The 57,671-nt window shown below is 72.0% G+C and carries 47 protein-coding genes and 1 pseudogene (1 of these 48 running past the window's edge); 30 read left to right on the plus strand and 18 right to left on the minus strand.

All coding sequences use genetic code 11. From position 1 onward, the window contains the following. The coding region (locus tag QEZ54_RS31040) for a hypothetical protein (protein ID WP_281308307.1) at positions 1-304 on the minus strand (304 nt) is incomplete at its 3' end. Between QEZ54_RS31040 and QEZ54_RS31045 the strand changes: the two genes are divergently transcribed. The 10 genes from QEZ54_RS31045 (at position 305) to polA (ending at position 10,955) form a co-directional block, all read left to right on the plus strand. Continuing rightward, the gene (locus QEZ54_RS31045) at positions 305-1,288 is read left to right on the plus strand and encodes a branched-chain amino acid ABC transporter substrate-binding protein (protein ID WP_281308308.1); all 984 of its coding nucleotides are present in this window, start codon (positions 305-307) and stop codon (positions 1,286-1,288) included. Positions 1,289-1,393: 105 nt separating this feature from the next. Next, entirely contained in the window at positions 1,394-2,344 is a 951-nt protein-coding gene (locus QEZ54_RS31050) for a branched-chain amino acid ABC transporter permease (protein WP_281308309.1), read from the plus strand. After that, the gene (locus QEZ54_RS31055) at positions 2,341-3,504 is read left to right on the plus strand and encodes a branched-chain amino acid ABC transporter permease (RefSeq protein ID WP_281308310.1); all 1,164 of its coding nucleotides are present in this window, start codon (positions 2,341-2,343) and stop codon (positions 3,502-3,504) included. The genes QEZ54_RS31050 and QEZ54_RS31055 overlap by 4 nt, the downstream gene beginning before the upstream one ends. Further along, positions 3,497-4,276 (plus strand): ABC transporter ATP-binding protein, encoded by a 780-nt coding sequence (locus QEZ54_RS31060; RefSeq protein WP_281308311.1) that lies wholly within the window; start codon positions 3,497-3,499, stop codon positions 4,274-4,276. Before QEZ54_RS31055 ends, QEZ54_RS31060 begins: the two co-directional genes overlap by 8 nt. Next, a complete protein-coding gene (locus QEZ54_RS31065; protein WP_281308312.1) occupies positions 4,266-4,976 on the plus strand; it encodes an ABC transporter ATP-binding protein in 711 nt (236 codons plus the stop codon). Before QEZ54_RS31060 ends, QEZ54_RS31065 begins: the two co-directional genes overlap by 11 nt. Before the next feature lie 114 nt (positions 4,977-5,090). Beyond that, positions 5,091-5,972, plus strand: a complete 882-nt coding sequence (locus tag QEZ54_RS31070) for an ABC transporter substrate-binding protein (RefSeq protein ID WP_281308313.1) — start codon at positions 5,091-5,093, stop codon at positions 5,970-5,972. Between the two features lie 6 nt (positions 5,973-5,978). Then, complete coding sequence (locus tag QEZ54_RS31075) at positions 5,979-6,962, plus strand: amino acid ABC transporter permease (RefSeq protein ID WP_281308314.1); 984 nt, start codon at positions 5,979-5,981, stop codon at positions 6,960-6,962. A 23-nt stretch (positions 6,963-6,985) separates the two neighbouring features. After that, positions 6,986-7,738 (plus strand): amino acid ABC transporter ATP-binding protein, encoded by a 753-nt coding sequence (locus QEZ54_RS31080; protein ID WP_281308379.1) that lies wholly within the window; start codon positions 6,986-6,988, stop codon positions 7,736-7,738. Positions 7,739-7,852: 114 nt separating this feature from the next. Next, positions 7,853-8,248, plus strand: a complete 396-nt coding sequence (locus QEZ54_RS31085; protein WP_281308315.1) for a PPOX class F420-dependent oxidoreductase — start codon at positions 7,853-7,855, stop codon at positions 8,246-8,248. A gap of 37 nt (positions 8,249-8,285) precedes the next feature. Further along, positions 8,286-10,955: a DNA polymerase I gene (polA, locus tag QEZ54_RS31090; RefSeq protein WP_281308316.1), complete on the plus strand. Its 2,670-nt coding sequence runs from the start codon at positions 8,286-8,288 to the stop codon at positions 10,953-10,955. A 271-nt stretch (positions 10,956-11,226) separates the two neighbouring features. On the opposite strand, the gene QEZ54_RS31095 is transcribed toward polA, so the two are convergent. The 4 genes from QEZ54_RS31095 to QEZ54_RS31110 all read right to left on the minus strand — a co-directional run bounded on the left by QEZ54_RS31095 (position 11,227) and on the right by QEZ54_RS31110 (position 17,101). Continuing rightward, a complete protein-coding gene (locus tag QEZ54_RS31095; RefSeq protein WP_281308317.1) occupies positions 11,227-11,730 on the minus strand; it encodes a gluconokinase in 504 nt (167 codons plus the stop codon). A 215-nt stretch (positions 11,731-11,945) separates the two neighbouring features. Beyond that, complete coding sequence (locus QEZ54_RS31100; protein ID WP_281308318.1) at positions 11,946-13,409, minus strand: amino acid permease; 1,464 nt, start codon at positions 13,407-13,409, stop codon at positions 11,946-11,948. 117 nt (positions 13,410-13,526) lie between these two features. Continuing rightward, a complete protein-coding gene (gene alaS, locus QEZ54_RS31105; RefSeq protein ID WP_281308319.1) occupies positions 13,527-16,211 on the minus strand; it encodes an alanine--tRNA ligase in 2,685 nt (894 codons plus the stop codon). Positions 16,212-16,363: 152 nt separating this feature from the next. Then, positions 16,364-17,101, minus strand: a complete 738-nt coding sequence (locus tag QEZ54_RS31110) for a class I SAM-dependent methyltransferase (protein WP_281308380.1) — start codon at positions 17,099-17,101, stop codon at positions 16,364-16,366. Between the two features lie 581 nt (positions 17,102-17,682). Here QEZ54_RS31110 and rpsA point away from each other — a divergent pair. Together rpsA and coaE are read left to right on the plus strand one after the other, a co-directional pair. Further along, positions 17,683-19,164, plus strand: a complete 1,482-nt coding sequence (gene rpsA / locus QEZ54_RS31115) for a 30S ribosomal protein S1 (protein WP_212825688.1) — start codon at positions 17,683-17,685, stop codon at positions 19,162-19,164. 219 nt (positions 19,165-19,383) lie between these two features. Continuing rightward, positions 19,384-19,953 (plus strand): annotated as a pseudogene (coaE, locus tag QEZ54_RS31120) (dephospho-CoA kinase); the annotation flags it as partial. A 607-nt stretch (positions 19,954-20,560) separates the two neighbouring features. On the opposite strand, the gene QEZ54_RS31125 reads toward coaE, so the two are convergent. Then, a complete protein-coding gene (locus QEZ54_RS31125; RefSeq protein WP_281308320.1) occupies positions 20,561-22,186 on the minus strand; it encodes a hypothetical protein in 1,626 nt (541 codons plus the stop codon). Between the two features lie 462 nt (positions 22,187-22,648). Here QEZ54_RS31125 and uvrB point away from each other — a divergent pair, with 462 nt between their 5' ends. Further along, positions 22,649-24,784, plus strand: a complete 2,136-nt coding sequence (gene uvrB, locus QEZ54_RS31130) for an excinuclease ABC subunit UvrB (RefSeq protein ID WP_281308321.1) — start codon at positions 22,649-22,651, stop codon at positions 24,782-24,784. Between the two features lie 68 nt (positions 24,785-24,852). Here uvrB and QEZ54_RS31135 read toward each other — a convergent pair whose 3' ends face one another. From QEZ54_RS31135 to QEZ54_RS31150, 4 genes are all read right to left on the minus strand, one after another. Continuing rightward, the gene (locus QEZ54_RS31135; protein ID WP_281308322.1) at positions 24,853-25,488 is read right to left on the minus strand and encodes a hemerythrin domain-containing protein; all 636 of its coding nucleotides are present in this window, start codon (positions 25,486-25,488) and stop codon (positions 24,853-24,855) included. A gap of 39 nt (positions 25,489-25,527) precedes the next feature. Then, positions 25,528-26,175: a DUF2238 domain-containing protein gene (locus tag QEZ54_RS31140; RefSeq protein WP_281308323.1), complete on the minus strand. Its 648-nt coding sequence runs from the start codon at positions 26,173-26,175 to the stop codon at positions 25,528-25,530. 367 nt (positions 26,176-26,542) lie between these two features. After that, positions 26,543-27,283 (minus strand): alpha/beta fold hydrolase, encoded by a 741-nt coding sequence (locus tag QEZ54_RS31145; RefSeq protein WP_281308324.1) that lies wholly within the window; start codon positions 27,281-27,283, stop codon positions 26,543-26,545. Continuing rightward, positions 27,283-27,579, minus strand: coding sequence for an antibiotic biosynthesis monooxygenase family protein (locus QEZ54_RS31150; protein ID WP_281308325.1), 297 nt, complete (start codon positions 27,577-27,579; stop codon positions 27,283-27,285). Before QEZ54_RS31150 ends, QEZ54_RS31145 begins: the two co-directional genes overlap by 1 nt. Before the next feature lie 56 nt (positions 27,580-27,635). Here QEZ54_RS31150 and pnuC point away from each other — a divergent pair, with 56 nt between their 5' ends. From pnuC to QEZ54_RS31165, 3 genes are all read left to right on the plus strand, one after another. Beyond that, positions 27,636-28,277 (plus strand): nicotinamide riboside transporter PnuC, encoded by a 642-nt coding sequence (pnuC, locus tag QEZ54_RS31155; RefSeq protein WP_281308326.1) that lies wholly within the window; start codon positions 27,636-27,638, stop codon positions 28,275-28,277. Further along, positions 28,274-29,353, plus strand: a complete 1,080-nt coding sequence (locus QEZ54_RS31160; RefSeq protein WP_281308327.1) for an AAA family ATPase — start codon at positions 28,274-28,276, stop codon at positions 29,351-29,353. Before pnuC ends, QEZ54_RS31160 begins: the two co-directional genes overlap by 4 nt. Before the next feature lie 241 nt (positions 29,354-29,594). Continuing rightward, positions 29,595-30,599 (plus strand): TerC family protein, encoded by a 1,005-nt coding sequence (locus tag QEZ54_RS31165; RefSeq protein ID WP_281308328.1) that lies wholly within the window; start codon positions 29,595-29,597, stop codon positions 30,597-30,599. On the opposite strand, the gene QEZ54_RS31170 is transcribed toward QEZ54_RS31165, so the two are convergent. The 3 genes from QEZ54_RS31170 to QEZ54_RS31180 form a co-directional block, all read right to left on the minus strand. Then, the gene (locus tag QEZ54_RS31170) at positions 30,583-31,305 is read right to left on the minus strand and encodes a C40 family peptidase (protein WP_281308329.1); all 723 of its coding nucleotides are present in this window, start codon (positions 31,303-31,305) and stop codon (positions 30,583-30,585) included. The two genes, QEZ54_RS31165 and QEZ54_RS31170, sit on opposite strands and share 17 nt — an antisense overlap. A 38-nt stretch (positions 31,306-31,343) precedes the next feature. Beyond that, on the minus strand, positions 31,344-32,420 hold the full coding sequence (locus QEZ54_RS31175) for a dipeptide epimerase (protein ID WP_281308330.1): 1,077 nt from the start codon (positions 32,418-32,420) through the stop codon (positions 31,344-31,346). Between the two features lie 107 nt (positions 32,421-32,527). Then, on the minus strand, positions 32,528-33,358 hold the full coding sequence (locus QEZ54_RS31180) for a serine hydrolase (RefSeq protein ID WP_281308331.1): 831 nt from the start codon (positions 33,356-33,358) through the stop codon (positions 32,528-32,530). Positions 33,359-33,419: 61 nt separating this feature from the next. Between QEZ54_RS31180 and QEZ54_RS31185 the strand changes: the two genes are divergently transcribed. Both QEZ54_RS31185 and QEZ54_RS31190 read left to right on the plus strand, forming a co-directional pair. After that, positions 33,420-34,091, plus strand: coding sequence for a hypothetical protein (locus QEZ54_RS31185; protein WP_281308332.1), 672 nt, complete (start codon positions 33,420-33,422; stop codon positions 34,089-34,091). Positions 34,092-34,152: 61 nt separating this feature from the next. Further along, entirely contained in the window at positions 34,153-35,097 is a 945-nt protein-coding gene (locus tag QEZ54_RS31190; RefSeq protein WP_281308333.1) for a transglycosylase SLT domain-containing protein, read from the plus strand. Here the strand turns inward: QEZ54_RS31190 and QEZ54_RS31195 are convergent. Both QEZ54_RS31195 and typA read right to left on the minus strand, forming a co-directional pair. After that, positions 35,094-35,759 carry a lysoplasmalogenase gene (locus tag QEZ54_RS31195; protein ID WP_281308334.1) on the minus strand — a complete coding sequence of 222 codons (666 nt, stop codon included), beginning with the start codon at positions 35,757-35,759 and terminating at the stop codon, positions 35,094-35,096. The genes QEZ54_RS31190 and QEZ54_RS31195 overlap by 4 nt on opposite strands. Before the next feature lie 75 nt (positions 35,760-35,834). Next, positions 35,835-37,697: a translational GTPase TypA gene (typA, locus tag QEZ54_RS31200; RefSeq protein ID WP_281308335.1), complete on the minus strand. Its 1,863-nt coding sequence runs from the start codon at positions 37,695-37,697 to the stop codon at positions 35,835-35,837. A 131-nt stretch (positions 37,698-37,828) separates the two neighbouring features. Here typA and QEZ54_RS31205 point away from each other — a divergent pair, with 131 nt between their 5' ends. From QEZ54_RS31205 to QEZ54_RS31220, 4 genes are all read left to right on the plus strand, one after another. Beyond that, positions 37,829-38,875 carry a hypothetical protein gene (locus QEZ54_RS31205; RefSeq protein WP_281308336.1) on the plus strand — a complete coding sequence of 349 codons (1,047 nt, stop codon included), beginning with the start codon at positions 37,829-37,831 and terminating at the stop codon, positions 38,873-38,875. Between the two features lie 249 nt (positions 38,876-39,124). Next, positions 39,125-42,184 (plus strand): hypothetical protein, encoded by a 3,060-nt coding sequence (locus QEZ54_RS31210; RefSeq protein ID WP_281308337.1) that lies wholly within the window; start codon positions 39,125-39,127, stop codon positions 42,182-42,184. Next, the gene (locus tag QEZ54_RS31215; protein ID WP_281308338.1) at positions 42,181-45,153 is read left to right on the plus strand and encodes a hypothetical protein; all 2,973 of its coding nucleotides are present in this window, start codon (positions 42,181-42,183) and stop codon (positions 45,151-45,153) included. Before QEZ54_RS31210 ends, QEZ54_RS31215 begins: the two co-directional genes overlap by 4 nt. Next, entirely contained in the window at positions 45,150-45,980 is an 831-nt protein-coding gene (locus QEZ54_RS31220; protein ID WP_281308339.1) for an ATP-binding cassette domain-containing protein, read from the plus strand. The genes QEZ54_RS31215 and QEZ54_RS31220 overlap by 4 nt, the downstream gene beginning before the upstream one ends. A gap of 61 nt (positions 45,981-46,041) precedes the next feature. Here the strand turns inward: QEZ54_RS31220 and QEZ54_RS31225 are convergent, their stop codons facing one another. Then, on the minus strand, positions 46,042-46,248 hold the full coding sequence (locus tag QEZ54_RS31225) for a DUF397 domain-containing protein (RefSeq protein WP_281308340.1): 207 nt from the start codon (positions 46,246-46,248) through the stop codon (positions 46,042-46,044). 19 nt (positions 46,249-46,267) lie between these two features. Continuing rightward, complete coding sequence (locus QEZ54_RS31230; protein WP_281308341.1) at positions 46,268-47,125, minus strand: helix-turn-helix transcriptional regulator; 858 nt, start codon at positions 47,123-47,125, stop codon at positions 46,268-46,270. Between the two features lie 185 nt (positions 47,126-47,310). Between QEZ54_RS31230 and QEZ54_RS31235 the strand changes: the two genes are divergently transcribed. Then, a complete protein-coding gene (locus tag QEZ54_RS31235) occupies positions 47,311-47,508 on the plus strand; it encodes a hypothetical protein (RefSeq protein ID WP_281308342.1) in 198 nt (65 codons plus the stop codon). Positions 47,509-47,703: 195 nt separating this feature from the next. Further along, positions 47,704-48,765 carry a ribosome small subunit-dependent GTPase A gene (gene rsgA / locus QEZ54_RS31240; RefSeq protein WP_281308343.1) on the plus strand — a complete coding sequence of 354 codons (1,062 nt, stop codon included), beginning with the start codon at positions 47,704-47,706 and terminating at the stop codon, positions 48,763-48,765. A 153-nt stretch (positions 48,766-48,918) separates the two neighbouring features. Here the strand turns inward: rsgA and QEZ54_RS31245 are convergent, their stop codons facing one another. Then, positions 48,919-49,590, minus strand: coding sequence for a hypothetical protein (locus QEZ54_RS31245; protein ID WP_281308344.1), 672 nt, complete (start codon positions 49,588-49,590; stop codon positions 48,919-48,921). A 317-nt stretch (positions 49,591-49,907) separates the two neighbouring features. Between QEZ54_RS31245 and uvrA the strand changes: the two genes are divergently transcribed. The 6 genes from uvrA to whiA form a co-directional block, all read left to right on the plus strand. Beyond that, positions 49,908-52,817: an excinuclease ABC subunit UvrA gene (gene uvrA, locus QEZ54_RS31250; protein ID WP_281308345.1), complete on the plus strand. Its 2,910-nt coding sequence runs from the start codon at positions 49,908-49,910 to the stop codon at positions 52,815-52,817. Between the two features lie 96 nt (positions 52,818-52,913). Beyond that, complete coding sequence (locus QEZ54_RS31255; RefSeq protein WP_281308346.1) at positions 52,914-53,375, plus strand: Rieske (2Fe-2S) protein; 462 nt, start codon at positions 52,914-52,916, stop codon at positions 53,373-53,375. 56 nt (positions 53,376-53,431) lie between these two features. Then, positions 53,432-55,369 (plus strand): excinuclease ABC subunit UvrC, encoded by a 1,938-nt coding sequence (gene uvrC / locus QEZ54_RS31260; protein WP_281308347.1) that lies wholly within the window; start codon positions 53,432-53,434, stop codon positions 55,367-55,369. 106 nt (positions 55,370-55,475) lie between these two features. Beyond that, the gene (gene rapZ, locus QEZ54_RS31265; protein ID WP_281308348.1) at positions 55,476-56,360 is read left to right on the plus strand and encodes an RNase adapter RapZ; all 885 of its coding nucleotides are present in this window, start codon (positions 55,476-55,478) and stop codon (positions 56,358-56,360) included. A gap of 87 nt (positions 56,361-56,447) precedes the next feature. Then, a complete protein-coding gene (gene yvcK / locus QEZ54_RS31270; RefSeq protein ID WP_281308349.1) occupies positions 56,448-57,395 on the plus strand; it encodes a uridine diphosphate-N-acetylglucosamine-binding protein YvcK in 948 nt (315 codons plus the stop codon). Between the two features lie 79 nt (positions 57,396-57,474). After that, positions 57,475-57,671: the start of a DNA-binding protein WhiA gene (whiA, locus tag QEZ54_RS31275; protein ID WP_217397533.1), read on the plus strand. The gene runs 784 nt beyond the window's last position; 197 of the gene's 981 nt are visible here — the first part of the coding sequence; it begins with the start codon at positions 57,475-57,477; the stop codon falls past the right edge of the window.

Here is a 57,671-nt window from a genome sequence, read left to right on the forward strand (position 1 = left end):
CTACTTCGGCGCCGGTTGGGATAACGTCCCAGCCCAGATCGTGGTACACGGTCTGGTCCGGTGCCCGGTCGCCGCCAGGCGGCGGTGGATCGACCCGGATCTCGGATGGAGGAGGGTTCCAGCCTTGAGGCAGCAACTCGCACGGGTGCTCGGGGGCGTCGCCATTCTGGCGCTCGTCGCCGGCGGCGCCGCGGCATGCAAGAAGGACGACGCCGACACCCCCGGTGCCGGTTCGAAGGTTTGCGACCTGAAGATCGGCTTCTTCGGTGCTCTGACGGGCGACGCGGCCGGTCTGGGTATTCACATGCGCAACGGTGTGAAGCTCGCGATCGAGCAGTACAACAAGGACCACGCGGACTGCAAGGTCCTGCTCGAGGAGTACGACTCCCAGGGCGACCCGGCCAAGGCCCCGGCGCTGGCCGCCAAGGCCGCCGGTGACACCAAGGTCGTCGGCATCATCGGCCCGGCGTTCTCGGGCGAGACCGAGGCGAGCCTGGACACCTTCAAGGGTGCCGGCCTGCCGATGATCACCCCGTCCGCGACCCGTCCGAGCCTGAGCGACAAGGACTGGGGCGTCTTCCACCGTGGCGTGGGCAACGACCTGGCCCAGGGCCCGGCGGCCGGCCGCTACATCAAGGACGTGCTGAAGGCCGAGAAGACCTACGTCGTGGACGACCAGTCCGCGTACGGCGCGGGTCTGTCGACCGAGGTCGTCAAGGTGCTGGGCACCGTCGCCGGCCAGGACAAGGTCCAGGTCAAGCAGACCGACTTCGCCGCGACCGTGGCCAAGGTCAAGGGCAGCGGCGCGACCGCGCTGTTCTACGGTGGCTACTACACCGAGGCGGGTCTGCTGCTCAAGCAGCTGCGTGCCGCCGGCTGGACCGGCACCATGGTCGCCGGTGACGGCGTCAACGACGCCAACTTCGTCAAGGTCGCGGGCGACGCGGCCGCCGAGGGCACCGTCCTGACCTGCCCCTGCGCCCCGGCCACCGCGGCCAAGGGCACGTTCGTGGCCGACTACAAGGCGCTGAACAACGCCGAGCCGGGCACCTACGCCGACGTGTCGTACGACATCACCAACATCTTCATCGCGGGCATCAAGGCCGGGAAGACCACCCGTGCCGACCTGCTGGCCTTCGTGGACGGCTACAACGCCGTCGGCGCTGCCACGGGTGTGACCTACAAGTTCGAGAAGAACGGCGAGCTCGACCCGACCCAGGTTCTGGTGTGGGCGTTCGAGGTCAAGGGCGGCGCTGTCGTTCCGAAGGTCGAGATCCCCAAGGGCTGACCTGATCGCATGATCAGTTCGCGTACCGCGGATTCGTGATCTGTCGTGGCCGGGAGCAACTGGCTCCCGGCCACGACCCTTAGGCCCTCTCACCAGGAGCACCACGTGGATTTCTCCGAGCTGTTCCGGAACTTTTCGGAACTGACCGTCACGGGGCTGACCATGGGCGCCATCTACGCACTCGTCGCCCTCGGCTACACCCTCGTCTACGGCGTACTGCGCCTCATCAACTTCGCCCACTCCGAGGTCTTCATGGTCGGCACGTTCGCCGCCATGTTCACCTGGCAGGCGCTCGGGTTCGACCAGAACCACAGCCCCGCAGGCGTCCTGCTCAGCGCGGGCGTGCTGGTCGTGGGCCTGATCGCCGCGGTGGCGGCCTCGTCGGGCACCGCGGTGCTGGTCGAACTCGCCGCCTACCGCCCGCTGCGGCGGCGGAACGCCCCACCCCTGGCGTTCCTCATCAGTGCCATCGGCGCCTCTTACGTCATCATGGAGATCGTCGGCATCTACACCGACCGTGCCCCGTACGGCATGCCGGAGACGGTCTCGAACAAGGTGCTGTTCCGGGTGCTCGGCGCCGACATCACCGCGGTGCAGATCGTGATCGTCGTGGGCGCGCTGCTCATGATGGTCGGTCTGGACCGGTTCATCAACAAGACCCGGATGGGTCGGGGTGTGCGCGCGGTGGCGCAGGACCCGGATGCCGCCGCGCTGATGGGTGTGAACAAGAACCGCATCATCGGCCTGGTGTTCCTCCTGGGTGGGGTGATGGCCGGCGTCGGCGCCGTGTTCTGGAACATCAAGTACGGCTACACCAAGTTCAACGTGGGCTTCCTGCTGGGTATCAAGGCCTTCACCGCGGCGGTGCTGGGCGGTATCGGCAACCTGCGCGGTGCGCTGCTGGGCGGTCTGCTGCTCGGCGTGGTGGAGAACTACGCCTCGGCGCTGTTCGGCTCGAACTTCCGTGACCTGGTGGCGTTCATCGCGCTGATCGCGCTGCTGATGTTCCGGCCGACCGGCATCCTGGGTGAGTCGCTGGGGAGGGCACGCGCATGAGCGGCAACGGAAACGGGGTCACCAAGACCAACGGCACGGCGCAGCGCAGGGGCTTCTCGGCCCGGCTGCGGGCGCTGCCGGCGTGGCAGCGCTGGCTGGCCATCCTCGCGCTGGTGACGTTCTTCTACGCGATCCCGCTGGGCTGGTTCGCCGACCCGCCGGGCTTCTACAACCCGCTGGTGACGCAGAGTTCGGACTTCAGCACGGTGCTGTTCGACTCGGCCGTCTACGTGCTGCTGGCCGTGGGCCTCAACGTGGTGGTCGGCTTCGCGGGCCTGCTGGACCTCGGCTACTTCGGCTTCTTCGCGGTGGGCGCGTACACGATGGCGCTGCTGACCTCGCCCGCGAGCAAGCTGATCACCGAGTACCACTGGCTCGACAGCCCCTTGCCGTGGCTGCTGGTGCTGCCGCTTGCGGTGCTGGTGACCCTGTGCACGGGTGTGCTGCTGGGCTGGCCGACGCTGCGCCTGCGCGGTGACTACCTGGCCATCGTGACGCTCGGCTTCGCCGAGATGATCCGTGTGATCGCGATGCAGTCGGAGTGGGTCACCAACGGTGACCGGGGCATCTCGGGCATCCCGCACCCTCCGGGCGAGATCGACGGTGAGCCGATCTTCGGCTTCGTCGACCCCAAGCCGTACTACTGGCTCGTCCTGACGGTGATCGTTATCGTGGTCCTGGGGGTCCGGAACCTGCAGAACAGCCGGGTCGGCCGGGCCTGGGTGGCGATTCGCGAGGACGAGGACGCGGCGGAGCTGATGGGCGTGCCGACGTTCAAGTTCAAGATGTGGGCGTTCGCGATCGGTGCCTCGATCGGCGGGCTGTCCGGTGCGCTGTGGGCCAGCAAGGTCAACTTCATGAACTCCACCACGTTCGGCCTGGAGAACTCGATCCTGGTGCTGGCCGCGGTGATCCTGGGCGGCGCGGGCAGCATCCCCGGCTCCATCCTGGGCGGCTTCCTGGTCTGGTACGTGCCGGAGTGGATCCGCGGCCTGGGCGACCTGGTGGGTGTGGAGATCAACACGACCGAGTACCGCTACCTGGTCTTCGGCCTGGTGCTGATCGTCATGATGATCTTCCGGCCGCAGGGCATCTGGCCCAACCGGGCCCGCGAGGCCGAGTTCAAGGATCGGCAGAAGGAGGTGGCCGTCGGTGAGTGAGCGCAAGCCACTGCTGGAGGTCGACAACGTCACGCTCCGCTTCGGCGGCGTGGTGGCGCTGGACAAGGTCGACTTCACCCTCTACGAGGGGGAGATCCTCGGCCTGATCGGCCCGAACGGCGCCGGCAAGACCACCTGCTTCAACGCCATGACCGGCGTGTACCTGCCGACCGAGGGCGACATCCGGTTCCAGGGCAAGCGGGTGCCGGGCCAGAAGCGCAACCGGATCACCAAGATGGGCATCGCCCGCACGTTCCAGAACATCCGTCTCTTCCCGGAGATGACGGCGCTGGAGAACGTGCTGGTCGGCGCGGACGCGCACCACCAGGCCAGCGTGCCAAGCGCGCTGCTGCGGCTGCCCCGCTTCTGGCGGGAGGAGCGCAGCGCGGCCGAGCGGGCGCAGCAGCTGCTGGACTTCGTGGGCATCACCGCCCGCTCGTCCGACCTGGCCCGCAACCTGCCCTACGGCGACCAGCGGCGGCTGGAGATCGCCCGGGCGCTGGCCACGAACCCGACCCTGCTCTGCCTGGACGAGCCGGCCGCCGGCTTCAACCCGGCCGAGAAGGTGGCGCTGCTGGAGCTGATCCGCAAGATCCGCGACTCGGGCGTGACGGTGCTGCTGATCGAGCACGACATGCGCCTGGTCATGGAGGTCACCGACCGGATCGTGGTGCTGGAGTTCGGCAGGAAGATCGCCGAGGGCACCCCCGCCGAGGTGCGGGACAACCCGAAGGTGATCGCGGCCTACCTGGGAGTTCCCGATGCTGCTTGAGATCGACGACATCACCCTGCTGTACGGGCGGATCCAGGCGCTGCACGGCATCAGCCTGCACGTCAACGAGGGCGAGATCGTGGCTCTGATCGGCGCCAACGGCGCCGGCAAGTCCACCACGATGCGGGCCATCTCCGGCCTGCGGCCGATCGCCTCCGGCGCGATCCGCTTCAACGGCGAGGACATCTCCAAGCTGCGCGCCGACCTGCGCGTGGTGCGGGGCATCTGCCAGTCGCCGGAGGGCCGGGGCGTGTTCCCGGGCATGACGGTCAAGGAGAACCTGGAGATGGGCGCGTACATGCGACGCGACGCCGCCGGGATCGCCACCGACATGGAGCGGGTGTTCGGGCTGTTCCCGCGGCTGCTGGAGCGCATCAAGCAGCAGGGCGGCACGCTGTCCGGCGGTGAGCAGCAGATGCTGGCGGTGGGCCGGGCGCTGATGGGCCGGCCGAAGCTGCTGCTGCTCGACGAGCCGTCGATGGGCCTGGCGCCGATGCTGATCCAGCAGATCTTCAACATCATCACGGAGATCAACAAGCAGGGCACGACCGTGCTGGTGGTGGAGCAGAACGCGCAGCAGGCGCTGTCGCGGGCGCACCGGGCGTACGTCCTGGAGACGGGCTCCATCGTCAAGGAGGGGACGGGCGCGGACCTGCTGCACGACCCCGCGGTGAAGGCGGCCTACCTGGGCGTCGCCTGACGGGCAACGCCGACTGCGCGGAAGCTCCCCCGGATTCGGGGCAGCTTCCGCGCAGTTGCGTTTACGGGGTCTCACTTTGCGTTACCGTGAATCTACATACGGTACGCAAAGGGGATGTACGTGCTCAAGAGACTGATCCCGGTCGGCGTGGCCGCCCTGACCCTCGGTTTGAGCGCCTGCGGCGGCGGTGGCGACAGCCCGTCCGCGGCGACGCCGAGCGTATCGGCTGACGCGGCCCTGGCGGCGAAGGTGCCCGACGCGGTCAAGTCCGACGGCAAGCTGCTCGTCGGCACGGACGCGACCTACGCCCCGAACGAGTTCCTGGCCGAGGACGGCAAGACGGTGCAGGGCTTCGACATCGACCTGTTCCGGGCGGTGGCCGCCAAGCTCGGCCTCCAGGTCGAGTTCCAGCCGGCCACCTTCGGCGACATCATCCCGGGCGTCGGCTCCGGCAAGTACGAGGTCGGCGTCTCGTCGTTCACCGTCAACCCGGACCGCGTCAAGCAGGCCCTGATGGTGAGCTACTACAACGCGGGCACCCAGTGGGCCGCCAAGACGGGCAACCCGGCGGGGGTGGACCCGAACAACCCGTGCGGCAAGCGCATCGCGGTGCAGCGCGACACGGTGCAGGCCGAGGACATCGCCAAGAAGAACGAGGCGTGCAAGACCGCGGGCAAGCCCGAGATCACCATCGAGCCGTACCCGGGCCAGGACCAGGTCGCCGCGGCCGTCGTCTCCGGCAAGGACGACGCGATGCTGGCCGACTCGCCGGTCGCGGCGTACGCGGTCAAGCAGTCCAACGGGCAGCTGGAGCTGATCGGCGACATCTACGACGCCGCGCCCTACGGGTACGTGGTCCCCAAGGACCAGCAGCAGTTCGCCGAGGCGCTCCAGGGTGCCGTGGACGCGCTGATCAAGGACGGCTCGTACCAGAAGATCCTGGACCAGTGGGGCGTCGCGGGCGGCGCGGTGCCGAGCTCCCAGATCAACCCGTAGTCCGCCATGACCGCGCCCTCGCCCTCGCCCTCGCCGGCCCCGCTGCCGGCGCCGCGACCGGCCGACCCGATCAAGGCGATCCCGGTCCGGCACCCGGGCCGCTGGGTGGCGATCGCGGTCATCGCGCTGCTGGCTGCGATGTTCCTGCACCTGCTGCTGACCAACAGCGCCTTCCAGTGGCAGTTCATGTTCGAGCACATGTTAACGCCACCGGTGCTGCGCGGCCTGTGGGGCACCGTGTCGATCACCGTGGTCTCGATGATCATCGGGGTGCTGCTGGGGATCCTGGTGGCGGTGGCGCGGCTGTCGGAGAACCCGATCCTGCGCGGCGCCTCGTGGGCGTACACCTGGTTCTTCCGGGCGGTGCCGCGGCTGGTGCTGCTGGCCGTGCTGGGCAACCTGGGCATCCTGTGGCCGCGGCTGGAGTTCGGGGTGCCGTTCGACCGGTGGATCGGCGGGCTGTTCGGCATCGAGAACGCGACCTGGCGGGTGGGCGGCTTCGAGACCCGGGCGCTGCTCAGCGGGTTCGCCGTCGGCGTGCTGGGCCTGGCGCTGTCGGAGGCGGCGTACATGGCCGAGATCGTGCGGGCGGGCATGCTGTCGGTCGACCCCGGCCAGCAGGAGGCCGCGACCGCGCTGGGCATGAGCCGGTTCCAGGCGCTGCGCCGGGTGGTGCTGCCCCAGGCGATGCGCGTGATCATCCCGCCGACCGGCAACGAGACGATCGCGATGCTCAAGGACACCTCGCTGCTCATCGTCGTACCGGTGACGATGGAGTTGTTCTTCCAGCTCGACGCGATCGGCAAGCGCACCTTCCAGATCTTCCCGATGTACGTCGCGGCGATCCTGTGGTACCTGTTCCTGGTCAGCCTGCTGCTGGTCGGGCAGTACTTCCTCGAGCGGCACTTCGGGCGCGGCTACGGCCGCTCCGGCCAGGCCAAGATCAAGCTCAAGGGCCTGGCCGCCGAGCACGGTGGGGAGCCGATGTGAGCCACGCCGCCCCTGAGGAACCGATGGTGCGCACCGACAACGTGCACAAGGCGTTCGGGCACGTCGAGGTGCTGCGCGGCATCGACGTGACGGTGCCGCGCGGCACGGTCTGCGTGGTGCTGGGCCCGTCCGGCTCCGGCAAGTCGACCTTCCTGCGCTGCATCAACCACCTGGAGAAGATCGACTCGGGCCGGATCTGGGTCGACGGCAAGCTCATCGGGTACGAGCAGCGCGGCGACAAGCTGCACGAGCTGCACGACAAGGCCGTGGCCGCGCAGCGGCGCGAGATCGGCATGGTGTTCCAGCGCTTCAACCTGTTCCCGCACATGTGCGCGCTGGAGAACGTGATGGAGGCGCCGTCCACGGTCAAGGGCCGGAGCAAGGCCGAGTGCATGCGCAACGCGATGGAGCAGCTCAAGCGGGTGGGCCTGGCCGACAAGGCGGGCAACTACCCGTCGCAGCTGTCGGGCGGCCAGCAGCAGCGCGTCGCCATCGCCCGCGCCCTGGCCATGGACCCGAAGCTGATGCTGTTCGACGAGCCCACCAGCGCCCTGGACCCCGAACTCGTCGGCGACGTCCTGGACGCGATGAAGGACCTGGCCCGCTCCGGCATGACCATGGTCGTCGTCACCCACGAGATCGGCTTCGCCCGCGAGGTCGGCGACCAGCTCATCTTCATGGACGGCGGCGTGGTCGTCGAATCCGGCAACCCCCGCGAGGTCCTGTCCAACCCCCAGCACCCCCGCACCCGCGACTTCCTCAGCAAGGTCCTCTAGCCGCGCCCCACCCCCCTTTCCCGTCGATCATGAACATATGGCACGGTTCGACGGTGTGTCGGGGGCACAGCTTCCTGATCGACTCGCGGAAACCGGGGCGGTAGGGTGCGGGGTATGCCTACCGTCGCGGATCTCGAGTTCGGCAACTACCTGCTGGTGACCACGTTCCGCAAGGACGGGCGGGCGGTGCCGACGCCGGTGTGGGCCGTGCGCGACGGGGCCGACATCGTGGTGTGGACCGTCTCCGACAGCGGCAAGGTCAAGCGGCTGCGGCGCAGCAGCAAGGTGACGATCAGCGACTGCGACGTACGCGGCAAGGTCACCGGCCCGACCATCCCGGCCCGCGCCCGGCTGATGGACGCCCAGGCCACCGCAGAGGTCCGGCAGCTGCTCGTCAAGAAGTACGGCCTGCTGGGCCGGATCACCCTGTGGGGCAGCCGCGTCCGCCGCGGCGTCGACGGCACGATCGGCGTGCGCATCACCGATCCGGCCGCGCCCCGGACCCCGTAGCGCCGAACCCGTCGGAGGCAGGGCATAAGCTCGTCGGGTGACCGAGACCCTGCTGCTGCTCGACGGCCACTCGCTGGCGTACCGGGCCTTCTTCGCCCTGCCCGTGGAGAACTTCTCCACCAGCACCGGCCAGCCCACCAACGCGGTGTACGGCTTCACCTCGATGCTGATCAACGTGCTGCGCGACGAGCGGCCCACCCACATCGCCGTCGCCTTCGACGTGTCGCGCCACTCGTTCCGCACCGAGCAGTACGCCGAGTACAAGGCGGGCCGCTCGGAGACCCCGAGCGACTTCAAGGGCCAGGTCAGCCTGGTGCAGGAGGTGCTCGACGCGCTGCGGGTGCGCCACGTCGAGCTGGCCGGGTTCGAGGCCGACGACATCATCGCCACGCTGGCCCGGCAGGGCCGCGAGGCCGGGATGCGGGTGCTCATCTGCACCGGCGACCGCGACGCGTTCCAGCTGGTCACCAAGGACGTGACCGTGCTGTACCCGAAGAAGGGCGTCTCCGACCTGGCCCGGATGGACCCGGCCGCGGTGACCGAGAAGTACGGTGTCGGCCCCGACCGCTACCGCGACCTGGCCGCCCTGGTCGGCGAGTCCAGCGACAACCTGCCCGGCGTGCCCGGCGTGGGCCCCAAGACCGCCGCCAAGTGGATCACGCAGTACGACGGCCTGGACGGCGTCATCGCCCACGTCGACGAGATCAAGGGCAAGGCGGGGGACAGCCTGCGCGAGCACCTGGCCGGGGTGATGCGCAACCACCAGATCAACAAGCTGCGCGACGACCTCGAGCTGCCGCTGCCGCTGGACGAGTCGCACTGGACCAGCTGGGACCGCGAGGCGGTGCACCAGGTGTTCGACACGCTGCAGTTCCGGGTGCTGCGCGACCGGCTCTACCAGTACCTCGACACCGCCGAGCCGGAGGCCGAGGCCGGGTTCGAACTCGACGGCACGGTGCTGGAGGAGCCCGGCGCGCTCGCCGCCTGGCTGGAGGAGCACGGCGGCGGCACGATCGGCGTGGCCGTCGGCGGCACCTTCGGCCGCGGCACCGGCAACCTGACCGGCCTGGCCCTGGCCGCCGAGCAGGCGGCGGCGTGGTGCGACCCGGCCGGGCTGGACCCGGCCGACGAGACGGCGCTGGCGGCGTGGCTGGCCGACCCGCAGCGTCCCAAGGTCATCCACGACGCGAAGCCGGCCATGCTCGCCTTCCAGGCCCGGGGCTGGACCCTGGCCGGGCTGGCCAGCGACACCGCGCTGGCGGCCTACCTGGCCCGGCCGGACCAGCGCTCCTACGACCTGGCCGACCTGGCGCTGCGCTACCTGCACCGGGAGCTGCGCACTGAGGCGCCCGCCGGCAACGGCCAGCTGACCCTGGACTTCGGCGACGCCGCCCCCGACCGGGCCGCGGAGGAGGCGCTGATGCTGCGCGCCCGCGCCACCCTGGACCTGGTCGACGCGATCGGCGCCGAGCTGGGCACCGACGGGGGCGAGCGGCTGCTGGCCGAGCTGGAGCTGCCGCTGGTGCGGGTGCTCGGCGCCATGGAGCGCACCGGTATCGCCGCCGACACCGAGTACCTGTCGGAGCTGGAGTCGACGTTCGCGGCCGAGGTGAAGGCTGCCGCGCAGGCGGCGTACGCGGCGGTGGGGCGCGAGTTCAACCTGGGCTCGCCCAAGCAGCTGCAGGAGATCCTGTTCGGCGAGCTGAACCTGCCCAAGACCAAGAAGATCAAGACGGGTTACACCACCGACGCCGACGCGCTGCAGTGGCTCTACCAGCAGAGCGGGCACGCGGTCCTGGAGCACCTGCTGCGCCACCGCGATGTCGCCAAGCTCAAGTCGACCGTGGACGGCCTGCTCAAGTCGGTCAGCGACGACGGCCGCATCCATACCACGTTCTTCCAGACCGTGGCCGCGACCGGCCGCCTGTCCAGCACCGACCCCAACCTGCAGAACGTGCCGATCCGCACCGAGGAGGGCCGCCGCATCCGGCGCGCCTTCGTGGTCGGCACCGGGTACGAGTCGCTGCTGACCGCCGACTACAGCCAGATCGAGATGCGGATCATGGCGCACCTGTCCGGCGACGCCGGGCTGATCGAAGCGTTCGCCTCCGGCGAGGACCTGCACACCACGGTCGCCTCGAAGGTGTTCGCCACCGACGAGGTCAGTGCCGAGCAGCGCCGCCGCATCAAGGCCATGTCGTACGGCCTGGCCTACGGCCTCTCCGCGTACGGCCTGTCGCAGCAGCTGGGCATCTCGACCGCCGAGGCGACCGGGCTGATGGAGGACTACTTCGCCCGCTTCGGCGGCGTGCGGGACTACCTGCACGCGGTCGTCGACCAGGCCCGCAAGGACGGATACACGGCCACCATCCTGGGGCGCCGCCGATACCTGCCCGACCTGACCAGCGACAACCGGCAGCGGCGCGAGATGGCCGAGCGGATGGCCCTCAACGCCCCGATCCAGGGGTCGGCCGCCGACGTGATCAAGCTGGCGATGCTGCGGGTCGAGAAGGCGCTCAAGGCCGAGGGCCTGGCCTCGCGGATGCTGCTCCAGGTCCACGACGAGCTGGTGTTCGAGGTCGCCCCCGGCGAGCGGGAGGCCCTGGAGGCGCTGGCCCGCCGCGAGATGGCCGGCGCCGTCGACATCTCCGTCCCGCTGGAGGTCTCTGTCGGCTCCGGCCCCGACTGGAACGCCGCCGACCACTGACCCACCCGCCCCACCGCGCCCCGCCCCGCCTCCCGGCAGGCGGGGCGCACCCCTTTCCCGTCGATCATGAACCTATGGCACGGCTCGACGGTGCGTCGCGGGCACAGCTTCCTGGACACCCGTCCGCCGGTGGGGCCCGCCGCTCGGAGGGTGCAGTTTCGGGGAAACTGCAGGAATCGAGCCCGCTTTTCCAGCACTTTCCCCGAAACTGCACCTACGACGGCGCGAGGACCCGCCCCGCGACGGCGGCGGGTCAGGTGGGCGCGGTGGGTCAGGTGGTCAAGGCGGTGGTGGCGCGGTCGACGAGGTCGGCGGGGGACAGGGTGATCGGCAAGGCGATCGAGTTCTCGTCCGGGCCCGGTACCTCCAGCTCGGCCAGCTGCGAGTCGAGCAGCACCGGGTTGAAGAAGTGGCCGGGGCGGTGGCCCAGGCGGGCGGCGAGCAGTTCCCGGTCGCCGTCGAGGTAGACGATCCGCAGGTCGGGTGCGGCGGCGCGGAGCCGGTCGCGGTAGTGGCGTTTGAGCGCCGAGCACGCCAGGACGGCGGGTCGGCCGTCGCCTGCCTGGGCGGCGAGCCACTGCGCGCAGGCCAGCAGCCACGGTTCGCGGTCGGCGTCGGTGAGCGGGATGCCGTCGTGCATCTTCTGCTTGTTGGCCGGTGGGTGCAGGTCGTCGGCGTCCTGGAAGGCCGCCCCGAGTCGCAGCGCCAGGTTCGTGCCGATGGTGGTCTTGCCGCTGCCGGAGACTCCCATGACCAGTACGGGCGTATCACTCACGCGCCTGACACTAGCCCACCGCCACAGCCGCCTCCCGGCCCACGACCCTCCCGGCCTACGACCCTCCCGGCCTACGACCCTCCCGGCCCACGACCCTCCCGGATCGGTCCTCCGACGCCGAAAGATCGCCGTCCCCGGTCATTCGGTGAGCTACAGCCGCACCGAACGACCGAAAACAGCGATCTTGGAGGAGGCCTGGTGCTCCCTGCGGCCACTCAGTCGTAGGACGGGGTCGAGGAGCGGGCCAGGCGGCTGTGGCGGCGGCCGTACGGGAAGTACAGCAGCAGGCCCACGGCCATCCAGATCACGAACCGGATCCACGTGTCGACGGGCAGGTTCACCATCAGCCACAGGCAGGCCAGCACCGCCACGATCGGCAGGAACGGCACCCACGGCACCCGGAAGCTGCGGTGCAGGTCGGGCCGTGTCTTGCGCAGGATGACGACGCCGATCGAGACCACCACGAACGCGAACAGCGTGCCGATGCTGGTCAGCTCGGACAGCTTGGTCAGGTCGAGGAACGCGGCCAGGATCGCGATGATCACGCTGGTGACGATGGTGATGATCCACGGCGTGCCGTAGCGCGGGTGCACCGCGGCCAGCTTCTCGGGCAGCAGCCGGTCGCGCGACATGGCGAACAGCACGCGTGCCTGGCCGAGCATCAGCACCAGCACCACGGTGGTGATACCGCAGATGGCGCCGAGGGAGATGAGCTTGGCCGCCCAGTCCTGCCCGACCAGCTCGAACGCCAGCGCCAGCGGGGCGCCGGTGTCCAGCTGCTTGTAGTTGGCCATGCCGGTGATGACGAACGAGACGGCCGCGTACAGGACCGTGCAGATGACCAGCGAGCCGATGATGCCGCGGGGCAGGTCGCGCTGCGGGTGCTTGGTCTCCTCGGCGGTGGTGGCGACGATGTCGAAGCCGATGTACGCGAAGAAGACGATCGAGGACGCGGCCAGGATGCCCCACAGCCCGTAGTGCTGCGGCGTGATGCCGAGCAGGTGCTGGATCAGCGGCGCGGCCCCGCCCTCCTCCGTCTTGGCGGGCACCGCCGGCGGGATGTACGGCGAGTAGTTGGCGGCCTTGATGAAGAACGCCCCCAGCGCGATCACGAACAGCACCACGGCGATCTTGATCGCGACCAGCACCGCGGTGACCCGACCGGAGATCTTCGCGCCGATCACGCCGAGGGCGGCGCAGACGAACACGATGAAGATCGCGCCGAAGTCGGGGATGGCCTTGTCGCCGGCCAGCCAGTCCGGCAGGTTGAGCAGCGAGTGCAGGTAGCTGGACCAGCCGCGGGCCACCACGGCCGCGCCCAGGCCGAGCTCCAGCGCCAGGTCCCAGCCGATGATCCAGGCGATGAACTCGCCCAGGGTGGCGTACGAGAACGTGTACGCCGATCCGGCCACCGGCACGGTCGAGGCGAACTCGGCGTAGCAGAGGGCCGCCAGCCCGCACACGATCGCGGCGAGGATGAAGGAGATCACGATCGCCGGGCCCGCGTTGATCGCGGCCTGCTTGCCGGTGAGCACGAAGATGCCCGTGCCGATGATGACACCGATGCCGAAGACCGTGAGGTCGAACGCGGTCAGTTCCTTCTTGAGGCGGTGACCGGGTTCGTCGGTCTCTGCGATGGACTGCTCCACCGACTTCGTCCGAAATATGCTGTTGCTCACGTTTTGAGCGTACGCGCGTACAGACTGCCCACTGGGCGTGATCGCTCAACTTGATCCGCTCAAAGAAGCAGGGGCGGCACCCGGCCGGGTGCCGCCCCTGCTAAAGGGAGGGTCAGGTCAGCGCTTCGCCGCCGCCAGCTCGCCCACGGTGCGCTCGATCTCGCCGAGCGCCTCGGGGATCGCCGTCACGTTGGTGCCGCCGCCCTGGGCGACGTCGTCGCGGCCGCCGCCGCCCCCGCCGAGGATCTTCGCGGCGGTACGGACCAGCTGGCCCGCCTTGACGCCCAGGTCCCGAGCGGCGTCGTTGACCGCGACGACGACCACCGGGCGGTCGCCGGAGACGCCGCTGACCGCGACCACGGCCGGGCGCGCCGACAGCCGGTTGCGCACGTCCAGCGCCAGCGTGCGCAGGTCGTCGGCGTTGTCGGCCTCGGGCAGGTGCCGGACCACCACGGCCACGCCGTTGACGTCGGACGCGCTGTCGGCGATCGTCCCCGCCGCCTGGAGCACCTGGGCGGCGCGCAGGCTCTGGATCTCCTTCTCGACCTCGCGCAGGCGGCTGACCATGCCCGCGACCCGGTCCGGCAGCTCCTCCGGGCGCACCTTCAGCGCGTCGGTGAGCTGCGCGACCAGGGCGTGCTCGCGGGCCAGGAAGCGGTACGCGTCGGTGCCGACGAGCGCCTCGACGCGGCGTACCCCCGAACCGATCGACGCGGCGCTCAGCAGCTTGATCACGCCGAGCTGGCCGGAGCGGTTGGCGTGCGTGCCGCCGCACAGCTCGCGCGAGTAGTCGCCGACGGTGACCACGCGGACCTGCTCGCCGTACTTCTCGCCGAACATCGCCACGGCGCCGATCTCGCGGGCCTGCTTGATCGGCATGACCTCGGCGTGCACCTCCAGGTCGGCGATCAGCACCTCGTTGATGCGCTGCTCGACGTCGTGCAGCACCGACGGGGCCACCGCGCCCGGGGTGGTGAAGTCGAAGCGGAACCGGCCCGGCCCGTTCTCCGAACCGGCCTGCGCGGCCGACTCGCCCAGCGCGTCGCGGAACGCCTTGTGCACCAGGTGGGTGGCGGTGTGCGAGCGGGAGATCGCGCGGCGGCGCTCCAGGTCGATCTGGGCCTGCACGTCGGCGCCGAGCGCCACCTCGCCGCTGATGACGCGGCCGCGGTGCACGACCAGGCCGTCGATCGGGGTCTGCACGTCGTCGACGTGGATCACCGCGCCGCCGCCGAGCTCGATGATGCCCTGGTCGGAGAGCTGGCCGCCGCCCTCGGCGTAGAACGGGGTGCGGTCCAGGACGATCTCGATCTCCTGGCCCTCGTACGCCGCCTTGGCGGGGGCGCCGGCGACCAGCAGGCCGCGGACGCTGCCCTCGGCCGAGGTCTGCGTGTAGCCGAGGAAGTCCGAGCGGCCCGAGCTGTTGAGCACCTCGCGGTACGCCGAGACGTCGACGTGGCCGGTCTTCTTGGCCTTCGCGTCGGCCTTGGCCCGGTCGCGCTGCTCCTTCATCAGGCGGCGGAAGCCGTCCTCGTCCACGGACAGGCCCTGCTCGGCCGCCATCTCCAGGGTGACGTCGATCGGGAAGCCGTACGTGTCGTGCAGCTGGAACGCCTGGTCGCCGGCGAGCACGGTCGCGCCCTTGGCCTTCGTCTCGGCCGCGGCCAGGTCGAAGATCGAGGTGCCGGACTTCAGCGTCTGCAGGAACGCCGCCTCCTCGGCCACCGCGATGGTGTCGATGCGCTTGCGGTCGGTCTCCAGCTCCGGGTACTGCGGGCCCATGATGCCGATGGTCTTGCCGACCAGCTCGTGCATGGTGGGCTGGTGCGCGCCGAGCAGGCGCAGGTTGCGGATGGCGCGGCGCAGGATGCGGCGCAGCACGTAGCCGCGGCCCTCGTTGCTGGGCACCACGCCGTCGGCGATGAGCATGGTCGCGGTGCGGACGTGGTCGGCGACCACGCGCAGCGAGATGTCGCTCTTGTGGTCGGCGCCGTAGCGGCTGCCGGACAGCTGCGCGGCCAGGTCCAGGATCGGGCGGGTGGTGTCGATCTCGTACAGGTTGTCGACGCCCTGCAGCAGCGTGGCCAGCCGCTCCAGGCCCAGGCCGGTGTCGATGTTCTTGCTCGGCAGGTCCCCGACGATCGGGTAGCCCTCCTTGGAGGAGCCCTCACCCCGGATGTTCTGCATGAACACCAGGTTCCAGATCTCCAGGTACCGGTCGCCGGCGGTGTCCTTGAGCGGGCCGCCCTCGGGGCCGAACGACGGGCCGCGGTCGTAGTTGATCTCCGAGCACGGGCCGCACGGCCCCGGCACGCCCATCGACCAGAAGTTGGCCGCCATGCCCAGCCGCTGGATCCGCTCCTTCGGCACGCCGACCTGCTTGTGCCAGATGTCCTCGGCCTCGTCGTCGTCGAGGTAGACCGTGATCCACAGGCGGTCGGGGTCCAGGCCGTAGCCGCCGTCGGCGGTGGAGCTGGTCAGCAGCTCCCACGCCATCGGGATGGCCTTCTCCTTGAAGTAGTCGCCGAAGGAGAAGTTGCCGCACATCTGGAAGAACGAGTTGTGCCGGGTGGTCTTGCCGACCTCTTCGATGTCGGTGGTCCGCACGCACTTCTGCACACTGGTCGCGCGGGGCCACGGCGCCGGGATCTCACCCAGGAAGTAGGGCTTGAACGGCGCCATACCGGCGTTGATCAGCAACAGGGTGGGATCGTCGGCGATGAGCGACGCCGACTCGACCACCTGGTGGCCACGCTGCTCGAAGTAGCTGAGCCAACGCTTGCGGATCTCTGCCGATAGCATGGAAACGGCCTTCCGATCGTCAGGTACGAATATGGCGAGGTGGGCAAACACCCCGTCCGATGCAACTTGCCATGCTACCGCCGGGCCTATTACCCCCCGCGAACCGACACCGCCCCCGGACCCCGCCCGGGACGGCGGTCCGGAGGGGCAGGTCAGGGGCGGTGCGCCAGGAACACCGCGGTGCCCGGGATCAGCCGGCCGCGCAGCGGACTCCAGCCGCCCCACACCTGGTCGTTGTGCTCGGGCCACTCCGGCTCGACCAGGTCGTCGAGGACCAGCCCGGCCGTCGCCAGCAGCCGCACCCAGTCGCCGACCGTCCGGTGGTGCTCCACGTAGGTCGGCACGCCGTGCTCGTCCTCCTCGACGTAGGCGCGCCGGTCCCAGTACGGGTGCACCGCCACCAGCCCCGACTCGGTCGGGTCGTCGAGGAACGACCAGCGCAGCGGATGGGTCACCGAGAAGGCCAGCCGCCCGCCCGGGCGCAGCACCCGGACGGTCTCACGCAGCACCGACGCGGCGTCGGCCACGAACGGCAGCGCGCCGTACGACGAGCAGACCAGGTCGAACGACGCGTCCGCGAACGGCAGCGCCTGCGCGTCGGCCTGCACCACGGGCAGCGCGACGCCCTCCCGCGCGTCCAGGCGGCGGGAGTGGTGCAGCTGCCGCCCGGACAGCTCCAGGCCCACCACGTACGCCCCCTGGCTGGTGAGCCAGCGCCCGCACTGCCCGGCGCCGCAGCCGAGCTCCAGCACCCGCTCGCCCTTGACCGCGCCCAGCAGCCCGGCCTCGGCCTCGTCCAGGCCCTCCGGCCCCCACACGAACCGCGACCCGCCCAGGAACGAGCCGTGCTCGGCCTGGTATGCGTCGGCGGCGCCGTCCCACCAGCGCATGTTCGCCCGTACGCTCTCCCGCCGGGACGCGGGGCGGCGCGACACCTGCGCGGTGTCGTCGGGGTAGTCGGGCTCGGACTGGGCCCCGGTCTCAGTCGACTCGTCGACGAAGTGATCAGACGTCACGGAGTGCATTGTCACCGATGCCCGGACCCGTCCCGCGCGACCGCCCCGCCCGGTGCCGCGATGTCGCGTGCGGTTTCCGGGAAAGTGCTCAAATCTCGGCTGCGACCGCTGCACTTCTCCCGATACCGCGCCCTTGCCGAGGGCGCGCGACGGGGCGTGAGCAGGGGTGTGATGCAGGCGACAATCTGGCCGCAATCCCTACGGACGCTCCCGAATCAGGAAGAGGGGAGCGTCACGGGAGGGGTGGGGTTGCGTCGTGTGGTAATGGGCACGGTAAGCTGTTCGATGCACTCGCACGTCCGCGGTTCTCGGCATGGAGCAGACCCGCTGTCGCGACGGACGCCCGGTTCCCGGACACCCGGAGCCCCGGACGTCCGCAGCGTAGACGAGCGGGCGCGGCAGTGGAACCACCACTGGGTCACACTGAACACCCATCCGACGGAGCAACAGTCCACATGACGAGCAGCATCGAGGCCACCTCGAGCGCCAACAAGGTCACCTTCGACGATCTCGGCTCGGACGAGGCCTTCCTCGCCGCGATCGACGAGACCATCAAGTACTTCAACGACGGCGACATTGTCGAAGGCACCGTCGTCAAGGTCGACCGGGACGAGGTCCTGCTCGACATCGGCTACAAGACCGAGGGCGTCATCCCCTCGCGTGAGTTGTCGATCAAGCACGATGTGGACCCTGCTGAGGTCGTCACCGTCGGTGATCACATCGAGGCCCTGGTCCTCCAGAAGGAGGACAAGGAGGGGCGTCTGATCCTCTCCAAGAAGCGCGCGCAGTACGAGCGGGCGTGGGGCACCATCGAGAAGATCAAGGAAGACGACGGCGTCGTCCGTGGCTCTGTCATCGAGGTCGTCAAGGGTGGTCTCATCCTGGACATCGGCCTGCGGGGCTTCCTGCCGGCCTCGCTCGTCGAGATGCGCCGCGTCCGTGACCTGCAGCCGTACGTCGGCCGCGAGCTCGAGGCGAAGATCATCGAGCTGGACAAGAACCGCAACAACGTGGTGCTCTCGCGTCGCGCCTACCTCGAGCAGACCCAGTCCGAGGTGCGCACCGAGTTCCTGAACAAGCTGCAGAAGGGCCAGGTCCGCAAGGGCGTCGTGTCCTCGATCGTCAACTTCGGCGCGTTCGTGGACCTCGGCGGCGTGGACGGTCTGGTGCACGTGTCCGAGCTGTCGTGGAAGCACATCGACCACCCGTCCGAGGTCGTCGAGGTCGGCACCGAGGTCGAGGTCGAGGTTCTCGACGTGGACCTGGACCGCGAGCGCGTCTCCCTGTCGCTCAAGGCGACGCAGGAGGACCCGTGGCGCCAGTTCGCCCGTACCCACGCGATCACGCAGATCGTGCCGGGTAAGGTCACCAAGCTGGTTCCGTTCGGTGCGTTCGTGCGCGTCGAGGACGGCATCGAGGGCCTGGTCCACATCTCCGAGCTGGCCGAGCGCCACGTGGAGATCCCGGAGCAGGTCGTGCAGGTCGGCTCGGACGTCATGGTCAAGGTCATCGACATCGACCTCGAGCGTCGCCGCATCTCGCTGTCGCTGAAGCAGGCCAACGAGGGCTTCGTCGAGGGCGAGGAGCACTTCGACCCGACGCTGTACGGCATGGCCGCCACGTACGACAACGAGGGCAACTACATCTACCCCGACGGCTTCGACCCGGAGACGGGCGAGTGGCTCGAGGGCTTCGAGAAGCAGCGCGAGCAGTGGGAGCAGCAGTACGCTGACGCCCGCACGCGCTGGGAGGCGCACACCAAGCAGGTCCAGACCTCCCGCGCGGCCGACGCCGCCGCGGCGAGCGAGGTTCCGAGCGGCAACGTCTCCACCTCGACCCCGGTCCCGGCCAAGGCGGCGGAGGAGCCCAGCGGCACCCTCGCGACCGACGAGGCCCTGGCCGCCCTGCGCGAGAAGCTCGCCGGCGGCAAGGCCTGAGGTAGGCGGTAGTTCTACAGCCGGTGGCCCCGGACTCCACGGAGTCCGGGGCCACCGGCCTCTCTGTCCCCCGGCCCGCGGCCCTTGCCCGCCCGCCGGTCCCGTTCCCGGTCTGCGGGGCGCAGCTGAGTTGCCGGGCAATCGGGGGTATGACGGTCCATGATTCGCTCGGTTGCCCGGCAAGTTGAACGGTCTCGGCGGCGTGCGACCATGGGTCGCGTGCGATGGGTGGGACTGACCGGGGGTATCGGCTCCGGCAAGAGCGCGGTGGCGGCCCTGCTGGCCGAACGCGGCGCCGTGGTGATCGACTCGGACCGGATCGCGCGGGAGGTCGTCGCGCCCGGCACTGACGGGCTCGCCGAGGTGGTGGCCCGGTTCGGGAGCGGTGTGCTGGCTGCCGACGGGTCGCTGGACCGGCCCGCGCTCGGGAAGCTGGTCTTCGGCGACGAGGCCGCCCGCCGGGACCTCGAGGCGATCATCCACCCGCGCGTACGGGCGCGAACCGCCGAGCTGGCCGCTGCCGCACCGTCGGACGCCGTCGTCGTCAACGACGTACCGCTGCTGGTTGAGGCGGGCCTGGCCGGCAATTACGAGCTGGTGATCGTGGTCTTCGCCGACGAGGCGACCCGGATGGGACGCCTGGTGCGCGACCGAGGCATGACCGAGGCCGACGCGATCGCCCGATTCGCCGCCCAGGCGACCGACGAGCAGCGGCGGGCGGTGGCCGACATGGCGATCGTCAACGAGGGCACCCTCGACGACCTGCGCAGCGCCGTCGACGAGATCTGGCCCCGGCTGCAGAGCTGATCACCACCTGCGCCGGCGCGGCGGACTGCGACGTGCCTGCGCCAGCGGACTGCGATGGCCCGGTGGTAGCGGGGTGTACTGCGGCGGCCCGGTGGTAGCGGGGTGTACTGCGGCGGCCCGGTGGCGACTGCGGTGGGTCGGTGGCAGCGCGGCGGACTGCGGTGGGTCGGTGGCCGCGGGGCGGATCGGCGGTTGGTGCGGCTGGCGGTGGCCGATCGGGCGGCAGGGTGGCGGAGGGCTGGTGAAGATCGCTGTCAGCGGTCGTTATGCCGGCTAGAAGCCACTCTTTTGACCACTGGCGGCGATCATGGGCGGAATGGGCTGCAAGATCGCTGCTGGCGGTCAGATCCATGCACGGCCCAACCGCCGGAACCCATATTCGGTCCGTGACTACCGATCACGCGGCGGGCACGGCGTCGAAGATCGCGACCCCCGGCCATTTGCCTGCACAGGCGCGCGCACCAGTCCCTTGGACGCGGGCAGGACGCGCGCAGATTGCGTTAAGAAGGGCCCCTTCTACATCGCAAAGCGATAAGAAGGGGCCCTTCCTTACCCGACCCGGAGGGCCGGGGGCGGGGCGGGCGGGGCGTCAGCTGACGCGGATGGGGAGGGCGGGTGGCGGGTCGCTCAGGTCCAGGTCCAGCTGGGCGAAGCCGCCCGTGGCGGTACGCAGTTCCAGCCGCTGCAGCACCCCGGAGTTGTCGATCCAGTACCGCATCCGGGCCTGCCCCGCGGGCACGTTGACCTCGACGGCCGTGGGCAGTTCGAACACGCCGACCGGTACCCCGCGCAGCACGTCGACCCGCAGCCGCCGCCCGTGCGAGCGGATGTGCGCGGCCTCGTCGGGCGCCCCGCTGGCCAGCGACATCGCTTCGTGGATGAGGTAGTCCAGGTCGGTGATCTCGGCCTTGGTGCCGAGGTCGGCCCAGAGGGCGCGGTCCCAGTCGCCCTTGGGCGCGGGCAGCGGCGGCTCCTCGGTGGCCTTCCCGCCGGTCTTGCGGGTGGCCACACCGAGCCGGTCGGCGTGCACGAGCACGTCGTACTCGGTGTCGTCGGAGTCGTGTACGGCCAGGTAGGCCAGGTGGCGCTGCCAGTCCAGCCAGCCGGAGCCCAGGCGCAGCGTGCCGGGCAGCACCGGCATGGTCAGCGTGACCTTGCCGCCGCGGGCGCGCAGGTTGCGCTGGCGCAGCCGCGACAGCATCTCGGCTTCCTTCTCGGTGATCTTCGTGGGGTTGATCGGCTGGCCGCCCAGCACCGCGGCGCGGGTGAACTCCTGCGGCTGGTCGCGCAGCAGATCCACGGTGGCGGGCAGGCCGGTGGCCAGCACCGCCTCCAGGCGGCGCAGCCCGCCCTTGGCGTCGAGCCAGTAGCCGACGGCGCCGCCGTGGGCCTCCAGCGAGTCCGGCGCGAGGGAGGGCTCGGGGCTGGCGGTCGGCGCGGCTGACTCGGTCAGGTTCGCCTCGTCCAGTTCACCCGCGTCGGGGTCGGCGGCGGCCGGTTCGGCGGTACTGGTGCCCGAGGCGGTCGGCGGGGCCGCCGACGGGGTGGCGGCGGCCGGGGCGGTCTGCGGCGGCAGGGCCGGGCCGAGCAGTACGTCGACCGGTACGCCTTCGAAGGCGTCGTGGCGTACCCACTGGTTCTTGAGCGCGCCGAGCAGGTCGGCCGGGTCCTTGTCGGGGCGGGCGAGCAGGAACAGGAACGCCACCAGGTTGTCCAGTGGACGCTGCTCGTCGCTGCTGAGCTGGATCGGGCGTACCCGCCAGCCGTCCTCGGGCGCCTCCAGCGGCGGCATGCCGGGGGCCGTGGTGTCGGCGGCGGACTCGGCGCGGCCGGAGGCCGACACGGGGGCGACCGCGCCGGTGCGCACCGCGAGCACGCTCGGCGTCGCCTGGACCAGGGTGGTCTGGTCGGCCGGGTCGGTGACCGAGAGGTACACCAGTTCGCGGTGCCAGTCGATCCAGCCCGCGACCTTGGTCCTGCGCCCGTTCGGGCCGACGGTGCCGCGCAGGCCGACGCGGCCCTGCTCGTAGTTGAGCAGGCGCATCCCGGCCAGGCGCTTGAGCTCGCCCGCATCGAGGGCGCGGGTGCTCGGCACGGCCGGTTTCTTGGCGCTGCAGGAGGCCAGGCCGGTGCTCAACCCGGCGGCGAGGCCGAGCACGAGCCCGGTGGAGGCGATGATATTGACGACGCGGCGGCGGCCGGAGGTGACACCCACGGCAGGTGCAACGTGCCGGGCGCGTACAGGTGACGTTCGGGGGCGGTGGGGTGGGAACGGGCCCGGAAGACGGGTCAGACCGTTCGCGGCGGCCGGTCGGCGCACACTTCGTGCGCGACCGCAGCGGTGCGCTCAGCGATCCTGCGGTGGGGCGGATCGGGGCTGCTACCGGTGCGCCGAGGGTGACAACCGGCCGGTGTGGAGGTCCGGTCTCCCCGGTACGGCCGCCGCGAGCGGCCTACCCCATGACGTTATCTCCGTGATAGATGACACACAATCGCAATATTGGAGCCGGTCACTCACTAAGGGTCACCCGTCGTCTGCCGTACGCGACGGGTGTCGGAAGTTGGCTGCCCACGGCCGGTGGCATGATCGCCGCAGCGTGGGGCCCGGATAGGTTGCCCCCGCGTGACCATCGTCACCTTGCGTGGCATGTCGGAGGTTGAGCGTAGGTTTGGCGGCATGAGCGACCGGATCCCGCGCCTGGATGGCACGTTTCAGGTAATCAGCGAGTTCACGCCGGGAGGCGACCAGCCCGCGGCGATCGAGGACCTGGCCAAGCGGGTGCGCCGCGGCGACCGGCACACCGTGCTGCTCGGCGCGACGGGCACCGGCAAGTCGGCGACCACCGCGTGGCTGATCGAGCGGCTGCAGCGGCCCGCGCTGGTGCTCGCCCCGAACAAGACCCTGGCCGCGCAGCTGGCCAAGGAGTTCCGCGAGCTGATGCCCGACAACGCGGTGGAGTACTTCGTCAGCTACTACGACTACTACCAGCCCGAGGCGTACATCCCGCAGACGGACACCTACATCGAGAAGGACTCCTCGATCAACGAGGAGGTCGAGCGGCTGCGCCACTCGGCGACGATGTCGCTGCTCACGCGCCGGGACGTGATCGTGGTGGCGACCGTCAGCGCCATCTACGGCCTGGGCACCCCGCAGGAGTACCTGGAGCGCGCGGTGAAGGTCCGGGTGGGCGAGGAGCTCGACCGGGACAAGCTGCTGCGCCGCCTGGTCGACATCCAGTACGCGCGCAACGACCTGGCGTTCAACCGGGGCACGTTCCGGGTGCGCGGCGACACGCTGGAGATCATCCCGGCGTACGAGGAGCTGGCGCTGCGGATCGAGTTCTTCGGCGACGAGATCGAGCGCCTGTCGTACCTGCACCCGCTGACCGGCGACGTGGTGCGCGACGTCGACCAGATGCTGATCTTCCCGGCGACGCACTACGCGGCGGGCCCGGAGCGGATGGAGCGGGCGATCGCGGGCATCGAGGCGGAGCTGGAGGCGCGCCTGGCCGAGCTCGACCGGCAGAACAAGCTGCTGGAGGCGCAGCGCCTGCGCATGCGCACCACCTACGACCTGGAGATGATGCGCCAGGTCGGCTTCTGCAACGGCATCGAGAACTACTCGCTGCACATCGACGGCCGCGAGCCCGGCAGCCCGCCGCACTGCCTGCTCGACTACTTCCCGGACGACTTCGTCACCGTCATCGACGAGTCCCACGTGACCATCCCGCAGATCGGCGGCATGTACGAGGGCGACGCCTCGCGCAAGCGGGTGCTGGTCGAGCACGGCTTCCGGCTGCCCAGCGCGCAGGACAACCGGCCGCTGCGCTTCGACGAGTTCCTGGAGCGGGTGGGGCAGATGGTGTTCCTGTCCGCCACCCCGGGGCCGTGGGAGCTCAAGCAGGCCGGCGGCGAGTTCGTGGAGCAGGTGATCCGCCCGACCGGCCTGGTCGACCCGCAGGTGGTGGTGAAGCCGACCAAGGGCCAGATCGACGACCTGATGCACGAGATCCGGCTGCGCACCGAGCGCGACGAGCGGGTCCTGGTCACCACGCTGACCAAGAAGATGGCCGAGGACCTGACCGACTACCTGCTGGAGAACGGCATCCGGGTGCGCTACCTGCACTCGGAGGTCGACACCCTGCGCCGGGTGGAGCTGCTCAAGGAGCTGCGCATCGGGGAGTACGACGTGCTCGTCGGCATCAACCTGCTGCGGGAGGGCCTGGACCTGCCCGAGGTGTCGCTGGTGGCGATCCTCGACGCGGACAAGGAGGGCTTCCTGCGCAGCGGCACCTCGCTCATCCAGACCATCGGCCGCGCGGCGCGAAACGTCTCCGGCGAGGTCCACATGTACGCCGACAAGATCACCCCGTCGATGGCGGCGGCGATCGACGAGACCGACCGGCGCCGGGCCAAGCAGGTGGCGTACAACGAGGCCAACGGGGTCGATCCGCAGCCGCTGCGCAAGAAGATCCACGACATCCTGGACGACATCTACCGCGAGGCCGAGGACAGCGAGCTGGCGCTGGCCGGGGCGGGGATGATCGGCGGCTCCGGCCGGCAGATGTCGCGCGGCAAGGCGCCGGTGCCGGGCACCAAGTCCAAGGGCCGGGCCGGGGCCTCCGAACGGCGCGGCACCATCGTGGCCGAGAGCGCGGGCATGGCGCGGGCCGAGCTGCTGAAGCTGGTCGGCGAGTTGACCGACCAGATGCTGGCCGCCGCCGGTGAGCTGCAGTTCGAGCTGGCCGCCCGGATCCGCGACGAGATCGGCGAGCTGAAGAAGGAGCTGCGGCAGATGGACGCCGCCGCCTGACCCCGGACAGGCGGCAGGGGCGCTCCGTCAGTGCGGTGCGCCCCTGCGTGCCCGGGTCTGTGCGTCGGTCACAGCTGGTCCGGGTAGGTCGGTCGGCCGGTCAGCATGTCGCGCACCTTGTCGGCGGCGCCGAGCAGCGGGTCGGTCAGCCGGTTCCACGGCGGCGTGTTCGGCGCGGCCGGGTGCGGCCGGGTGACCGCCGCCTCCTCGGCGATGGCGGCCCGGTTGCCGAGGCGGATCAGCTCCTCGTCCGTGGCGGCCTGGGCCAGGCGGCCGTGGATGCGGCGGTCGGCGGTGTGCTTGTGCCGGCGCAGCTGCTGGTCGACCTCCAGCGCGAGCTCCTGGAACTTCTCGTCCTCCGGCGGCACGGCCTGCAGCGTCTGCAGCATCTGCCGGATCGCGCCGTCCTCGGCCAGCTCGCGGCTCACCAGATCGTCGCCGTCGGGCAGGTGCTTGCGCACGGCGGGCAGCAGGTACTGCTCCTCCGCGGCCAGGTGTCGGCTCACCACGGCCGTCATCACCTCGGCGACCTGCTTGCGGCGCGACGGCGACGCCGAGGCGGCCTCCACGGCGAGTTCGGCCGAAAGCTTGGTGATCTGTCGGTGCTCCTGGGCCAGCATCTCGACGATGCTCTGGCCTGCGGGCTGGTAGTTCTGCTCGGCCTCGTCAGACAGCGGGGGGAGCGGGGGCAGGTCAGTAGTCATGCGATCGGCCTACCCGGGACCCGTTAGGGGTAAACCGCATCATCCGTTCGGCTGATGTGTGCCCGGTCGCAGCGCCGCGAAAGCGCCCCCGAGCAGCGCGCCGAGCAGCGCCAGCGCCATGTCGGCGTGCGCGTCCCACACGTCGCCCTGCTGCCCGTTGTACGCCTCGGCCGCCTCCGGCGCCAGGCCGCGCGCGATCGCCCACTCGAACAGCTCGTACAGCGCGCCCGTGGCCAGCACCAGCTCCGCCGCGCGCAGCCAGGCCCGGCCGGACGGCATGCCCCGGTCACGCCACAGCCGCACCAGCACCGGCGCCAGCAGCAGCCCGTAGCCGAAGTGGACCAGCCGGTCGAAGTGGTTGCGGTGCCAGCCGAACCGCTCCGACAGCGACCGCCCGGTGAGCGCGGCGAACCACTCGTCGTACGGCACGTACGAGTAGATCCAGCGCGCCGCCACGGTGTGCAGCGCCAGGAACGCCACCAGCAGCGCGAACGAGCCCAGCGGCAGCCGCAGCCGGTGCTGGGCCCACAGCAGCCCGCCGACCGCGACCACGGTCAGGCTGTGGTGCAGCGCCTGCTCGGCCGGCCAGCGCGGGTGCCACCACGACACCGCCACCAGCAGCGCGAACGCCGCCAGCACCAGCCGGTGCCCGGCCGGCAGCCATATCGACGGGCGTGCGGGGGTCATGGCGTCAGATGGTGCCAGCACGAATGCGTCGCCGCTGCCCCGTGCGTGATCTAGGCCCGCCACCCGTGACCGGCATCGACCCCCCCGTTCAGCCCGCTCACCACCGCCGACGTGCCCGCGGTGGCGCGGCTGGCGGCCCGCTGCCTGGCCGCCGACGGCGGCTTGGCTCGCTGCGGGCGAGGCTTCGTCGCCCCGCGCTACGCCGCCTAGGCCGATTCGCTCCGCTCAGCCGGCCCGCCCACTTCACCGCCACGCGCTGAGGCCTTCGGCTGCAGTTTCGGGGGAAACTGCAGCCAAGACGCCCAAGATTCGTGCACTTTCCCCGAAACTGCACGCCCAGGCCGCAGCGCGGGCGGGGCGGGGCGGGTCAGCGGGTGGGGGTGTGGGTGGTGAGCCAGGTGGCGATGCGGGTGAGCAGTTCGTCGGAGGCGGCGTTCTCGGCGTGGCCGAAACCGGGCTCCAGCCACAGTTCCTTGGGCTCGGCGGCCGAGTCGAAGATCTGGTGGGCGTGCTCGACCGGGAAGTACGCGTCGGCGTCCCCGTGCACCACCAGCAGCGGGGTCGGCGAGATCAGCGCCGCGGCCGCCCAGGGCTGCACCGGCTCGGTCGCCCAGCCGCCCGAGGCGATGCGGGTCTTCAAGGCCATCCGCCCGACCAGGCGCCCCAGCCGCCGCTCCAGCACCCAGTGCACGCGCCGCATCGGCGGGGTGCCCTTGTAGTACCAGCGGGCGGGTCCGCTGACGGCCGCGATGGCGTCGACGCCGCGCAGCAGGCCGGCGTGCCGGATCGCGACGCAGGCGCCCATGGAGAAGCCGACCGTGACGACGCGGCGGTAGCCGAGTTCGCGGGCCCAGGCCACCGCGGCGTCGAGGTCGTGGATCTCGAGGTCGCCGACGGTGGACTCGCCGCCGGAGGCGCCGTGGCCCCGGAAGTCGAAGCTGACCACGCCGCCTACCTGCCCGAAGACGGCGGCGGCGCGGCGTACGGCCGGGCGCTGCCAGGAGCCGGTGAAGCCGTGCGCGAGCACCACCGCGAGGTCGGCGTCGCCCGGGTCGTGCCAGGCGTCGACCGGTACCCCGTCGGTGGTGGTCAGGCTACGGCGCGGCATCAGGCGTGCGGGACGTCCGTGAAGTGCTCGACCACCGGCGGGGCGGCGAAGAACGGGCCGATCAGGCCGCGCCAGGTGGTGAAGCGCTCGGTGGCGCGGAAGTTGTCCTCGTGCGCGGCGACGGTCTCCCACTCGACCAGCAGCACGAAGCGCGACGGCGACTCGATGCCGCGGGTCATCCGGACGCCGCGGCAGCCGGGGGTGCCCGCGAGCACCTCGTGCCCCTTCGCGTACGCGGCGGCGAACTCGTCCTCACGGCCGGGCTGGACTTCGATCAGGGCGACTTCGAGCACCATGAGGCGATCCTCGCACGACCTTCCCCGCTCCGGGCGCCGGGTCCTAAGGTGTCCGCATGCTGCACCGCCTCGCCGAACTGCTGCTCCAGCCCGCGTTCACGCTCGGCACGACCGAGGTCACCTGGGCGGAGGTGCTCGGCTTCCTCACCGGCGTGGCCAACGTCTGGCTGCTGGTGCGCGAGCACATCGCCAACTGGGCCGTCGGCATCCTCAACGTCCTCCTGCTGCTGGTCGTCTTCTGGGACTCCGCGCTGTACGCCGACGCCGGGCTGCAGCTGGTCTATGTGGTGCTCGGCCTCTACGGCTGGTGGCACTGGCTCTACGGCGGCGGCCGCCGCCGGGAGCTGGTGGTGTCGCGCACCTCGGCGGCGGAGTGGGGCTGGCTGGCGGCGGCGTCGGTGGCGGGCACGGCCGGGCTGTGGCTGCTGCTGACGCGGGTCACCGACTCGACCGTGCCGTGGGCCGACGCGGGCACGACGGTGCTGTCGCTGGCCGCGACCTACCTGCAGTGCCGCAAGAAGGTGGAGAGCTGGCTGGTGTGGATCGTCGCCGATCTCGTCTACATCCCGCTGTACCTGTACAAGGACCTGCGGCTGACCGCGGTGCTGTACGTCGTCTTCCTCGGCCTGTGCGTGGCGGGGCTGCGGGCCTGGCGCGGCGCGCTGCGGTCGCGCCCGGCGGTGGCGGTGCCGGCGTGAGCGCACGGTTCGGCCACGGGATGGTGGTGGGCAAGTTCTACCCGCCGCACGCCGGGCACCACCATCTGATCCGGGCGGCCGCGGCCGCCTGCGCCGAGGTGACCGTGGTGGTCGCCCCGGCGCGGGTCGAGTCGATCCCGCTGGAGCTGCGGCTGGACTGGCTGCGCGCCGAGCACGCCGACACGCCCTGGGTGGGTTTCGCGGGCCGCTACGACGACACCCGGGTCGACCTGGCCGATCCGGCGGTGTGGGAGGCGCACTGCGCGGTGTTCCGCGACGCCGTCGGCCACCGCCGGGTCGACGCGGTCTTCAGTTCCGAGGGGTACGGCGACGAGCTGGCCCGCCGCTTCGACGCGGTGCACGTGCCGGTCGACCCGGACCGCTCGGCGGTGCCGGTGTCGGGGTCGGCGGTGCGCGCCGATCCGGTGGCGCACTGGGACCGGCTGTCGCCGCCGGTGCGGGCCTGGTTCGCGCGGCGGGTGGTGGTGGTCGGGGCGGAGTCGACCGGCACCACCACGATGGCGGCGGCGCTGGCCGGGCACTACCGCGCCCGGGGCGGCAGCTGGGCGGGTACCCGCTGGGTGCCCGAGTACGGCCGGGAGCTGACCGAGCGCAAGCTGGGCGCGCTGCGGGCGGTCGACCCGGCGGCGACGGTCTTCGACGTGGTCTGGGACCGGGCCGACTTCGTCGAGGTGGCCCGGGCGCAGTCGGCGGCCGAGGATGCGGCGGCCGGGCAGGGCTCGCCGCTGCTGTTCTGCGACACCGACGCCCGCGCGACCGCGGTGTGGGAGGAGCGCTACCTGGGCGGCTCGTCGGAGCAGGTGCGCGCCCTGGCCCGGCGGCCCGACCTGTACCTGCTGACCTCCGACGCCGGGGTGCCGTTCCACGACGACGGGCTGCGTGACGGGGAACACCTGCGGTCCTGGATGACCGGGCGGTTCCGCGAGGTGCTGGCCGACTCCGGGGTGCCGGTGGTGGAGCTGACCGGCCCGCACCAGGCCCGGCTGGACACCGCGGTGGCAGCCTGCGCGCGGCTGCTCGGCGGCGGGTGGGCGCTGGCCGACCCGCTCGGCTGACCGATCATCTGAGCTGCGGGGTCGACCGTCCGGGCGACCCGGCAGGGGTTTGCGGGTTCGCGTGGTAGACAATAGGGAAGAGCGGGAGGGGAGTATTCCCTCGCGACGGTGTCGTCAACACGGCTCCCCCCGGGCAGTGCGCCTGGTGTGATCCCGGCGCCGTCGGTCACCGGCCGGATCGTGGCCGGTGGCGGGAGAGACCTCCGGGGCAAAGGTATTGATGCCGACCGGAGGTCTGTCTGTGAACGTGTCCACGTGGGTCTGGGCGGCAACCCTCATCGGGTTGACCGCACTCCTCGCCGTCGACCTGCTGATCATCGGGCGTCGCCCGCATGAGCCCTCCATGAAGGAGGCGACCGGTTGGGTCGTCTTCTATGTGCTGCTGGCGTGCGTCTTCGGCGGCTGGATCTTCCTTAACTACGGTTCGCGGTACGGGCAGGAGTTCTTCGCCGGCTGGGTGACGGAGTACAGCCTGTCGGTGGACAACCTGTTCGTCTTCGTGATCATCATGAGCCGGTTCGCGGTGCCGCGCATATACCAGCAGAAGGTGCTGCTCATCGGCATCGTGCTGGCGCTGCTGATGCGCGGTGCGTTCATCGCCGCGGGCGCGGCGCTGGTGTCGCGGTTCGTGTGGGTCTTCTACCTGTTCGGCCTGTTCCTCATCTACACCGCGTGGCAGCTGACCCGGCACGGCGAGAGCGACGAGTCGGACTTCAAGGAGAACGCGCTGATCCGGTGGAGCCGCCGGGTGCTGCCGATCAGCAAGGAGTACGACGGCGCCCGGATGACCACGCACGTCGGCGCCAAGCGGATGTTCACCCCGATGCTGATCGTCATGATCGCGATCGGCACCACCGACCTGATCTTCGCGCTGGACTCCATCCCGGCCATCTTCGGCCTGACCAAGGAGCCGTTCCTGGTCTTCACCGCGAACGTGTTCGCGCTGATGGGCCTGCGTCAGCTGTACTTCCTGCTCGGCGGCCTGCTGGACCGGCTGGTCTACCTGTCGCTGGGCCTGGCCGCCGTGCTCGGCTTCATCGGCGTCAAGCTGATCATGGAAGCGCTGCACGGCAACAACGTGCCGTTCATCAACGGCGGGGAGCCCATCACCAGCGTGCCGCACATCAGCATCGGCGTCTCGCTGAGCGTGATCGTGGGCATCCTCGCCGTCGCGACCGTGGCCAGCCTGATCAAGTCCTCGCGCGAGCCGAAGCCCAGCGAGCGGACGCCTACGCCGGTGGGCTGAGCCGCACCCGGCCCGCCCCGACCAGCGTCGCCACGCGCGGGGCGGGCATGACCTCCTCGACCACCCGGCCGCCGTCGCCGCATGCGTGCAGCATGCGGCGACCGCCGTCGGCGGGCGGGGCGGTGACGAAGCCGACGTGCGTGATCGAGCTCCGCTGCTCGCCGCCGAAGAAGTAGAGGTCGCCCGGCTGCTCCTGGCCCAGCTCGACCGGCTCGGCGGCGTGGAACTGGTCGTCGGCGTCGCGCGGCAGCACCACCCCCACCTGCCGGAACGCGAGGTGGACCAGCCCCGAGCAGTCGATGCCGTAGGGCGACAAGCCGCCCCACACGTACGGCACGCCCAGCCAGGCGCGTGCCACCGGCACCGCCGCGGCCGGGTCGAAGGCCGTCGCGGGGTCGCCGTCGCGGACGGTGAGCTGGTCCAGGGGGAGCCAGCCGGGGTAGCCGCGGGGGTCGAGCTTGGCGGCTGGCTGGGCGGTGGCCACCACGCGCGCCCAGCCGTCGCGCACCTCCTCGATCAGCACCGGCTCGCCGTGCAGCAGCTGGGTGAGGATGCCGGTGTACATCCGCCCGGCGTCGTCGAGCCCGTCCACCCAGGATCTCGGGCTGCTGCACGGGCCGAGCGCGGCCGCGTCCAGTCCCGGCCGGGGGGAGTCCGGCCGCGCCCACAGCGTCGCCACCGGGGCCGCCACCGTCGCGTTCATCATTGCCGCCACCTCGAATCGCCTCGTCACTGCGCCTGTCGTCACTGTGCCGCGCCGGACACGCCCAGTCCAGGGGCGTCGGGCAGGACCACGGCGGCCCCGTCGTAGCGGGGTCCGCCGACCACCGGGCTGCCGGCCAGCCACCAGCCGGCGTCCAGGTCGCTCACCACGGTCGTCGGGTGGGCCGCGACCAGGCTGGCCGCGGCGCCGATGCCCACCGGGCCCTCCATCATGGACCCGACGCAGGTGCCCAGCCCGTGCGCGGCCGCCAGCTCCAGCAGCGTGCGCGCGGTGCTCAGGCCGCCGCACTTGGCCAGCTTCACGTTGACCAGGTCGGCGGCGCGGCGCCGGATCACCTCGACCAGGTCGCGTACGCCGAAGACGGACTCGTCAGCCATGATCGGCAGGTCCGCGCGGGCGCTGACCCAGGCCAGCCCGTCCAGGTCGGCGCGGGCCACCGGCTGCTCCACCAGCTCGACCGGCAGGTCCTCGGCGGCGATGCGGTTGATGATGCGCACCGCGTCGCGCGGGGTCCAGCCCTGGTTGGCGTCCAGGCGGACCTTCACACCCGGGTCGACGGCACCGCACACGGCCCGGATCCGGGCCAGGTCGCCCGCGGCGTCGGTGCCCACCTTCACCTTGATGACGGTGAAGCCCTCGGCGGTGCGCTGCTTCGCGGTGGCCGCCAGCGCCGAGGCCTCGCCTGCGGCGAGGGTCACGTCGGTGGGGACCCGCAGGGCGGTGCCGCCGAGCAGCCGTACCAGCGGAATGCCCAGGCGGCGCGCGGCCAGGTCGTGCAGCGCGACGTCCACGGCCATCTTGGCCGCCTCGTTGCCCACCACCGCGCGCGCCGCCTCGCGGCAGCGGGCGGCCAGGTCGTCGGGGTCGCGGCCGATCAGCAGCGGGCCCAGCACCTGCTCGACGCACGCCTGCGAACCGGCGATGCTGGCCCCGGTCACCGCCCACACCTGCGGCGCCTCGCCGAAGCCGGAGACGCCGTCGCTGTCGACGATCTCGACCAGCAGGGTCTCGACGGACGTGGCGCGGCGCAGCGCCGTCACGAACGGCGTGTGCAGCGGCGCGGAGACGGTGCGGGTGCGGACCTCGATGATCGACACGCCCCAGACGATAACCTGCGGCCAGCCCTTGCGAAAGAATTCTTCGGTAACGACTCGTACGGTGAAGGGCCCCTTTGTCGAACGGGGCCCTCCATCGGCGCCGGTCGCTAGCCGCGCTCGGCCCAACTGGCCGCGGCGATCCGCCCCAGCAGGTCGCAGGCCTGCTCGTCGGACAGGTCACCGGTCGTGCACACCGCCAGCAGGTACGGCTGCGCGCCGGCCGGATATACGATCGCGCTGCTGTGGCGCTCGCGCGGCACCCAGCCGTTCTTCAGTGCCACCCGCGCGTCGGCGGGCAGCCCCCGGTGCAGGTCGTCGCGGCACTCCTGGGCGGCCAGGACGTCGATCATCTGGGCCGACCCGGCGGGCGAGGCGAGCCTGCCCGACTCCAGCGCGCCGAACAGGGCGGCCAGGTCGGCGGCGGTCACCTCGTTGCTGATCCCGGCGTCGCGGGCCGGGTAGTCCTCGATGCCGCGGTCGGTGTGCGCGCCGACCGCCCCGGCCAGCCGCCACACCTCGTTGACCTGCGCGAACGCCGACTCGTTGGGGCCGAGTGCGGCCAGCACCAGGTTGGTGGCCAGGTTGGACGATTTCACGATCATCCTGGTCGCCAGCCAGCGCAGCGGCACCTGCTCGCCCAGCCGGGCCCAGACCGCCTCGTCGCTGTCGTACTCCGGGTCGTTGCGGTAGGCGGGCGCGCCCGGCGCGGTGGAGACGTGCTCGTTGTGCACCAGCACCGGGGCGTCGAGGTCGAGCGACCCCGCCTCGGCGGCGCGCCAGGCGGCGACCATCACGCCGACCTTCATGGTGCTCGCGGCGTAGTGCCGGGCGTGCTCGGCGCGGGCGTACGCGGCCGGGCCGCCGACCGGCCCGAACCAGACCGAGGCCGTCCCCGGGAACGCCGCCAACTCCTGCTCGAACGACTGCACAGTGGACATGCTCGGAGCTTACTGAGAGCGGGGCGACACGCGAGGGCCGCGGCTTGTAGAGTGCGCCGCCGTGACTGACTTGATCCCTCCGCACCTGTCGGCCCCGGTGGCGGCCGTCGACCGCACCTACGCCTGTGAGAACTGCGGCTGCAGCCCCGCGGCGCCGATGACCTTCCGCGGCCACCGCGGCATGATCATTCTGATGTCGTTCCTCAAGAACAAGGGCGTCTACTGCCGCGACTGCGGCCTGGCCGTGTTCCGCAGCATGACCAGCCGGACCATGATCCAGGGCTGGTGGGGCTGGGCGTCGTTCGTCATCACCCCGTTCATCCTGCTGTACAACCTGTTCGGCCGGCTCAAGCTGAACAAGATGGCGGCGCCGGTCCCGTCACCCGACGGCTGGTCCGGTGCGCCGTGGCCGGCGGGCCGCCCGATCTACCTGCGCCCCACCATCGTCGGCGCACTGGTCCCGCTGGCCGTGCTCGGCCTGATCGTCGTGGGGATCGCGACCGGCGGCGACTCGAGCAAGGTCGGCCAGTGCGTACGCGCGACGGCCGGCGGCGACGTGACCTTCGTCGACTGCTCCAAGAGCAACGACGGTGTCGTCACCAAGGTGGTGGAGAGCGAGGACCAGTGCCCCAGCGACTCCATCGCCACGGTGGAGGAGTACCGCGAGTCGCGCTACGGCGGCAGCAAGACCACCTACGACTACCTCTGCATCGGCGCCACCGAGCAGCTCTGACCCGGGCTGCGGCCCTCTCCGTGGTCGGTTAGGCTCCGGCCTGGGACCATGGGGAGGGCTCATGCGGATGACGCGCGTCCACTATCTGTTCGGCGGGCTCGCGGTGGCGGGCGTGCTGATCGCGGGCACGGCGATCGTGCTGGACGGCGGCGACCCGCCGCGTACCGCCGAGCCGCCGCCGGCTGCCGCCGCCGAGGTGCTGCCCGGCGAGCCGTCGCGCACGCCGGAGGCGAGTCCGTCGCCGAGTGCGAGCCCGTCGGCCAAGCCGAAGCCGTCGAAGTCGCCGACGCGCAAGCCGCAGCCCAAGCCCACGCCGCGACCGACCAAACCGGCTGGTCCGGCCGCGCCGCCGCCGGCTCCGGCCCCGCTGCCGTCGGGCAAGGCCTGCCCCTACCACGAGGGCACCGACGCGCCGAAGGACCAGGTCGAGGCGGCGCTGGAGGCCGCGGCCGCGCGGCGCTACTGGACGAAGTCGGCGGTCACGCTGCCCACCAGCCTGATCAAGGCGGTGGCCAGGCAGGAGAGCGGCTGGCAGTCGACGATCGTGGCCTGCGACGGCGGCGTCGGCACCATGCAGGTGATGCCGGTGACCGCCGACTGGCTCAACGACGCCTCGCAGTTCACCATGGACGAGGACCTGCACACCCTGTCGGGCAACACCATGCTCGGCTCGGCGTACCTGCAGTGGCTGATCAAGTACTTCGGCGACCGGTACGACTTCGGCACCTGCGACACCGGCACCGAGCCGGACCCGGACCCGTCGGCCTCGCCGTCGGCGGCGCCCGCGCCCTGCCCGGTCGACTACACGCTGCGCGAGTCCGACTGCGCCCGCGACCCGGCGGTGGCCGACAGCAAGGAGTGGTGCCTGCTCAACGCGGTGATCTCCGCGTACAACTACGGGCAGGGCGCCGTCGACCGCGAAGCGACCGACGGCGACACCGTCTTCTACCCGAACCCGCAGTACGTGGGCAACGTCCGGGCGCTGATGGGGCAGTTCTCGGGCTAGGCGGCCGCGCGGGCCTGCCGGTCCAGCCAGCCCCAGGCGAGCAGGAACTGCGCCAGGGCGTAGGTGAGCATGACCCAGATCGGCGGGCCGGGGATGGTGAACGCGTCGGCGACGCGTACCGCGATCAGCAGGTCCGACAGCAGGAACAGGCCGCCGCCCAGCGCGGTGCGCCAGCCGAACGCCGACGACAGGGCCGCGGTGCCGGTCAGCGCCAGCCCGTACCCGGCCATCGGCACGGCCAGGCCCACCTCGGTCAGCGCGGGCCACAGCCAGGCCAGCGCGCCGACCAGGAAGACCAGGTAGCCGACCGGGACCAGCAGCATCGGCATGGTCCGCAGGCGGCTCAGGGCACCGTTGCGTACGAACGTGGTGATGTAGCAGACGTGCGCGCACAGGAACAGCACCATGCCGCTGATGAACCAGGCGGTGCCCTCGTTCTGCAGCGCGATGTCGCCGAGGGTGGAGAAGGCCAGCGCGGCCAGGATGCCGGGGGTGGCCTTGCGGCCCTGCTGCCGGGACGCGAACCAGAACCACAGCGCCAGCAGCGGGATCAGGATGGGTTTGGTGGCCCAGTCGAGGGCCTTGTTCTCGGTGCCCGCGGCGATGATGTTCAGCGCGGCGTCCAGGCCGAAGAGGGCGAGGACCAGCCGGTCAGCGCGCATGTGGATCTCCAAAGGAAAGGGGTGCCGCAGCTTAGCAGCACCCCTTCACCTTCAGACAGATCCTGACCTGGTGGGTCAGGCGTGCTTGCGGCGGGCCGCCAGGCGGCCGCGCTGGGTCTGGTCGAGGATGACCTTGCGGATGCGGACCGCGCTCGGCGTGACCTCGACGCACTCGTCCTCGCGGCAGAACTCCAGCGCCTGCTCCAGCGAGAGCTTGCGCGGCGGGATCAGCTTCTCGGTCTCGTCGGAGGTGGAAGCCCGCATGTTGGTGAGCTTCTTCTCCTTGGTGATGTTGACGTCCATGTCGTCGGAGCGCGAGTTCTCGCCGACGATCATGCCCTCGTACACCTCGACGGTCGGCTCGACGAACAGCGTGCCGCGCTCCTGCAGGTTGGTCATCGCGAACGCGGTGACCACGCCGGAGCGGTCCGCGACCAGCGAGCCGTTGTTGCGGGTGCGCAGCTCGCCGAACCACGGCTCGTACTTCTCGAAGACGTGGTGCAGGATGCCGGTGCCGCGGGTGTCGGTCAGGAACTCGGTCCGGAAGCCGATCAGGCCGCGGGCCGGGACCAGCCACTCCATCCGGATCCAGCCGGTGCCGTGGTTGACCATCTGCTCCATCCGGCCCTTGCGGGTGGCCAGCAGCTGGGTGATCGCGCCGAGGTACTCCTCCGGCGCGTCGATGGTCAGGCGCTCGACCGGCTCGCACAGCTTGCCGTCGATCTCCCGGGTGACCACCTGCGGCTTGCCGACGGTCAGCTCGTACGACTCGCGCCGCATCTGCTCGACCAGGATGGCCAGCGCCAGCTCGCCGCGGCCCTGCACCTCCCACGCGTCCGGGCGCTCGGTCGGCAGCACGCGCAGCGACACGTTGCCGACCAGCTCCTTGTCGAGCCGGTCCTTGACCATGCGCGCGGTGACCTTGGCGCCCTTGACCCGGCCGACCAGCGGCGACGTGTTCGTGCCGATGGTCATGGAGATGGCCGGCTCGTCGACGGTGATCAGCGGCAGCGGGATCGGGTTCTCCGCGTCGGCCAGCGTCTCGCCGATCATGATGTCGGAGATGCCGGCGACGGCGACGATGTCGCCGGGGCCCGCCTCCTCGGCCGGCTTGCGCTCCAGCGCCTCGGTCATCAGCAGCTCGGAGATGCGTACGTTCTGCTGGGTGCCGTCGGTCTTGCACCAGACCACGGTCTGGCCCTTGCGGATGGTGCCCTGGCGCACCCGGCACAGCGCGAGCCGGCCCAGGAACGGCGAGGCGTCGAGGTTGGTGACGTGCGCCTGCAGCGGCGCGCCCTCGGTGAAGGTCGGCGCCGGGATGGCGTCGAGCAGGGTCTGGAACAGCGGCTGCAGCGAGTCGCTGTCGGCGGGGACCTTGCCGTCCTCCGGCTGGGTCAGCGAGGCGATGCCGTCGCGGGCGCAGGCGTAGACGATCGGGAAGTCGATCTGGGACTCGTCGGCGTCGAGGTCGAGGAAGAGCTCGTACGTCTCGTCGACGACCTCCTTGATCCGGGCGTCGGGCCGGTCCACCTTGTTGATGACCAGGATGATCGGCATCCGGGCCTTGAGCGCCTTGCGCAGCACGAACCGGGTCTGCGGCAGCGGGCCCTCGGAGGCGTCGACGAGCAGGACGACGCCGTCGACCATGGACAGGCCGCGCTCGACCTCGCCGCCGAAGTCGGCGTGGCCGGGCGTGTCGATGATGTTGATGGTGACCTGGTCGCCGTCGGCGCCGACGTACTTGACGGCGGTGTTCTTGGCGAGGATGGTGATGCCCTTCTCCCGCTCAAGATCGCCGGAGTCCATCACCCGGTCGGCGACCTCGGCGCGGGCGTGAAAAGCGCCGGCCTGCTTGAGCATGGCGTCGACGAGCGTGGTCTTGCCGTGGTCGACGTGGGCGACGATCGCGACATTACGGAGATCGGGGCGGGTCTGCATGCCTCTATTCTCCGGCATTCTTGATCAAATACCGTGCTCGGGGGGCATCGCGTGTCCGAGGTCACCGTTCGGGCGACCCCTGGCGGGGGGACAGCAGGTGGCCTGGCCGGAGCAACGGGGTTGTACCGGACATGCCGCTTGACTCCCCCCGGACCGGCCTACTGCTCGCTCTGCTCGCACCGGCGCTGCTCCTGCCCGCCACGGCGCACGCCGAACCGCCCCCGCCCGCGGCCCGGGTCCACGCCGAGGGCGGCGTGCTGGCCGTGCGCACCGGTCCCGCCGTCGACCGCCCGGTGACCGCCCGGCTGGCGGACGGGACCGCGCTCGCGCCGCGCTGCCGGGTCTGGGGGCAGCGGCTGACCGGACCGCTGCGCACCAGCGCGTACTGGGTGGCGGTCGACGGGGGGCTGGTGCCGGACGCCTTCCTGGCCTGGTCGCCCGGCCGGGCGGCGATACCCGACCGGCTCGCCTGGTGCGCGGAGTCGGGGCAGGCCGCGACCGCCCGGGTGGCGGCGGGCGGCAGCAGCCTGAACGTCCGCTCCGGCCCGGGGACCGGGCACGCCCGGGTGGGCGCGCTCGCCGACCGGGCCTGGCTGAACGTGGCCTGCCAGGTGTGGGGGCAGGCGGTCGGCGACGGGCGGCGCGACCGGGTGTGGCTGCGGCTGCGGCCCGGCCGGTACGTCGCGCAGGCATACGTGCGCTGGTCACCGCACCCGCCCCGGCTGCCCTGGTGCGGCCAGGAGCCGCCCCGGCCGCTGCCCGCCGGGGCGGCCGCCTTCGCGCGGGAGCTCGCCGCGCCGGCCCGGGCGGCGGCGCGCGCCACCGGGGTCCCCGCGTCGGTGCTGCTGGCGCAGGCCGCCGACCTGAGCGGCTGGGGCCGGTCCGCCGGGTACGCCGACTATGCCCTGTTCCGGCGCGGCTGCGCCGACGGCCCCGGCGCCCTTGCCCTGGGCTGCCGCGACGGGCTGCGCGCCTACCGCTCGCCGCGCGAGGCACTGCTCGACCAGGCCCGGCTGCTGGCCGACCGCCTGGGCGGCAGCCCGCCCGCCGACCCTGACGGGTTCGTGTCGGCGCTGGCCCGCAGTGGTCACTTGGCCACTGCCGACGCCGCGCGGCTGCTCACCCTGCTGCGCCGCTACGACCTCAACCGCTACGACCTCCCCCGCTTCGACCGCTGAGCGAGGAGCGCTGCGACTGCTTGAGCGAGGCGTTGCCGCTGCCCACCCTGCCCGAGGCGCGCTTTCGCGTCGGCCTGTCGGCCGTTCGGACTAGGCCGCGTGGGGTGTACGGCCGAGTGACCTCGTCCGGGTGGCCATAAACACTCGTCCTGGTCAACCAAGGGCCCCGCCTTGATCGCCTATCGCGGTGACGCGTCGCGCGGCGACTCGTCGCGGCGGGGGCACAGGTCGCGGGTGGCAGAGGGTGGCATGGGTCGGCTGATACTGAGCGCGCTGCGGGAGCGCCGCGGCGAGACGGCGCTGCTGGCGCTGCTGGGCATCCTGGTCGTGGCCGCCGCCGCGGCCGGGCCGCTGTACACCGCGGCGGCCACCGCGCAGGCGGTCGCCGTCGAGGCGGCCGGTGCCTCGGCCGCCGAGCACGCGATCACCACCACCGCCGAGATCGACGCCAAACCCGACGCCGCCTCGGCCGCCGGGGTGGCCGCCGGCGAGGTCGGCCCGCTGCTGTCGCGCCCGGGGCTGACCGAGGTGCGCGGCGCGTACGTCATCGGCACCGTCTCGACCGCCCCGGCACCCGCGCCGACCGGCACCGCGCCGTCGGCCGTGGCAACGCCCGCGACCGGGACGGCGGCGGAGGCCAGGACGGTCGTCGCCGCGCTGGCCGCCCGCGACGGCCTCTGCGCGCACCTGGTGCTGCGCGGGGCCTGTCCGAGTCAGGCCGGAGAGGTGGCGCTGTCCGCGCCGACCGCCGCCGCGCTCGGCGTGGACGTGGGCGCGGTGCTGAGCTACCGGCTGTCCGACCTGACCCCCCGCGCCGTCCGCGTGATCGGCGTCTACGACCCCGACCGCGCACCCGACGGCACGTCGCCGCTGGCCGACCCGTACTGGGCGGGCCGGGCCGACCTGACGCCGATCCCGCTGCGGCCGCAGAACCCCGTCTACACCGTCGCCGGCACGATCGACCAGCTCGGCCCGGTCACCGTCAGCGCCACCGTCGACTTCCTCACCCCCGCCCGGCTGACCCCGGCGGTGCTCGACGAGCTGAGCCGCCCGACCGGGGCCAGGTCGGCGCCCGGACCCGGCTACACCGTCCGCGACGGGGTCTACAACCTGCTGCGCCGGGTACGCGCCAGCCAGGCCGCGCTGCCCGCCCCGGTGCTGATCGGCGCCGGGCAGCTGGTCGCCGTCGCCTGGGCGGTGCTGCTGCTGGGCCTGGTCTACTCGGCCGCGCAGCGGCGTACCCAGGTGGCCATGGGCGGGCTGCGGGGCGCGCCGAGGCGGACCCGGATCGCGCTGACCGCCGGACCCGCGGTGCTGGTGCTGCTGGCCGCCGCGCCGCTCGGCCTCGGCCTGGGCTGGCTGCTCGTCCGGGTGCTCGCCTGGCTGGCGCTCGATCAGGTCGACAGCGTGCCGCTGGACCCGGCCACCCTGGCCACGGCGGGCATCGTGGCGGCGGCGGTGCTGCTCGGCGCGGTGGTGGCGCAGCTGCGGGTGCACTCGGGCCCGGTGCTCGACGCGCTGCGCGAGGTGCCCGCCCGGCGCGGCGGCCGGGTCGCGGGCACGGTCGAGGTGCTGGCCGTGGTGCTCGCCGTCGCGGCGCTGACGCAGAGCGCGCCCTCGACCGACGGTGCGGTCGACGACGCCGGGACGGTGCTGCCCGCGCTGGCCGCCGCCCTGCTCGCCGTGGCCGCCGGGCTGCTGCTGGCCCGCGTCGTCCGCCCGCTCGCGGCGGCGGTCGGCACCGCCCTGCTGCGTACCGGCCGCCCCGGTGCGGCGCTGGCCGCGCTGTACGTCGCCCGCCGCCCCGGCACCGACCGCCTGGTCGCGCTGGTCGTCGTGGTGGTGGCGCTGCTGGGGCAGGCCGCCCTGGCCTGGCAGGCGACCCGGGGCACCGTCACCGACCAGGCCCGGCTCCAGCTCGGTGCCGAGCGGGTGGTGACCGTCCGGGCCGCCTCGCGCTCGGCCCTGCTGCACGCGGTACGCCAGGCCGACCCGGCGGGGCGGTGGGCCATGGCCGCCGCCCGCGAGCGCGGCTCCTCCGGCACCACCGTCGCCGTGGACACCTCGCGGCTGGCCGCCGTCGCGCACTGGCCCGCCGCCGCCACCCAGCCCGCGCCGCAGGCGGCGCAGCGGCTGAGCCCGCGCGCCAACGAACCGATCCGGATCACCGGCGCCGAACTCGGGCTGGACGTGACCGTCCCGGTGGGCCAGAAGGCGACCGTGCTGGTGACGGTGGTGCTGGAGGGGCCCGCGGGCGAGCAGCTCGCCGTCGTCGCGCGGCTGGACCCGGTGCCCGGCCGCAGCGAGCACCGGCTGCCCGTGCCGGCCTGCGCGAGCGGGAGCGGCTGCCGCCTGGCCTGGTTCAGCTTCCCGTTCTCGCCCGACGACGTGGTCTTCCACCGCGTCCTGCAGCACGCCCCGGACGCCGTCGTGCTCGACGAGGCGGGCATGAGCGCCCCGGCCCGGTTCCGCACCGAGGTCGGCGCCGAGTCCGGGACGCTGCTGGAGCCCAGCGCCGCGGGCCTGTCGCTGCGGTACTTCCCCGCCGATCCGCGCCACCCCGACCCGGACATCCGGATCCAGGCCTCCGACACCGCGCTGCCGCTGCCGGTGCTGGTGGCCGGGCCGCCCTCGGTGGAGCAGGACGGGACCCTGGTACGTGCCAGCGCATTCGGGGCGCTGCCCCGGCCGATCGACATCGTCGGCACCGCGCCGCAGCTGCCCGGTGTGGGCACCGAGGGCGTACTGGTCGACCTGACCGCCGCCGACCGGGCCGCCGACACCTCCGACAACATCGCCGACCTGCAGGTATGGCTGGCCGCCGACGCCCCCGCCGACGCCCTCGACCGGCTGCGCGCCGCGGGCCTGGTCACCGTCTCGACCGTCGCCGTCGACGAGCTGGTCGAGCGCGGCCTGGCGCTGCGGACCGGGCCCGGTGCCCGGTTCCACCTCGGGGCCGCGCTGCTGGCCCTGGTGCTGGCGCTGGTCGCGGTGGCGCTGGTGGCCGCGGTGGACTCCGGCGGGCGCGGGGCGCAGCTGGCCGCGCTGCGCACCCAGGGCGTGCCGCAGCGGGCGGTGCGCGCGGCCACCCGCACCGGCTACGCGCTGGTCGTGGCGGCCGCAGCGGTGGCGGGCGCGCTGGTGGCCGTGCCGGTGTGGTCGGTCCGACCGCTGTCGGGCGGCCCGCCGACGCCGCTGGTGCTGCTCGCGGTGCTGCTGCCCGCCGCGGCCGTGCTGGTCGGGGCGGCCCTGTGGACCGGCGGCCGGTTGTCGCGGGTGGACGGGCTCGACCTGGAGGAGGTCCGGTGACCGGGCTGCTGTGGAGCATGCTGCGCGAACGGCGCGCGGCCGCCCTGATCACGCTGCTGCTGACCCTGGCCGCGGCCGCGGCCGCGACCGGCGGGCCGGTGTACCACGACGCCGCCGCGCAGGCGCTGCGGCTGGCCCAGGTCACCGACGCCCCGGTGGTCGAGCGGGTCGTCGCGGGCCAGCGCATGGTGGACGAGGAAGAGGTCAAGGGCACCAAGTCACCGCGGCTGCCGTACGTGCCGGGGCTGCGTACCGTGGCGGGGCTCCAGGTGGCCGGGAAGGCGCTGGTCCAGCCGCCCGGTGCGGCGGCCGGGGCCGATCCGGTCAGGGCCGACGCCTGGCTGGTGTCGCGGGGCGGCGCCTGCCGCGAGCTCACCATCAGCGCCGGCCGGTGCGCGGTCGCCGACGACGAGGTGGTGGTGCGCGACGACCTGGCCGCCCGGCTCGGGCTCAAGCCCGGTGCGACGGTCGAGTTCTCGCCCGGCGACCGGCGGGACCAGCGGCTGCCGCTGGCGGTGGTGGGCACGTTCGCGCCGCCCTCGTCGACCGACGCCTACTGGGCCGGCCGGGCCGGCCTGCTCGGCGGCGAGTCGTCGCCGATGTTCACCACCGACCGCACCGTGATGCGGACGGGGGAGCTGGTCACCCGGACGGTCGACCTGATCGCCCCGCCCGGGGCGTACGCCGATCCGGAGCGGCTCATCGCGGGCCTGAACCAGTCCCGGGTCGAGCTGACCGCGGGCAACTTCGTCACGGTCACCGAGATCCCCGCGCTGATGGCCCGCATCGCCCAGGGCGAGAGCCTGCTGGCCGACAGCGTCACCGTGGCCGCGCTGCCGCTGGTGCTGCTGTGCTGGTTCGTGCTGTTCCTGGTCGTCGCCGCGGCGGTGGAGGGGCGCAGCGAGGAGCTGGGCCTGACCGCGCTGCGCGGTACGCCGTGGCGGCTGCGCTGGGCACTGCCCTTCGCCGAGGTGGCGCTGCCGGTGCTGACCGCGGCCGGGCCTGGGCTGCTGCTGGGGTACTTCGGCACCAAGGCCGTGCTCGCCTCGGTGATGCCGCAGGCGCAGGTCGCCCTGGGCACCCGCTCGCTGCAGTACGCCGCCGTCGCCGTGCTCGGGGCGCTGCTCGCGGGCGCCTTCGCCCAGGTCGGCGCCCTGCGTACGCCGGTGCTGGGGCTGCTGCGGCGGCTGCGGGCGCCCCGCCGGGCCGGGGTGGCCGCGACCGTCGAGGTGGCGGTCGGGGCGCTGGCCGCGCTGGCCGGCTACCAGGCCGCGGTGGCGGGCAGCGCCGGTGGGCTGGGCCTGCTCGCGCCGGTCTGCTTCGGACTCGGGCTGGGCCTGGTCGCGGCGCGGGTGCTGCCCGCGCAGGCGGTCCGCCTGGCCTGGGCCAGCCTGCGGCGCGGACGCCTGCGCACCAGCCTCGGCGCCTTCGCGATCGCCCGGGTGCCCGGGGCCGCCCGCCTGGTCGTGCTGATCACGGTTGCGTTCGGGCTGCTCGGCTTCGTGCTCACCGCGTACGACACCTCCGGCCGGGCCTGGGCCGAACGGGCCCGGGTGCAGACCGGTGCCGCCGAGGTGGTGCGGGTGCAGGACACCACGGCCCCGCTGCTGCTGGCGGCGGTGGCCAGGGTGGACCCGCGCGGCGACTACGCGATGGCGGTGTCCCACTACCGCAACAGCGGCATGCAGCTGATGATGGCCGTGGACAGCGCGCGCCTGCCGAAGGTGGCCAACTGGCCGCAGGATGCCACCGTCGGCCCCGCCGAGGCAGCCCGGCTGCTGCACCCGGTCGAACCGGACCGGATGCTGGTCAAGGCGGACTCGCTGGACGTCGACGTGGCGGTGACCTCGCCCGATCCGGAGATCACGCTGCAGGTGCGGCTGGTGTTCGTCAGCGCCGACGCGCTGCGGCGGGTGGAGGCGCGCCTGGTGCAGGTACGTCCCGGCCGGCACCGGCTGACCGTGCCGACCGAGGGCTGCGGCGTGGCGCCGTGCCGGCTCGACGAGCTGTCGGTGGTGCCGGAGCGCACCGGGCAGACCCGGTTCACGCTGACCATCGGGGCGCTGCGGGACCAGGACGGGCAGGTGGCCCTCAGCGCCGACGAGCTGTCGCGGCTGGAGCGGTGGTCCCAGCCGCAGTCCAGCTCGGCGCGGCCGGTGGTGAAGCTGAGCCGTACCGCCGAGGGCCTGACCATGACGGCCGACGGCGCGGTGCTGCCCGACACCAGGCTGGTCGCGGCGATCCTGCCCGGCCCGGTGCCGCTGCTGGTGACCCGGCCGCTGGCGGTGCAGAGGTTCACCGCCACCGGCGGCCTGGAGATCCCGATCGCCGAGGCGGCCCGCACCTCCTCGGTGCCGCGCTTCGGCACGTACGGCGCCCTGATCGACCTGACCTACACCGACCTGGTGCTGGGCCGCGGCGTGACGCTCACCGCGACCGAGGTGTGGCTGTCGGCGGACGCCCCGCCGGACGCGATCGCGCGGCTGCACGAGGCGGGGCTGACCGTGCTCGACCACTACACGGTGGCCCAGCGGCGCGACCAGATCAGCGTGGCGCCCCGGCTCGGCCTGTGGTTCGGCCTGGCCGTGTCCGCGATCTCGGTGCTGCTGGCCGCGGCCGGGCTGGCGGCGCTGGCGACGTTCGAACGGCCCGGCGGCGACAGCGGCCTGTCGGTGCTGAACCTGCAGGGGCTGCGCGCCCGGACGCTGCGCACCGTGGCCACCGGCAGCCGGTGCGCGCTGGCGCTGGTGGCGATGCTGACCGGCCTGGCCGCGGCGGCGGCCGCCTGGGCGCTGGCCCGCGACGTGCTGCCGGTCTTCTCCGACGGTGATCCGTCGTTCCCCGCCCCGGCGCTGCCCCGGCCGGGCGTGGTCGCCGGGCCGGTCGCGGCGGCCGCGGCGGTGCTGCTGTTGGGGTGCTGGATCGCGACGCACCTGGTGCGCGCGCAGAGTGAGGGAGCGGACCAGTGACAGGTCTGGCGGTCAGGTGCCGCAGGGTCGTGCACATCTACCGGTCCAGCGGCGGTGACGTGGTGGCGCTGTCCGGCGTGGACCTCGACATCGCGGCGGGCGAGCGGCTGGCCCTGGTCGGCCCGTCCGGCTCGGGCAAGTCGACGCTCATCGCCCTGCTGTCGGGGCTGATGCGGCCCAGCGCCGGGCAGGTGCGCATCGGCGCCACCGACATCGGCCGGATCAGCGAGGCCGAGCTGGCCCGTATGCGCGGCACCGACCTGGGCGTGGTGCTGCAGGGGGCGCGGCGCAACCTGCTGCCGTACGCCACGGTCGCGGCCAACATCTGGCTGGCGCAGCGGCGGGCCGCCCAGGTGCGCCCGGCCGACCTGGAGCCGCCGGAGCGGATCCTGTCGCTGCTCGGCCTGGTCGGCATGGGCCACCGCCGGGTGCGCGACCTGGCTCCGGGTGCGGCGCAGCGGGCCGCGATCGCGGTCGGCGTGGCGGCCTCGCCCGGCCTGCTGCTGGTCGACGAGCCGACCAGCCGCCTGGACCGGTCCGCCCGCGACGAGGTGCTCGACGCCCTGGACACGGTCAACCGTGAGCGCGGCACCACCATCGTCGCGGTCACCCACGACCCGGAGGTCGGCGCCCGGCTGGGCCGCGCGGTGACCATCCGCGACGGCCGCGTCGGCGCCGAGGGCCGCGACGGCCGCGAGTTCGCCGTCGTCGCCAGCGACGGCACCGTCCAGCTGCCGCCCGAGGTGCTGGAGACGGTCCCGCCGGGCACGCTGCTCGTGGTCGAGCAGTCCGACAACCGCCTCAGCCTCCTCTTCGACCAGTCCTGAGACGCCGACGAGGGCACCTCCCGCCGCATCGCGACCGGGAAGGTGCCCTCGGCTGCCGCTGCTACCGGTCGAAGTCCCCGGCCTTGGCCCCGGCCACGAAGGTGCGCCACTCGTCCCAGGAGAACCGCAGCACCGGTCCGGCCGGATCCTTGGAGTCGCGCACCGCCACGAGGGCCGGCAACTCGGCGATCTCGACGCAGTCGCTCACGTTCGGTCCGCTGCGGGTGCTCTTGCGCCAGGTCGCGTCCGTCAATTCCACATCGCGCATCGCGCGTGCTCCTTATGCCCTACTCAACGTGATTCTGCGCTATACGGAGCAGTAGCTGCCGTGACGATTGCGGGCTCAATGCCACAGCGCAGAGATGGTCGAAGACCAGACTATATCGCCGTACGTCGCGAGCGTCGTCAAGGTAGACCGCGCCCGCATATCCTTCCAGATAGACCGTGTCGGGATCACGCGGATCGGCGAATCGCATCACCCGGAACGAGCCCGGCATCGCCTCGTACTCCCCGTGCTCGAAGGGCAGCACCTGGATGGTCACGTTCGGCCGGTCGCCCGCCGCGACCAGTGCCTTGAGCTGCTGGCTCATCACCTCGGAGCCGCCCACGCGGCGGTGCAGCGCCGCCTCGTCGAGGATCACCCACAGCTCCGGCGGGTCCGGCCGCAGCAGGATCTCCTGGCGGGTGAGCCGGATCCGCACCCGCCGCTCGACCTCCTCCTCGTCATCGGGAACGGCGGTCCTTATCAGCGCTCTCGCGTATTCGGCGGTCTGCAGCAGACCCGGGACTAGCAGTAGATCCGTGCCCCGAATCGAGGCCGCCTCGGATTCGAGCTGAATTAGTTTCAGAAAGGGCGCCGAAAGGTCGCCGTACTTGAGCCACCAGCCGCCGCGGCGCTTGGATTCGCGGGCCAGTTCGGTCAGTTCGTCGCGCTGTAGGGCGTCGGCGAGGCCGTACAGGTCGAGCAGGGCGAGCAGGTCGCCGCGGCGTACCCCCACCTCGCCGTTCTCGATCCGGCTCAGCTTCGACGGTGAGCAGTCCAGCACCGGCCCCACCTGCTGGTGGGTCATCCCGGCGCGTTCGCGCAACTCCCGCAGCGCGACGCCGAGCCTTCTGCGCCGCAGTGACGTGCCCGAGGTGGCCATGACCCTCCTTCGATGACGATCAGTTCGCCCCAGTCTGGTGCGGCCGCTTCGAGCCCGGCAAGACCTGCTGTGCGCGCTTGCCGACTGGATGTCGGCGACCTGCCACAGTTGGCCCGCGCGCAACCTTGAACCTGAAACTCGCACGTGCGAATCTGGAATCCGGGACGGCGCACCGGGAGGCCGACGTGCACAGTGGACGAATCTCAGACTCGCAGGCTGCGGGTTACCGGCGGATGCTGCGCGACCACACCCCGGACCCGGCCGCGCCGGAGGCGGGCTGCCCGATCTGCCACCGCCACCACTGCGCCGACTACCGGTACGCCTTCGGCACCCTCGCCGTCGCCGGGCGCTCCACCGCGGCCGACGCCCCGCCCAGCGCCTGACCTGCGCGGCGATAATCCGTGGCACCCGGCCGCCGGTGCGCGTAGCGTGGCGGCCAGTACGTGAGACCGGCTCGCCGAGCCGACCGAGACGACGGCCTTGAGGAGGTGGCGCCATGACTGTCGAGGTATCCAGCACGCCACCTGATCGGGTGGCGTGACCCCGCTTCCCGCACCCGCAAGGCAAGGACATCGCAGATGACCGTCTCGTTGTCGTCCCTCGGCTGGGACGACCGCTTCGCTTCCGCATACCCGCTATTCGACCGGCCCGACCACGAACCCGGCCGGGTGGTGCGCGCCGACCGCGGCGTCTGCACCGTGCTCGCCGCGGCCGGCACCGTACGGGCCAGCCTCGGCGGCCCGGCCATGCTCGCCGCCGCGGCCGACCCCGTCGCGCTGCCCTGCGCGGGCGACTGGGTGGCCCTACGCCACTGGCCCGACGCCCGGCTCACCATCGAATCCGTGCTGCCCCGCCGCAGCGCCGTCATCCGCCGCACCGCGGGCAAGGACTCCACCGGCCAGGTCCTGGCCGCCAACCTCGACACCGTCGCCGTGGTCGCCTCGCTCGACCCCGGCCCCGAACCGGCCACCGTCGAGCGCCTGCTCGCCCTGGCCTGGGAGTCCGGCGCCCAGCCCGTGCTGGTGCTGACCAAGGCCGACCTGGTCGCCGACCCGGCCGCGCTGGCCGACCAGCTCGCCGAACTGGCCCCCGGCGTGCCGGTCCTGCCGATCAGCGCCGAGCACGGCCACGGCATGGACGCCCTCGCCCCGTACGTGGCCCCCGGCCGCACCCTCGGGCTGCTCGGCCCGTCCGGCGTCGGCAAGTCCACGCTGGTCAACGCGCTGCTCGGCGCCACCGTGATGACGACCCAGGCCAACCGGCGGGTCGACGGCAAGGGGCGGCACACCACCACGTACCGGGCGCTGATGCCGGTCCCCGGCGGCGGGGCGGTGCTGGACACGCCCGGCATCCGCGGGGTCGGCCTGCTCGACGGGGAGGTCGGGCTGGAGCAGACGTTCTCCGACGTGCTGGCGATCATCGCGGAGTGCCGGTTCGCCGACTGCGCGCACGGCGAGGAGCCGGGGTGCGCGGTGCGGGAGGCGCTGGCCGACGGGGCGCTCACCGGGCGCCGCTGGGAGAGCTGGTGCAAGCTGCAGCGCGAGTTGGCGTACGAGTCGAGGCGGCGCGAGGACCGGATCGCCACGGCCGCCCGCCGCCGCGGCCGCCGGTGGGACCGCCCACCCCGCTTCCGCCTCTGAATTGACGCTGGCCTATCCAGTGGCATGGCATCGACGTTGGCCTATCTAGAAGTGCGACACGCCGAAGTCGTCCTCTGGATAGGCCAGCGTCAATAAAAGGCGGGGCGGGGCGGAGCGGGGCGGGGTGCGCGGCCGGACCGGTGGGTGGCTGTGTCAGCTGGGTGGCGGGGTCAGCCCCGGGCGGTCCTCGGTGATGCAGTAGAAGCGGCTGCCGTCCGTGACGTACTCGTGGCCCCGGCACCCCGTCCAGTCCGGCACCACCGCCTCGATCCGCGCGTCGTGCTTGTCGGCGCACGAGACGAAGCGGACTGCGTCGTACCTGCCGAGCGGCGTCGACCGGGACACGCAGCCGCCGACCTGGTCGTACCGCTGGCCGCCAGGACCAGCCGTCAGCGGTGCGAGCGCGACCAGCGCCGCCAGCAGCACCGGCGCCAGCCACGAGGCGGGTCGGCGCATGACCGGGCGGCCCGGCACCAGCGGCCGGTGGTTGGGCGCGGCCGCCACCGGGTGCGGGCGGGGCTCGTCCAACCGGGTGAATTCGCGCCGGGCGGCCAGGTTGCGGGCCAGCACCACGGGCACCAGCACCGGGGACAGGAAGTGCCAGACGCCCCCGCTCAGCGACCGCGCGGTGGCGTCGCGGAACAGCGCGGTGCCGCAGTCGCGGCAGAACGGCCCCCGCTCGCGGTTCCAGCGCAGATACACCAGCACGCCGCTGACCTGGTACACCGTCGCGGGCGCGGCCGGGAGGTGGTGGCACATGACGCAGACCGGCCCGGCCTGGCCGGCGGGGTCGTCGAGGGCTGAGGCGCTGGTCACGTCGGTCACGGTCGCGGATGCTAGCGCGCGCGCCGGGCGTCCTCCAAGGTGTATGACTGAAGCCGCCGACCGACCCGGACCCGGCCGTGACCGGGGACTCGCCGGGGTTAGCACGTGTGTTCGTGGCGCGTGGCGAACTTGTCGGAGGGCGGGGCTAGAGTTGCCCAGGCACTCGACTGCCCTGCAGTCCGCGTGAGCTCCGCGCAGGTGCGCGCGGCTGCGCGCGTACTGCTGAGAGCTTTGTCCGGTGCTGTGACTTTCGGGCGTCCCCCGGGGCGCATTCATTGGTAACACTTCCGAGCAACCGTGGTGGGGGAGAGCCTTCCGTGAGCGATCGACTGATCATTCGTGGGGCGCGCGAGCACAATCTGCGCGACGTCAGCCTGGACCTGCCGCGCGAGGCGATGATCGTGTTCACCGGCCTGAGCGGTTCGGGCAAGTCGAGCCTGGCCTTCGACACGATCTTCGCCGAGGGCCAGCGGCGCTACGTCGAGTCGCTGTCGTCGTACGCCCGGCAGTTCCTGGGCCAGATGGACAAGCCCGACGTCGACTTCATCGAGGGCCTGAGCCCCGCGGTCTCGATCGACCAGAAGTCGACCTCGCGCAACCCGCGCTCGACCGTCGGCACCATCACCGAGGTGTACGACTACCTTCGCCTCCTGTTCGCCCGCGTCGGCCAGCCGCACTGCCCGACCTGCGGCGAGGCGATCAGCCGGCAGAGCCCGCAGCAGATCGTGGACCGCATCCTGGCGATGCCGGAGGGCACCCGGTTCCAGGTGCTGGCGCCGGTGATCCGCGGCCGCAAGGGCGAGTACCTCGACCTCTTCTCCGACCTGCAGAGCCGCGGCTTCGCCCGCGCCCGGGTCGACGGCGTGGTGCACTCGCTGACCGAGGTGCCGAAGCTGGCCAAGCAGCAGAAGCACACCATCGAGGTGGTCGTCGACCGGCTCGCGGTCAAGGAGAGCAGCAAGCAGCGGCTGACCGACTCGGTCGAGACCGCGCTGGGGCTCGCCGGCGGCATCGTGATCATGGACTTCGTCGACCTGCCCGAGGACGACGAGCACCGGGAGCGCAAGTTCTCCGAGAACCTGGCCTGCCCGAACGAGCACCCGCTGGGCATCGAGGACCTGGAGCCGCGCGTCTTCTCCTTCAACTCGCCCTACGGCGCGTGCCCGGAGTGCACCGGCCTGGGCACCAAGAAGGAGGTCGACCCGGAGCTGGTCGTGCCGGACCCGGAGAAGACGCTGGCCGAGGGTGCGATCGCGCCGTGGGCGGGCGGGCACACCATGGAGTACTTCTCCCGGCTGCTGGAGGGCCTGGGCGACAAGTACGGCTTCGACATGGACACCCCGTGGCGGGCGATCACGGCCAAGGCGCAGAAGGTGATCCTGCACGGCGCCGAGAACCAGGTGCACGTGCGCTACCGCAACAAGTACGGCCGCGAGCGCTCCTACTACTCCGAGTTCGAGGGCGCGGTGAAGTGGCTGGAGCGCCGCCACTCCGACACCGAGAGCGAGTGGTCGCGGGAGAAGTACGAGGGCTACATGCGGGAGGTGCCCTGCTCGGTCTGCGACGGCACCCGGCTCAAGCCCGAGGTGCTCGCGGTGACCCTGGACGGGCGCAACATCGCCGAGCTGTGCGCGCTGTCGGTGGGCGAGGCCGCCGAGGCGCTGGCCGCGCTGGTGCTGGACGACCGGCAGCGGTTCATCGCCGAGCGGGTGCTAAAGGAGATCAACGCCCGGCTGCGCTTCCTGGTGGATGTGGGCCTGGACTACCTGTCGCTGGGCCGCCCGTCGGGCTCGCTGTCCGGCGGCGAGGCGCAGCGCATCCGGCTGGCCACCCAGATCGGCTCCGGCCTGGTGGGTGTGCTGTACGTGCTGGACGAGCCGTCGATCGGCCTGCACCAGCGCGACAACCACCGCCTGATCGAGACCCTGGTGCGCCTGCGCGACCTGGGCAACACCCTGATCGTGGTGGAGCACGACGAGGACACCATCCGCACCGCCGACTGGATCGTGGACATCGGTCCGGGCGCGGGCGAGCACGGCGGCCGCATCGTGCACTCGGGCACCTACGACAAGCTGCTGGTCAGCGAGGAGTCGATCACCGGGCAGTACCTGTCGGGCCGCAGGGAGATCGCGGTGCCCGCGACGCGGCGGCCGCGTACGCCGGGGCGGGAGCTGACCGTGGTCGGGGCGCGGGAGCACAACCTGCGCAACCTGACCGTGGCCTTCCCGCTGGGGCAGTTCACGGCCGTCACCGGCGTCTCCGGCTCGGGCAAGTCGACGCTGGTCAACGACATCCTGTACACGGTGCTGGCGAACCAGATCAACGGCGCCCGGATGGTGCCCGGCCGACACACCCGGGTCACCGGCCTGGAGCACGTGGACAAGGTGGTCGGGGTGGACCAGTCGCCGATCGGGCGCACCCCGCGGTCGAACCCGGCGACGTACACGGGCGTGTTCGACAACATCCGCAAGCTGTTCGCCGAGACGACCGAGGCGAAGGTGCGCGGCTACGGTCCGGGCCGGTTCTCGTTCAACGTCAAGGGCGGCCGCTGCGAGAACTGCGCGGGCGACGGCACCATCAAGATCGAGATGAACTTCCTGCCGGACGTGTACGTCCCGTGCGAGGTGTGCAAGGGCGCCCGGTACAACCGGGAGACCCTGGAGGTGCACTACAAGGGCAAGACCATCGCCGAGGTGCTGGAGATGCCGATCGAGGAGGGCGCCGCCTTCTTCGAGGCGATCCCGGCGATCCACCGGCACCTCAAGACGCTGGTCGACGTCGGCCTGGGCTACGTGCGGCTAGGGCAGAGCGCCCCGACGCTGTCCGGCGGCGAGGCGCAGCGGGTCAAGCTCGCCTCGGAGCTGCAGAAGCGCTCCACCGGGCGCACCGTGTACGTGCTGGACGAGCCGACCACCGGCCTGCACTTCGAGGACATCCGCAAGCTGCTGCTGGTGCTGCAGGGGCTGGTCGACAAGGGCAACACCGTGATCGTCATCGAGCACAACCTCGACGTGATCAAGTCGGCCGACTACCTGATCGACATGGGCCCGGAGGGCGGCCACAAGGGCGGCACGGTGCTGGCCACCGGCACGCCCGAGGACATCGCCGCCGTGGCGGGCAGCCACACCGGCGAGTTCCTGGCGCCGATCCTCAAGGCGGCCGCCCCGGTCACACCCGCGCCGCGGGCGAAGAAGGCCAGCCGGGCGAAGCAGGCGCAGGCCGCCTGAGCTGCCCTTTCGCAAAGTAGTTGAATTCGCAGCTAAATTTCAGAGACGCCGGGTAGGTTGCCTTTCAGACCCCTCACAGGAAGGCGACCTACCCCTATGAGTGACGCGCTTCAGCCTGCCGCCACACGCCGCACCCTGCTCGCGGGCGCCGGGATGGCGGGGGCGGCCGGCCTGCTCGCCGCCTGCGGCACCGACGAACCCGCCGCGACGCCGACCGGCGGTGCGCCAGGCGGCGGCAGCAGCCCGGGGGCGGCCCCGCCCAGCGGCACGGTGCTGGGCAAGACGGCCGACATCCCGCTCGGCAGCGGCAAGATCTTCGCCGAGCACAGCACGGTGGTCACCCAGCCGTCCGCGAACGTGTTCGTCGGGTTCAGCAGCATCTGCACGCACCAGAGCTGCCCGGTCAGCCAGATCGCCGACGGAAAGATCAAGTGCACCTGCCACTTCAGCGAGTTCAACATCGCCGACGGCGCCCCGGTCCGGCCGGACCAGCCCGCCGGGCGGCCGCTGGACGAGCGCCGGATCGTCGTGGAGGGCGACGAGGTGCGGGTCGCGTGAGCTGCCGCGCACCCGCTGGGGCGGGCGGCGTCAGACCTCCCTACTAGGCTTGCCGCGTGGCTGATCCGTCCCAGTACCGGCCCGCGCCGGGCAGCATTCCCGACGCGCCCGGTGTGTACCGTTTCCGTGACGACACGGGGCGGATCATCTACGTCGGCAAGGCCAAGAGCCTGCGCAGCCGGCTGAACTCATACTTCGCCGATCTGTGGTCGCTGCACCAACGCACCCAGCAGATGGTCACCACCGCCGCGGGCGTGGACTGGGTGGTCGTCGGCACCGAGGTCGAGGCGCTGCAGCTGGAGTACTCCTGGATCAAGGAGTACGACCCCCGCTTCAACGTGAAGTACCGCGACGACAAGTCGTACCCCTACCTCGCCGTCACCCTCGACGAGGAGTTCCCGCGCCTGCTGGTCATGCGCGGGGCGAAGAAGAAGGGCGTCCGCTACTTCGGGCCGTACTCGCATGCCTGGGCCATCCGCGAGACCCTCGACCTGCTGCTGCGCGTCTTCCCGTCGCGCACCTGCTCGGCCGGGGTGTTCAAGCGCGCGGGCCAGATCGGCCGCCCCTGCCTGCTCGGCGACATCGGCAAGTGCTCGGCCCCGTGCGTGGGCCGGGTCAGCGCCGACGAGCACCGCGCCATCGTGCTGGAGTTCTGCGACTTCATGGCCGGGCGCACCGACGAGATGCAGAAACGGCTCGACCGCCAGATGCGCGAGGCCTCCGCCGCGATGGAGTACGAGCGCGCCGCCCGCCTGCGCGACGACCTGGTGGCCCTGCGCCGCGCGATGGAGAAGCAGTCGATCGTGCTGTCCGACGGCACCGACGCCGACGTGGTCGCCTTCGCCGACGACCCGCTGGAGGCCGCGGTGCAGGTCTTCCACGTCCGCGACGGGCGGGTGCGCGGCCAGCGCGGCTGGATCGTCGACAAGACCGAGGAACTCACCATCGGCGACCTGGTGCACCACTTCTGCACCCAGATCTACGGCGACACCCAGGTCCCCGCCGAGGGCACCGAGGCCGATGTGCCGCGCGAGATCCTGGTCCCGGAGCTGCCCGCCGACGCCGACGCGCTGTCGGACTGGCTGTCGGCGCACCGCGGCTCGCGGGTGAACCTGCGCGTGCCGCAGCGCGGCGACAAGAAGGCCCTGATGGAGACCGTGGCCCGCAACGCGCTGCAGTCGCTGGCCCAGCACAAGCTGCGCCGGGCGGGCGACCTGACCGCGCGCAGCCGCGCGCTGGAGGAGATCGAGGACGCGCTCGGCCTGCCCGGCGCCCCGCTGCGCATCGAGTGCTTCGACATCTCGCAGATCCAGGGCACCGACGTGGTCGCCAGCATGGTCGTCTTCGAGGACGGCGTCCCCCGCAAGAGCGACTACCGGCGCTTCATCATCAAGGGCGCCACCGACGACGTGTCGGCGATCAGCGAGGTGATGCGGCGCCGCTTCGCGCGCTACCTGGCCGAGGGGCCGGTCGAGCCCGAGCCGGACGGCGGGCGGCCCAAGCGGTTCGCGTACCCGCCGCAGCTGATCGTGGTCGACGGCGGCGCGCCGCAGGTCAACGCCGCCGCGGCGGTCATGTCCGAGCTGGGCGTCACCGACGTCGCCGTCTGCGGCCTGGCCAAGCGGCTGGAGGAGGTGTGGCTGCCCGACGACCCGATGCCGGTGATCCTGCCCCGCCAGGCCGAAGGGCTCTACCTGCTGCAGCGCGTGCGCGACGAGGCGCACCGGTTCGCCATCACCTTCCACCGGCAGCGCCGCTCGGCCCGGATGACCGCCTCCGACCTCGACAGCGTGCCCGGTCTCGGCGAGATCCGGCGCAAGGCGCTGCTGCGCCACTTCGGCTCGCTCAAGCGGCTGGCCGCGGCGGGGGCGGACGAGATCGCCCAGGTGCCCGGGATCGGGCCGCGCACGGCGGCGGCGGTGCTGGCGGCGCTGGGCGTACCCCAGCAGGTGAATCCGACCGCAGGAAGCGGTGCTCCGGGCGAGCCTGGCTAGGATGAAGCCTCGTGCCGGGCGGTGACCCGGCGCGGGAGCGCTAGTGGGGGCGTACGTGAGCGTGGATACGGCAAGGCACGGCGCGGCGGGGGAGCGCGCGGAGCCGGTGGCCGAGACCGGAACCGGCGAGGCCGGGACCGACCTGGTGGTGGTGACCGGCGTCTCCGGCGGCGGCCGCAGCACGGTGGCCCGTGCCCTGGAGAACGTCGGCTACTACGTGGTCGACAACCTGCCCCAGGCGCTGCTGGTCCAGCTCGCCGAGCTGGCCGCGAAGGCGGGCGGGGCGGCCCGGCACACCGCGATGGTGCTCGACGTGCGCAGCCGCGCCTTCTCCACCGACCTGGCCGGCGCGATCCGGGAGCTGCGCGAGCGCGGCTTCAGCCCGCGCGTGGTCTTCGTCGACGCCGACGACGAGGTGCTGATCCGGCGCTTCGAGAGCGTGCGGCGCTCGCACCCGCTGCAGGGCGACGGCCGCCTGTCCGACGGCATCGCCGCCGAACGGGCCCTGCTCGCCGAGGCCCGCGAGCAGGCCGACGTGCTGATCGACACCTCCCACCTGAACGTCAACCAGCTGCGGGCCCGGGTCGAGGAGCTGTTCGCCAGCCCCGACGCGCTGCGGCTGCGGGTCACCGTGCTGTCGTTCGGCTTCAAGTACGGCCTGCCCCCCGACGCCGACTTCGTGCTGGACGCGCGCTTCCTGCCCAACCCGTTCTGGGTCTCGGAGCTGCGCGAGCAGACCGGCCGCGACGAGCCCGTCAGCAGGTACGTGCTGGGGCAGCGGGGCGCGGGGACGTTCGTGGAGACGTACGCGCGGCTGGTTCTGGCCACCGCGCCGGGTTTCGAACGCGAGGGCAAGCGGTATCTGACCGTCGCCGTCGGTTGTACCGGCGGTAAGCACCGGAGCGTCGCCATCGCCGAGGAGCTGGCCCGCCGCCTGCGTGAACTTCGGGTGGTGGCACACGCGCAGCACCGCGACCTCGGCCGTGAGTGACACCACGAGCGACTTCGGCGCATATGACGGGGAACACTGACGAGGCTCGGCACGTCCATGACCGCGACGAGCTCAGCGAGGAGCGGCATGAACGAGGCGACGAAGCCGATCAAGGTGGTGGCCTTCGGGGGAGGGCACGGCCTGAGCGCCAGCCTGCGCGCGCTGCGCGCCACCGGGCTGCCGCTGGACCTGACGGCGGTGGTGACCGTGGCCGACGACGGCGGCTCCAGCGGCCGGCTGCGCGCGGCCCGCTCGGTGCTGCCCCCCGGTGACCTGCGCCAGGCCCTGGCGGCGCTGGCCGCCGACGACGGGGTCAGCGACGGTACGGCCAAGCTGATGCAGTACCGCTTCACCGGCTCGGACGAGCTGGCCGGGCACCCGGTCGGCAACGTGGTGCTGTGCGGTCTGATGGAGCTGCTGGGCGACCCGGTGGCGGCACTGGAGCACGCCCAGGCGATGGTGCACGCCGTCGGCCGGGTGCTGCCCATGTCCTGCCATCCGCTGGGCATCGAGGCCGACCTGCTCGTCGACGGCGAGAAGGTCACCGTCCGCGGCCAGCACCAGGTCGCGGTCGCACCGGGCCGGGTCCTGGAGGTACGGCTGGAGCCGCCCTACCCGCAGCCGTGCCCGCAGGCCATCGAGGCGATCGGCGCGGCCGACTGGCTCGTGTTCGGCCCCGGCAGCTGGTACACCAGCGTCATTCCGCACCTGCTGGTGCCCGAGCAGGCGGCCGCGATCACGGCCAGCCCGGCGCGCCGGCTGGTGACCCTGAACCTCGCCGCGGACCGGGAGACGGTCGGTCTGTCGCTGCCCGACCACCTCGCGGCGCTGAGCCGGTACCTGCCGGACCTCAAGGTCGATATTGTTCTGGTCGACAGGAATGCCGTGCCAGACCCCGAACCGGTCGCGAATGCGGCAGAATCACTCGGTGCCCGCATCGCGCTCGCCCCGGTGGCGGTCGATGACGGCACGCCCCGACACGATCCGGTCCGATTGGGCCGCGCACTGGTGCCACTCTTGGGCACCGCTCGTTAGCACGTACGAACCCGGCACCACCTGACTTGACCACAAACCATGGCGCACAGCCCGCGACCGGCCACGAGGTGACGACACGATGGCGATGACCGCTGCGGTCAAAGACGAACTGAGCCGGGTCGACGTGCCCAAGCCGTGCTGCCGGCGGTCGGAGATGGCGGCCCTGCTGCGCTTCGCCGGCGGCCTGCACATCGTCTCCGGCCGGGTGGTGGTCGAGGCGGAGCTGGACACCGGTGCGGTGGCCCGGCGGCTGCGCACGACCGTCGCCGACCTGTT

It is taken from the genome of Catellatospora sp. KI3, from assembly GCF_029948125.1.
Taxonomy (GTDB): Bacteria; Actinomycetota; Actinomycetes; order Mycobacteriales; family Micromonosporaceae; genus Catellatospora.

What these genes read in the sequence shown, in the direction of transcription:
- alaS (WP_281308319.1), bottom strand. Translation starts at nt 16,211, where the DNA reads ATGCTATCGGCAGAGATCCGCAAGCGTTGGCTCAGCTACTTCGAGCAG.
- QEZ54_RS31195 (WP_281308334.1), bottom strand. Translation starts at nt 35,759, where the DNA reads ATGCGCGCTGACCGGCTGGTCCTCGCCCTCTTCGGCCTGGACGCCGCG.
- pnuC (WP_281308326.1), top strand. Translation starts at nt 27,636, where the DNA reads ATGCTGCACCGCCTCGCCGAACTGCTGCTCCAGCCCGCGTTCACGCTC.
- QEZ54_RS31170 (WP_281308329.1), bottom strand. Translation starts at nt 31,305, where the DNA reads ATGATGAACGCGACGGTGGCGGCCCCGGTGGCGACGCTGTGGGCGCGG.
- yvcK (WP_281308349.1), top strand. Translation starts at nt 56,448, where the DNA reads ATGAACGAGGCGACGAAGCCGATCAAGGTGGTGGCCTTCGGGGGAGGG.
- QEZ54_RS31075 (WP_281308314.1), top strand. Translation starts at nt 5,979, where the DNA reads ATGACCGCGCCCTCGCCCTCGCCCTCGCCGGCCCCGCTGCCGGCGCCG.
- QEZ54_RS31085 (WP_281308315.1), top strand. Translation starts at nt 7,853, where the DNA reads ATGCCTACCGTCGCGGATCTCGAGTTCGGCAACTACCTGCTGGTGACC.
- QEZ54_RS31230 (WP_281308341.1), bottom strand. Translation starts at nt 47,125, where the DNA reads ATGGCCACCTCGGGCACGTCACTGCGGCGCAGAAGGCTCGGCGTCGCG.
- typA (WP_281308335.1), bottom strand. Translation starts at nt 37,697, where the DNA reads ATGCAGACCCGCCCCGATCTCCGTAATGTCGCGATCGTCGCCCACGTC.
- QEZ54_RS31045 (WP_281308308.1), top strand. Translation starts at nt 305, where the DNA reads ATGCGCAACGGTGTGAAGCTCGCGATCGAGCAGTACAACAAGGACCAC.
- QEZ54_RS31135 (WP_281308322.1), bottom strand. Translation starts at nt 25,488, where the DNA reads ATGACTACTGACCTGCCCCCGCTCCCCCCGCTGTCTGACGAGGCCGAG.
- QEZ54_RS31205 (WP_281308336.1), top strand. Translation starts at nt 37,829, where the DNA reads ATGCCGCTTGACTCCCCCCGGACCGGCCTACTGCTCGCTCTGCTCGCA.
- rpsA (WP_212825688.1), top strand. Translation starts at nt 17,683, where the DNA reads ATGACGAGCAGCATCGAGGCCACCTCGAGCGCCAACAAGGTCACCTTC.
- QEZ54_RS31140 (WP_281308323.1), bottom strand. Translation starts at nt 26,175, where the DNA reads ATGACCCCCGCACGCCCGTCGATATGGCTGCCGGCCGGGCACCGGCTG.
- QEZ54_RS31225 (WP_281308340.1), bottom strand. Translation starts at nt 46,248, where the DNA reads ATGCGCGATGTGGAATTGACGGACGCGACCTGGCGCAAGAGCACCCGC.
- QEZ54_RS31070 (WP_281308313.1), top strand. Translation starts at nt 5,091, where the DNA reads ATGTACGTGCTCAAGAGACTGATCCCGGTCGGCGTGGCCGCCCTGACC.
- QEZ54_RS31080 (WP_281308379.1), top strand. Translation starts at nt 6,986, where the DNA reads ATGGTGCGCACCGACAACGTGCACAAGGCGTTCGGGCACGTCGAGGTG.
- QEZ54_RS31150 (WP_281308325.1), bottom strand. Translation starts at nt 27,579, where the DNA reads ATGGTGCTCGAAGTCGCCCTGATCGAAGTCCAGCCCGGCCGTGAGGAC.
- QEZ54_RS31190 (WP_281308333.1), top strand. Translation starts at nt 34,153, where the DNA reads ATGCGGATGACGCGCGTCCACTATCTGTTCGGCGGGCTCGCGGTGGCG.
- QEZ54_RS31055 (WP_281308310.1), top strand. Translation starts at nt 2,341, where the DNA reads ATGAGCGGCAACGGAAACGGGGTCACCAAGACCAACGGCACGGCGCAG.
- QEZ54_RS31145 (WP_281308324.1), bottom strand. Translation starts at nt 27,283, where the DNA reads ATGCCGCGCCGTAGCCTGACCACCACCGACGGGGTACCGGTCGACGCC.
- rsgA (WP_281308343.1), top strand. Translation starts at nt 47,704, where the DNA reads ATGACCGTCTCGTTGTCGTCCCTCGGCTGGGACGACCGCTTCGCTTCC.
- QEZ54_RS31065 (WP_281308312.1), top strand. Translation starts at nt 4,266, where the DNA reads ATGCTGCTTGAGATCGACGACATCACCCTGCTGTACGGGCGGATCCAG.
- QEZ54_RS31110 (WP_281308380.1), bottom strand. Translation starts at nt 17,101, where the DNA reads ATGCGCTGGTGGGACGGCGCCGCCGACGCATACCAGGCCGAGCACGGC.
- QEZ54_RS31255 (WP_281308346.1), top strand. Translation starts at nt 52,914, where the DNA reads ATGAGTGACGCGCTTCAGCCTGCCGCCACACGCCGCACCCTGCTCGCG.
- QEZ54_RS31210 (WP_281308337.1), top strand. Translation starts at nt 39,125, where the DNA reads ATGGGTCGGCTGATACTGAGCGCGCTGCGGGAGCGCCGCGGCGAGACG.
- uvrB (WP_281308321.1), top strand. Translation starts at nt 22,649, where the DNA reads ATGAGCGACCGGATCCCGCGCCTGGATGGCACGTTTCAGGTAATCAGC.
- QEZ54_RS31180 (WP_281308331.1), bottom strand. Translation starts at nt 33,358, where the DNA reads ATGTCCACTGTGCAGTCGTTCGAGCAGGAGTTGGCGGCGTTCCCGGGG.